This window comes from Rugamonas brunnea (genome assembly GCF_014042345.1).
GTDB classification, from domain to species: Bacteria; Pseudomonadota; Gammaproteobacteria; order Burkholderiales; family Burkholderiaceae_D; genus Rugamonas; species Rugamonas brunnea.
The window spans coordinates 168,842-225,664 of record NZ_JACEZT010000003.1; the positions used below are offsets into that span (position 1 = coordinate 168,842).

Sequence of the window (56,823 nt, forward strand, 5' to 3'; positions counted from 1 at the left end):
GTCTTCCGGTGCCAGTTCGTCCATACCCAGAATCGCGATAATGTCACGCAGTTCCTTGTAGCGCTGCAGCGTGCCTTGCACGGCGCGGGCGGTGTCGTAGTGGTCCTGGCCCACGACCAGCGGGTCCAGCTGGCGCGAGGTCGAATCCAGCGGGTCCACGGCAGGGTAGATACCCAGCGAGGCGATGTCACGCGACAGCACGACGGTCGAATCCAGGTGGCCGAAGGTGGTGGCTGGCGACGGGTCGGTCAAGTCATCCGCAGGGACGTACACGGCCTGGATCGAGGTGATCGAACCGGTCTTGGTCGAGGTGATACGCTCTTGCAGGCGGCCCATTTCTTCGGCCAGGGTAGGCTGGTAACCCACGGCGGAAGGCATACGGCCCAGCAGTGCCGACACTTCGGTACCGGCCAGCGTGAAGCGGTAGATGTTGTCGACGAAGAACAGCACGTCCTTGCCTTCGTCACGGAACGATTCCGCGATCGTCAGGCCGGTCAGCGCCACGCGCAGACGGTTGCCTGGTGGTTCGTTCATCTGACCGTAGACCATCGCCACTTTCGAGTTGGCGGGGTTTTCCAGGTCCACCACTTTGGCGTCGGCCATTTCGTGGTAGAAGTCGTTACCTTCACGGGTACGCTCACCGACGCCGGCGAACACGGACAGACCCGAGTGCGCTTTTGCGATGTTGTTGATCAGTTCCATCATGTTCACGGTCTTGCCCACACCTGCACCGCCGAACAGACCCACTTTACCGCCCTTGGCGAACGGGCACACCAGGTCAATCACCTTGATGCCGGTTTCCAGCAGATCCTGCGATGGCGACAGTTCGTCGTATGCAGGCGGGGTACGGTGGATCGATGCGATCTGGTCGTGTGCGACCGGGCCGCATTCGTCGATCGGGTTGCCCAGCACGTCCATGATGCGGCCCAGCGTGGCTTTACCCACAGGCACCATGATCGGCTTGCCGGTGTTCTGGATGCTCATGCCGCGACGCAGACCGTCCGACGAACCCAGAGCAATGGTACGGACCACGCCGTCGCCCAGCTGTTGTTGAACTTCCAGGGTCAGCTCGGAGCCTTCCATTTTCAAGGCATCGAATACCTTGGGCATCGCGTTGCGGGGAAACTCAACGTCCACCACAGCGCCGATACACTGAACGATTTTGCCATCAGCCATGTTCGTTCCTTCAAATATAGTTAAATTCGTATTTAAACCGCCGCCGCACCGGCAACGATTTCAGAGAGTTCTTTGGTAATCGCAGCTTGGCGCGTCTTGTTGTAGATCAGCTTCAGTTCGCCGATCACATTGCCGGCGTTGTCGCTGGCCGCCTTCATCGCCACCATACGCGCCGATTGCTCGGACGCCAGGTTTTCCGCCACTGCCTGGTACACCAGCGCTTCCACATAGCGCTCCAGCAGTTCATCGATCACGGTCGCAGCGTCGGGCTCGTAAATGTAATCCCACGAATGGTTACCTTTGTCGCCTTGCTTCTTGCCCGCTGGCAGGGGCAGCAGCTGCTCCACCATCGGTTCCTGCTTCATCGTGTTAATGAACTTGGTGTAGCACAGGTAGACGGCGTCGAGCTGGCCGTTCTGGAACTGCTCGAGCATGACCTTCACAGGTCCGATCAGCTTGTCCAGGTGCGGCGTGTCGCCGATCTGGGTAGCCTGGGCCACCACAGGAACGCCTACGCGATTCAAAAACCCCAAACCCTTGTTACCGATAGCTACCGCAGCAATCTTGTTGCCAGCCGTTTCCAGCTCGCGCGTCTTCGACGTCACCAGGCGCAGCACGTTGGTGTTCAGGCCACCGCACAGACCCTTGTCGGTCGTGACGATGATGAAGCCCACCGCTTTTGCTGCCACGCTCTGCTCTTCAGCGAGGAACGGGTGCGTGTATTCCGGATTGGCGGTTGCCAGATTGGCGGCGATATTACGAATCTTGTCACTGTAGGGACGGGCGGCGCGCATACGATCCTGCGCCTTGCGCATTTTCGATGCGGCGACCATTTCCATCGCCTTGGTGATCTTCTTCGTATTCTCTACGCTCTTGATCTTGCCACGTATCTCTTTGCCTACTGCCATGAGTCCTTACTCCTTCTGCGCTGGGGGCGGCCCGCCGCCGTAACGGGGGGCCGCCGTATGCTTAAAATGCGCCGGATTTCTTGAAATCAGCAATGGCGGCCGACAGCGCAGCTTCGCCGTCCTTGTCCAGTTGCTTGGTTTCTTCGATCTTGGCCAGCAGCGCAGCTTGCTTGGTCTTCAGGTACGAATGCAGACCGGCTTCGAATGGCAGCACTTTCTTGACTGGGACGTCGTCCAGGTAGCCCTTGTTCACGGCGAACAGCGAGGCGCCCATCAGCGAAATCGACAGCGGCGAGTATTGCGCCTGCTTCAGCAGTTCGGTCACGCGGGCACCGCGGTCCAGCTGCTTACGGGTCGATTCGTCCAGGTCGGAAGCGAACTGCGCGAACGCAGCCAGCTCACGGTACTGCGCCAAGTCGGTACGGATACCGCCGGACAGGTTTTTGATGACCTTGGTCTGGGCGGCGCCACCGACGCGCGACACGGAAATACCGGCGTTAATCGCAGGACGGATACCGGCGTTGAACAGCGAGGTTTCCAGGAAGATCTGACCGTCGGTAATCGAAATCACGTTGGTCGGCACGAATGCGGACACGTCGCCAGCCTGGGTTTCGATGATCGGCAGTGCCGTCAGCGAACCGGTCTTGCCCTTGACGGCGCCACCGGTGAAGGCTTCCACGTAGTCGGCGTTCACGCGGGCTGCGCGTTCCAGCAGACGGCTGTGCAGGTAGAACACGTCGCCTGGGTACGCTTCGCGGCCTGGTGGGCGGCGCAGCAGCAGCGAGATCTGACGGTAGGCCACAGCTTGCTTGGACAGGTCATCGTAGACGATCAGCGCGTCTTCACCGCGGTCGCGGAAGTATTCGCCCATCGCGCAGCCCGAGTAGGCCGAGATGTACTGCATGGCAGCCGATTCGGCGGCCGAGGCGGCCACAACGATCGTGTACTCCATCGCGCCGTGCTGTTCCAGCGAACGCACGATGTTCTTGATGGTCGATGCCTTCTGGCCGATGGCGACGTAGATACACGTCATGCCCTGGCCCTTCTGGTTGATGATGGCGTCGACGGCAACGGCCGACTTACCGGTCTGGCGGTCGCCAATGATCAGCTCACGCTGGCCGCGGCCGATAGGCACCATGGCGTCGATCGACTTCAGGCCGGTCTGCATTGGCTGCGACACGGATTCACGGGCGATCACGCCCGGAGCGATCTTCTCGATTGGCGAGGTCAGCTTGGCGTCCACGGCGCCTTTGCCGTCGATTGGCTGGCCCAGCGCGTTGACCACACGGCCGCGCAGTTCAGGACCGACCGGCACTTCCAGAATGCGGCCGGTGCACTTGACCGTGTCGCCTTCCGAGATGTGCTCGTAAGCACCCAGAATCACGGCGCCGACGGAGTCGCGCTCCAGGTTCATTGCCAGACCGAAGGTGTTGCCAGGGAATTCCAGCATCTCGCCTTGCATCACTTCGGACAGGCCGTGGATGCGGCAGATACCGTCGGCAACGGAAATAACCGTGCCTTGGTTGCGCACTTCAGCGCCGCCGTCAAGGCCTTGGATCCGGCTCTTGATCAACTCGCTGATTTCAGATGGGTTGAGTTGCATACTAACTCCTAAAAGTGTTTCTCTCAGCTTGCGCGAGGGGAAGAATCTGTTCTAAGCAGGCGGTCCCTTAGGCCACCAGCGCAGCACGCATTTGCTGCAGCTTGGCGCGGACCGAAGTGTCGAGCACTTCATCGCCCACCACCACGCGCACGCCACCGATCAGCGATGGATCAACCGTGACGGCTGGATTGAGCTTGCGGCTGAATTTCTTCTCCAGCGTCGCGACCAGCTCGGCCACTTGTGCCGCGCTCAGCTCGAAGGCGCTGGAGATGGCTGCATCCGCCGCACCTTCCACGCTGTTTTTCAACAGCTGGAATTGCGCGCCGATTTCCGGCAGCAGACTGATGCGGCCGTTTTCGACCAGCATCGCCAGGAAGTTCTTGGCTTCCGTATTCAGCGGCGACTTCACCAGGGTGGTGATAGTGGCGATCACATCGCTCTCCGACACTTTCGGATTGCGGGCGAACGCTTGTACCTCGGGGTGGGTACCGATCTGGGCCAGTTCGGACACCAGTTCGGACCACGCCGCGAGGCTGAACGATTCCTTACCTGCTTGGGCTACGCGGAACAGGGCTTCCGCGTAGGGACGGGCGACGGTTGCGTTTTCTGCCATGATTACAGCTCGACAGCCAAGCGCGACAGCAGGTCGGCGTGGGCCGCTGCCGAAACTTCGCGCTTCAGGATTTGCTCGGCGCCCTTGACAGCCAGGTCAGCCACCTGAGCGCGCAGTGCTTCGCGAGCCTTGGCCACTTGCTGATCGGCGTCTGCCTTGGCTTGCGCAATGATGCGGTCCGCTTCGGCTTGTGCGTTCGCTTTGATTTCTTCCGCGACCAGTTGGGCACGCTTTTCAGCGTCCGCAACGCGTTGCGAAGCTTCTTCGCGTGCACCGGCCAGTGCTTCGGCCGCACGCTTCTCAGCCACGACCATGGCTTGCTGGCCTTGGTCAGCGGCGGCCAGACCGTCGGCGATACGCTTGGCACGCTCATCCAGCGCCGTGTTCAGCGCTGGAAATACGAACTTCATCGAAACCCAGACCAACACCGCGAAGGTGATCATCTGGCCGATGAGCGACATATTGATGTCCATACCTTTGCTCCTAACTAAAAGTTTCTCCTAGGGTTGGAGCAGATTACTTACCAGCAGCAGCGATGATGGCGCTCAGGAATGGGTTGTTGAAGGTGTACAGCAGAGCAACGCCGACGCCGATCATCGAGATCGCGTCCAGCAGACCGGCGATAACGAACAGTTTGGTTTGCAGTTGTGGCATCAGTTCAGGCTGACGTGCCGACGCTTCCAGGAACTTGCCGCCCAGAATAGCGAAACCCAGTGCGGTGCCGATGGCGCCCAGGCCGATGATGATAGCTGCTGCCAGAACGGTCATGCCTTGTACTTGTGCGATCAGAGCTTGCATTTATTTCTCCTAAGATTTTAAAAAAGACTACAGATACCAAAAAAATGAAAAAACGATTTGTTGCTTAGTGCTTCTCAACCGCGAGGCTCAGGTACACAACAGTCAACGCCATAAACACAAACGCTTGCAGGGTCACCACCAGGATGTGGAAGATTACCCATGGACCACCGAGCAGCCACTGCGCCCACCATGGCAGCAGAGCGATCAGAATGAAGATCAGTTCGCCGGCATACATGTTGCCGAACAATCGCAGCGACAGCGACAGTGGTTTTGCCAGCAGCTCGATCATCTGGAAGATGAAGTTGACGGGCGCCAGCACGATGGCCATGAAGCCATGCGCGTGGAATGGGGCCGTCAGCAGTTCCTTGAACCAGCCGCCCAGGCTCTTGGCCTTGATCGAGAAACCAATAATGCACAGCATGACGCCGAACGACATGCCGAAGGTGTGGTTGACGTCAGCCGTAGGCACTACGCGCAGCTTGTGCACGCCCAGGTAGCTGAACACCTTGGGCAGCAGGTCGACTGGCAGGAAGTCCATGGCGTTGAGCAGCCAGACCCACACGAAGATGGTGATGGCCAGCGGTGCGATGACCTTGCTCTTGGCGTGGAAAGCGGAATTGACGACTTCGTTCACCAATTCCATCACGGCTTCGACGAAGTTTTGCAGCTTGCCCGGCACACCGGCCGTGGCGCGGCGCGAGGCGAGCCAGAACACGCCCAGGAACACCAGGCCCAGGAAAGCGGAAATCCAGAACGTGTCCAGATTCCACATGCCATTGGCGTCGTGCAGGTGGCTCAGGTGGTGTTGGATATATTCGGTGGCATTCGCCGGCGCCCCGTGGGCCGCCTCAACAGCGTGTTCTGTGGTCATATAAGTAATAGATTTTGGTGATTAAACTGCGAGCAGTGAAAACCAGTAAGCCAGGGTTGCCACCGCGAAACCTAAGATCAGCCATAACCAAGAGGCCGACTGAAACAGCGCCAGTGCCAGTACGAACAGCACTACCGTGATAAAAATCTTTACGACTTCGGCGCGGATATGCATCCGAAAAGCTCGGTTGGCGTCATTTGAGCCGCCCGCGACGATCATCGCGTACATCAGACTCCCGATGACTGCGATTCCTCCGCCGTATGCGGCCGACCAACCTTTCAACGCGCCACTCATGGTTCCCACGAGCAACGCAAACCCAGTGGCGATAACCAGCTGGAGGGCGACAACTCGGTACACGGGTCGCGAAATACTTTGTTTTGTATCACTCACGAGCCGGTTTCCTAGAGATGCCGATATACCAAAGACACGGGATTATAAGTGTCTTTACGTACTAGCGTCAAACATTGCTGCACCGCAGCAGAGCATTTGCGGCTTGAAAGCGACGCTTTTAGAACCATATAACTAATATTTGCACCTTTTTGGGGCGCTTGATCCGAGGCAGTATTTTATGGGTTTTTGCTTATGTGAAACTGACAGCGGGACCGGTTTGCAACGGATTCTGTGGAAAAGATGGTTACAGTAGGATTTAGCCAACAGTCACAGCCGGGGCCGTCCGGCCGCGCCCGGAATTTATCCACATGGCAATTCCCGTTGCGGACGGAAGTTGCAAAAAGAAAAGGCGCCACGCGGGCGCCTTGCATTTTTGCAACAGTTGGTGCTCAGGCGCGCAAGCGGGCCAGCACCCCGTCCAGGATGTCGAGGTCGGCGAAGTCGATGATCATTTGACCACGGCCTTTGGCGCCCATCTTGAACACGACCGGCGTGGCCAGCGTGTCCGACAGTTCCTCTTCCAGCCGCAGGATGTCGCCCGACTTTTCCTTCTGGGCTTTTTCGGCCGGCTGGGCTTTTTGCTCCTCCAGCGTCTTGTTGACCAGCTTTTCCGTTTCCCGCACGGAAAGACGCTTGGCCACCACCAAGTTGGCCAGCGTGATCTGGGTGGCCGCGTCCACGGCCAGCAGCGCGCGCGCGTGGCCCATGTCGATGTCGCCGGCCATCAGCATGGTCTGCACCGGCGTTGCCAGATTCATCAGGCGCAGCAGGTTGCTGACGGCGCTGCGCGACCGTCCCACGGCCGTGGCCGCCTGTTCATGGGTGAAACTGAAATCCGTGATCAGGCGATGGATGCCCTGCGCTTCTTCCAGCGGATTCAAGTCTTCGCGCTGGATGTTCTCGATCAGCGCCATGGCGGCGGCCGCCTGATCGTCCACATCGCGCACCAACACCGGGAGTTGTTCCAGGCCCGCGATTTGTGCGGCGCGGAAGCGGCGTTCGCCGGCGATGATTTCGTACTTGGTCAGGCCGCTGGCCTTGTCCTTGCCGACCGGGCGCACCAGGATAGGCTGCATGATGCCCTGGGTCTTGATGGAAGCGGCCAGTTCCTGCAGACCGCCCTCGTCCATCCGGGTGCGGGGCTGGTATTTGCCCGCTTGCATTTGCGACACGGGCAATTCGGACGGCGTGCCCAGTGCCGGGTTGTTCAGGTCGCCATCGCCGCCGAGCAGCGCGTCCAGGCCGCGACCCAGGCCCTTGAGTTTTTTGGTTGCCATGCTAAAAACTTCCCTTACATTTTCTTGATGCGTTCCACCATCTCGGCGCCGAACGCGATGTACGCCTGCGCACCCTTGGATGATGGATCGAAGGTGACGCCCGGCAAACCGTACGATGGCGCTTCGGCCAGGCGCACGTTGCGCGGGATGATGGTGTTGAAGACCTTGTCGCCGAAGTGCTGCTCCAGCTGGGCCGACACTTGCTGCGACAGCGTCATGCGCGGATCGAACATCACGCGCAGCAGGCCGATGATCTTCAGATCCTGGTTCAGGTTGGCGTGCACCTTCTTGATGGTGTTGACCAGATCCGACAGCCCTTCCAGCGCGTAGTACTCGCACTGCATGGGGATGATCACGCCGTGCGCCGCGCACAGGCCGTTCAGCGTCAGCATCGACAGCGCGGGCGGGCAGTCGATCAGGATGAACTCGTAGTCCTTGTCCACCAGCGCCAGCGCATCCTTCAGGCGGCGCTCGCGGTTATCGAGCTCCACCATCTCCACCTCGGCGCCGGCCAGCTCGCGGTTCGATGGCAGCACGTCGAAGCGCCCTGCTTCCGAACGCTGGCGCGCGGTAGCGACATCGGATGTGCCCAGCATCACCTCGTAGGTGGAGGCGGCCAGTCCCGCCTTGTTGATGCCGGCGCCCATGGTGGCATTGCCCTGCGGGTCCAGGTCCACCAGCAGCACGCGCTGGTCCAGCTTGGCCAGGCCGGCCGCCAGGTTGACGCTGGTGGTGGTCTTGCCCACGCCGCCCTTTTGATTCGCTACGCAAAAAATTTTCGCCATGTATATTCTTATCAGGAGTTGCCGTATCTGCGCGGCCATCCTCATGGGATGTCCGGCGATACGATTAATATTATTTATACTATTACTACGGTATAAACGATTTATACTGTTTATACTGAATAAACCATTTAAACCATATAAATCGTTTACTCAGTTTTGGCGATGAACACCAGATGGCGCTCCGCGCCCAGCCCCGGCACCTCCAAAGGCTGTAATTTGCTCACTTTCCATGGTGCTGGCAGTCGCTCGCGCTCCTCTGCCGGGGCCACCCCTTTCAAGGCGATGAATTGCCCGCCCTCTTGCAGCAGGTGTCCCGACCAGTTGACGAAGTCGGACAGGTCCGCGAACGCCCGCGAGGTGATCACATCGAACGGCAGCTTCACTTGCAGCTGCTCCACCCGCATCGTGTACACGGTCACGTTGGCCAGGCCCAGCTCAGCCTTCACCTGGCTGAGGAAGGCCGTTTTCTTGTGCACGGTGTCGATCATCGACACTTTCATGTCCGGCCGCGCGATGGCCAGCACGATGCCGGGCAATCCGCCGCCCGCGCCCACGTCCAGCACGTTGCGCGCGCCTGCGAACGCCGGCACGGCGGCCAGCGAATCGAGCAGGTGCAGGGTCACCATCTGCATCGGGTCGCGCACCGACGTCAGGTTGTACACGCTGTTCCACTTGTTCAGCAGCGCCAGGTAGTCGAGCAGCTGTTCCACTTGCTGCCCGCTCAGGTCCAGGTGCATGGCCTTGATGCCGTCGTTCAGTACCTGCGACAGCGCGTTACGGTCAAACACCTTCATCAAGCTACCTCATCCTTGAGGGTGGCGAAACCGCCATACCCGGCTTTCTTCAAATGCACCAGCAGCAGCGAAATAGCAGCCGGCGTTACGCCGGAAATGCGCGATGCCTGGCCCAGCGTTTCAGGGCGCTGCGCGTGCAGCTTCTGCCGCACTTCCACCGACAAGGCCGTGATGTCCAGGTAGTTGAACGCTTCCGGCAGCTTGAGGTTTTCGTAGTGTTCGTGGCGCTCCACTTCGCGCGTCTGGCGGTCGATATAGCCCGAATACTTGAGCTGGATTTCCACCTGTTCGCGCACCGCGTCGTCGGTCACGCCGGGGCCGGCCAGCTCGCGGCCATCCACGCCGGACAGGCTCATCAACTTGTCGTAGGCCACACCGGGACGGCGCAGCAGATCAGCCAGCGAATACTCGCGCTCGATGGCCTGGCCAATCACACGCTCAGATTCCGCTGCCGCCAGGATGCGCGGGTTGACCCACGTGGAACGCAGCCGTTCCAGTTCCTGTGCCACGGCTTCGCGCTTGCGGTCGAATGCTTCCCACTGGGCATCACCCACGCAGCCGAGCTTGCGGCCGATTTCCGTCAGGCGCATGTCGGCATTGTCTTCACGCAGGCTCAGGCGGTACTCGGCGCGGCTGGTGAACATGCGGTACGGTTCCTGCACACCCTGCGTGACGAGGTCGTCGACCAGCACGCCCAGGTAGGCTTCGGAACGGCCCGGCGTCCACGACTCGCGGCCCGAGGTTTGCAGCGCCGCGTTGATACCGGCCAGCATGCCTTGCGCAGCCGCTTCCTCGTAGCCGGTGGTGCCGTTGATCTGGCCCGCGAAATACAGGCCTGAAATGGCCTTGGTTTCCAGCGAGGCCTTCAGGCCGCGCGGGTCGAAATAGTCGTACTCGATGGCATAGCCGGGGCGCAGGATGAAGGCGTTTTCCATGCCCTTCATCGAGCGCACCAGGTTCAGCTGCACATCGAATGGCAGGCTGGTGGAGATACCGTTCGGGTAGAACTCGTTGGTAGTCAGGCCTTCCGGCTCCAGGAAAATCTGGTGCGATTCCTTGGCCGAGAAGCGGTGGATCTTGTCCTCGATCGACGGGCAGTAGCGCGGGCCCACGCCCTCGATCACGCCCGTGTACATGGGGCTGCGGTCCAGGCCGGCGCGGATGATGTCGTGCGTCTGGCTGTTGGTGTGGGTGACCCAGCACGGCATCTGGCGCGGGTGCATGGCGGCGTTGCCCATCACGGAGAACACCGGCACCGGATCGAGGTCGCCCGGCTGTTCCGTCATGGCGGCGAAGTCGATGCTGCGGCCGTCGATGCGCGGCGGCGTGCCCGTCTTCAGGCGGCCTTGCGGCAGCTTCAGTTCCTTCAGGCGCGCCGACAGGGAAATGGCGGGCGGATCGCCAGCGCGGCCGGCCGAATAGTTTTGCAGGCCGACGTGGATCTTACCGTCGAGGAAAGTACCAGCCGTCAGCACCACGGCACGCGACACGAACTTCAGGCCGATCTGCGTGACGGCGCCGACCACGCGGTCGCCCTCCACCATCAGGTCGTCCACGGCTTGCTGGAACAGCCACAGGTTGGGCTGGTTCTCCAGCCGCGAACGGATGGCTTGCTTGTACAGCATGCGGTCGGCCTGGGCACGGGTGGCGCGCACGGCGGGCCCTTTGGAGGAATTAAGGATGCGGAACTGGATGCCCGATTCGTCGGTGGCGATGGCCATCGCGCCGCCCATGGCGTCGACTTCCTTGACCAGGTGGCCTTTGCCGATACCGCCGATGGACGGGTTGCACGACATCTGGCCCAGCGTCTCTATGTTGTGCGTCAACAGCAGAGTCTTCTGCCCCATGCGGGCGGAAGCAAGGGCCGCCTCGGTACCGGCGTGACCACCGCCGACAACGATGACGTCGAATTCAGTAGGAAATAACATGATGGAATGGATAAATGCGAAGGGATTGAGGTCAGATTATAGAGTCTTTTTCTAGCTGCGAATTTTTTCAGCACAAATTTTCATCAAACCGGGCATAAATTGTTCCACGTGGAACAGTGCCAAAGTACTGAAAAAGTGACGAAAATTGGCAGCCCAAAAAACAAAAAGGGCGCCCCTTCCGGTGGCGCCCTGTGTTCCACGTGGAACAATCTATGCTAAGCGGATGATGGCATCGTAGCCCGTCTTGCAGATCAACAGCGCGACCACGATCAGGAACAGCTTGCGCACGAAGCGGCTGCCATGCTTGAGCGCCATGCGCGACCCGACGATGGAACCACCGATCTGCGCCACCGCCATCATCGCGCCCAGTTGCCAGACCAGGTGGCCGCTGTAGCCGAACCACAGCAACGCCGCAAAATTGCATGCCACGTTGACGATCTTGGCCACGGCCGACGCCCCCAGGAAGTCGAAGCCGAACACGCGCACGAACAGGAATACCAGGAAGCTGCCCGTGCCGGGGCCGAAGAAGCCGTCATAGAAACCGATGCAGGCGCCGACGCCCAGCGCCAGCGCCTGTTCCTTGGCGCCGCTGTGCATGGGCGCATGGACGCTGCCCAGGTCCTTGCGGGCAAAGGTGTAAACGGCCACGGCCAGCAGGATGAACGGCAGCAGCGCGCGCATGAAATCGGGCGACACCTTGGTCACCGTGTAGGCGCCCGCGAAGGCAAACACCAGCGCCGCGATGGCGGCCGGCGCCGCCGTCGACCAGGCGATCTTGACCCGGCGCGCATAGCTAGCCGCCGCCACGCCGGTGCCGCAGATGCTGGCCAGCTTGTTGGTGCCGATCAGCGTGGCCGGCGCCATATTCGGAAAGACAGAAAACAGCGCCGGAATCTGGATCAATCCCCCGCCCCCGACCACCGCATCCACCAGACCCGCGCCAAACGCAGCCACACCCAACACCAGATAATCAACCATCACCTACCCTATCAAGACTGAAAGCAAGGGTAACATTGTACGGAAGAAAGCCCTGCCCCAACGGCGCGCCCCGATGCCGATTCTGCATAGTTCGCCAACCCGGCAAACGCGGCGCGCGCCCAGCCCTACACCGCCCGCACCCGCAGTGGCGGGGCCGGCGCGCATCTTGCCGACAGAAGGCAACAGGGAGCCTATGCCGATCACGCATAGTTGCCTGCTTGGTGTAAGCTTCAAGGCAATCCATCACCTGCGGAAACAGCCATGCACGATATACCAGCGTTCGCATTCAGCACCGTCCCACAGATCATTTCCGAACTGGGCGCCACCCGCCAACTGGGTGCGCTGCTCAGCCAGCACTTCCCCTCCGCCCGCCGCGCACTACTCGTCACCGACCCCGGCTTCCTCAAGACGGGCCTGGTCGATGCGCCCATGGCCAGCCTGCAAGCAGCCGGCCTGCACGTGCGCGTGTATTCGGATGTGGTGTCCGATCCGCCTGAACAGGTGATCCAGGAAGCCGTGGCCACCGCCCGCGCCGACGAGAGCGACATCATCATCGGCTTCGGCGGCGGCAGTTCGATGGACGTGGCCAAGCTGATCGCCGTGCTGGCCGACGATACCCAGCAACTGAGCGCCATCTACGGCATCGGCAATGTGCGCGGCACGCGACTGCCACTGGTGCAGATTCCCACCACGGCCGGCACCGGTTCCGAGGTCACCAACATCGCCATCGTCACCACGGGCGCCACCACCAAGATGGGAATCGTGGCGCCGCAGTTGTACGCCGACCTGGCCATCCTCGACGCGGAACTGACGCTGGGCCTGCCCGCCATGGTCACAGCGGCCACCGGCATTGACGCCATGGTCCACGCGATCGAAGCCTACACCAGCCGCCACAAGAAGAATCCACTGTCCGACATGCTGGCCCGCCAGGCGCTCGGCCTGCTCTCGGCCAACCTGATCCATGCCTGTGAAAATGGCAGCAACCTGGCCGCGCGCCAGGCGATGCTGCTGGGCGCCATGCTGGCTGGGCAGGCATTCTCGAACGCGCCCGTGGCCGCCGTGCATGCGCTGGCGTATCCGATCGGGGGCTTGTTCCACGTGCCACATGGCCTGTCGAACTCCCTCGTGCTGCCCCATGTCCTGCGCTTCAACGCACCGCAAGCGGCCGGACTGTACGCGGAACTGGCCGCCGTCGTCGTGCCCCAAGCGAGCGGCAGCGAGGAAGCCCGTGCGGAAGCGCTGATTATTGCAATGCAGCAATTTGCCATCATTGCGGGGATTGAGCGCACCTTGCAGCAGGTGGGCATCCAGGAAAGCGACCTCGACCGTCTGGCCGACGAAGCCATGCTGCAGACCCGGCTGCTCGGCAACAACCCCCGCCCCGTCACCCGGGCCGACGCCCGCGCCATCTACGCCGCCGCGCTGTAAAAAAAACGGGGACGTAACGCCCGTTACGTCCCCCTCCCAACTTCCGCGAACCTAAAACTGTCGTCCCCGCGAAAGCGGGGATCCATACACCGTCAGCGCCTTCCGTGACGTATGGATTCCCGCTTGCGCGGGCGCTGGCATCAGTTCGGCACGTCCACCACCGTCCCCGACACGTTGATCGCATCCCCAGCGGCCGGCGTGGCGGCAATCGGCGGCACGTTGGCAATCGTGATCGGCGTGGTGGCATCGGCCCGCGTCACCGTCCGCACCACCTGCGATGGCGGCAAGGACGACGTCGAACCGCTCTTCAGGCTCGCATACATGGCATCCAGCGCGCGGAACAGGTAGACGTGCAGGGGCACGATACTGGCCGGCAGCGCGTTGGTGAACGAGTCGAAGTGATTGGCATGGGTCACCTCGATGTAGCGCAGCTTGCTGGTCGCGCCCTCCGCCATCGCGTTCAAACCCAGGTAGGCGCGCGAGGCATGGTTGACGGGGATCAGCGTGTCGCTGCGTCCCTGCACAATGATGGCGGGCTTGCCGTGCAGATTGCCGGTCGCGGCGACCTCCGCCATGCCAGCCCGCACCCGTGCGCTCTGCGCCTGCAAGCCCACGTCCAGCACGCCGCCTGTCACCGGGTCCATGCCCGTGGCCAGTGCGCGCAGGCACAGGAAACCGTCGAGCGACTGGTCGGCCTGGCCATTGCTCGGCGAAATGCCCGCCGTGTACACCTTGGGGATGCCGTCAGCCGAGTTTTCATAGATCACGCTGCCGATGATGCCGTTCTGGGTCGCGAAGCTGGACGCCTTCTGCGCCGCCGTGAACGCCACCGGCAAGCCCGTCGCATCCACCGGCGCGAACGAAAAGCCGCACACCTTGTCGGTCACGGAGAATTTGCCGTACGCATTTGCGTACGTCACCGCCACCAGAATGTTGGTGCCGGCATGGGCCGCCTGCAGCACGTCCGAATCGGGCAACCAGCCGTAGGCTTTCAGGCGCGCCTTGGCATCGGCCTGCTGCGTGGGCAGATCGCCCGCCACCAGCAAGCCCTTGGCCGTCAGCGCCGTGCAGCGGCCCGCGCTGCCGGCGATGCAGGGCTGGTACAGCGCCGCGTAGGTGGAGTAATCGAACAGCGCCTTGCCCTGCGCCGTCGCCGCGGTACCGCCCTGCCGCACGGTGTAGCCGGTCGTGGTCTTGGGCTGGATCTGAGGCTCGGTCGCCGCCACGCCGCCGATCAGGCCCTTGGTGTCCTGCTCGGCAGCCAGCAGCGCGGACCCAGCGCCATTCGAAATGCTCGACGCAATCGTCACCGTGTTGCGCGGCGTGAGGCGGACGATGTGGCTCTTGTTGTCCGATGCCAGCACCCCGTACTTTTCATTGAGCACATAGAACGCGAACTCCATGGCCTGCAGCGTAAACTTGCCCCAGTCCTTTTCCGGATTCTGCTGCGAATGGGCGTGCTTGAAGGCGACCCGGCCCGTCAGCTTGGCGAACGCGGCCCGGTCGGCGTCGCTCAGCACCGGCGCGAAATTGCCGTTCTTGCCGGCCGCCGTGCGCGTGGCGCGGATGCCGTTCTGCAGGTTCACGCTGTCGTCGTCGAAGGTGTACAGGCCGGTGCCGCTGCCCTTGTCGGCATAGGCCACCGCGCAGTTGTTCTTCAATCCCCACTCGCCTGCGCTGCCGATGGCGCCGTACACGCCCCGCGAACCGCTCGACGTGCCCGTCACGATGCAGGCATGGTCGGGATCGAAACTGGCTGGCACCTGCACCATCAGCGTCACGTTCTGGTTGCCCGTGCCATCGTCGGCATACGCCAGGTATTCGGTGCCGGCCACCTTGCCTTCGCTGGTCGTCACATTGCCCTTGGCGTCCACGTTGGGGCCGTACAGCGTGCCATAGCCGCTGTTGGCGTTGATATCGAGCACGGCCCGGTAGTTGGCCCAGATCGCGTTGCGGCGCAGCTCAGAGGCCGTAGGATTGGCGGGATCGGCGTAGGCGGGCGCGGCGGCCGCCAGTCCGGTCTTGCCCAGCCCGGCCGTCAGCAAATCGTCGCTGGCGCCGTCGTAGGTGGTGCTGGTGATGGTGCCGAGGTAGGACGGCAGCGTGTTCAGCTCGTCGGGCATGTGGCTGTTGCTGCCGCAGGAGGCCAGCGCCGCGCCGGCGCCGGCCAGCGCGGCAAATCTTGTCAGTGTGCGTTTCATGTCTTCCCCTTGTTCCGTTAGAAGTGAATTTCCGGCCCAACCAGGCGCAATCAACAACGTCAGGGACGAGTTTCCCCATCCAGGCCGAATGCTAGATACAAAGACAATATTGCAAGAAAAAACGCCGGACAGGAAGTCCGGCGCCGGTTGCTACATCAGGCGTGCTTGCCGCCGCCGTTGCCGCCGAAGCGGGCCACGAATTCCCCGACGATGCCGCGCCGGAACAGCAGCACGCAGGCCACGAAGATCAGGCCCGTCACCATGCTGACGGCCTCGCCCAATTGGTTGAACCAGTCGATGCCCGTGTGGCCAGCCAGGAAGCCGCCCAGGTCGCCCAGCTTGTTCTCCAGCGCGATGATGATCATGGCGCCCAGGATGGGGCCGGCAAGCGTGCCCATGCCCCCTACCAGCGTCATCAGGATCACCAGGCCGGACATGCTCCAGTGCACGTCCGTCAGCGTCTCGAAGCCCTGCACCAGGGTGTTGGTGGCGCCGGCCAGCCCGGCCAGCGTGGCCGACAGCACGAAGGCCAGCAGCTTGTACTTGTCCACGTCGTACCCGAGCGAGATGGCGCGCGGCTCGTTTTCCTTGATGGCCTTGAGCACCTGTCCGAACGGCGAATGCACGGTGCGCACGATCAGGGCAAAACCGCCGACGGCGATGGCCAGCACCACGTAGTACAGCACGAAGTCATTGCCCAGATCGAGCATGCCCAGCAGCTTTCCACGTGGAACACCCTGCAAGCCATCCTCGCCGCCCGTCAGCTCGCCGGCGCGCAGGCAGCCGAAGTAGACCATCTGCGCCAGCGCCAGCGTGATCATCGAGAAGTAGATGCCCTGGCGGCGGATGGCCAGCGCGCCCATCACAAGCCCGATCACTGCCGCCGCGCCCGCCCCTGCCAGCAAGCCCAGCTCCATCGGCAGCCCCCATACCTTGAGCGCGTTGCCGGCCACATAGCCGGCCGCGCCGAAGAACGCCGCGTGGCCGAACGACAGCAAGCCGGTGAACCCGATCAGCAGGTTGAACGCGCACGCGAACAGCGAGAAGCACAGCAGCTTCATCAGGAACACCGGATAGCCGACGAACGGCGCGGCCAGGGCGATGGCGAAGGCGATTGCGTAGCCTGTATTCTTGTTCATGCGTGACCTCTTTATTTTTCTTTGCCGAACAGGCCGGCAGGACGCAGCAGCAGCACGATGATCATCACCACGAACACCACCGTGGCCGAGCCTTCAGGGTAGTAGACGCGCGTCAGGCCCTCGATCACGCCCAGCGCCAGGCCGGTGAGGATGGAGCCCATGATGGAACCCATGCCACCGATCACCACGACGGCGAACACGACGATGATGAGATTGGAGCCCATCAGCGGCGACACCTGGATGATGGGCGCCGCCAGCACGCCGGCAAAGCCCGCCAGCGCCACGCCGAAGCCATAGGTCATGGTCACCATCAGCGGCACGTTGACGCCGAACGCCTCCACCAGTTTCGGATTCTCCGTGCCGGCCCGCAGGTAGGAGCCAAGCTTGGTTTTCTCGATCACGAACCACGTGCCCAAGCAGACGGCCAGCGACGCCACCACCACCCAGGCCCGGTAATTGGGCAGCACCATGAAGCCGAGGTCGGTGGCGCCGGCCAGCAGTTCCGGCACCTCGAACGGTTGGCCGGACACGCCGTAGAACGAGCGGAACACGCCTTCCACCATCAGCGTAATACCGAATGTCAGCAGCAAGCCGTACAGGTGGTCGAGCTTGTAGAGCCAGCGCAGCATGGTCTTCTCGATGATGATGCCGAACACGCCCACCAGGACGGGCGCCAGCACCAGCATCACCCAGTAATTGAGGCCCAGGTAGGTCATGCCCATCCAGGCCAGGAAAGCGCCCATCATGTACAGCGCGCCGTGGGAAAAGTTGATCACGTTCAGCAAGCCGAAGATGACCGCCAGGCCCAGCGACAGCATGGCGTAGAACGAGCCGTTGACCAGCCCCAGCAGCAACTGGCTCAGCATCGCGGGCAGAGGAACGCCGAATATATCCATGAGATCACAGTCAAGTATCACCGCGCGCGGTGAGGGTGAACAGGGAAACGCCGCCGGCGCGGGGCCGGCGGCACACAGCACGATGCGGGCGGGACGCCGCGCGCCCCGTTAGCTTATTTCCACAACGAGCACTTGGTCTCGGCCTTGGTCACGTAGGCCTGGGCGCCCGGCACCACGGCCGCCACCTTGTAGTAGTCCCATGGATACTTGGACTCGCCGGGCTTCTTCACTTCCATCAGGTACATATCGTGCACCATGCGGCCATCGGGACGGATCTCGCCGGCCTTGGTGTACATGTCGCTGATCTTGGTCGACTTCAGGCGCGCCATCACCTTGTCGGAATCATCCGTGCCGGCCGCCTTGACGGCCTTCAGGTAGGTGCTCACGGCCGAATAGTCGGCCGCCTGCAGGCTCGACGGTTCCTTCTTCATCTTCTCGAAGTAGCGCTTGGCCCAGACACGGGTTTCCGGATTCATGTCCCAGTACCAGCTGTCGGTCAGGTACATGTTCTGGGTCAGGTTCAGGCCCAGCGAGTGGATGTCGTTGATGAACATCAGCAAGCCGGCCAGCTTCATCTTCTTGGTGATGCCGAATTCGTTGGCGGCCTTGATCGAGTTGATGGCGTCGCCGCCGGCATTGGCCAGGCCCAGGATCTGCGCGCCCGACGATTGCGCCTGCAGCAGGAAGGACGAGAAATCGGACGCCGACAGCGGGTGCTTGACGCTGCCCAGCACCTTGCCGCCATTGGCCTTGACCACATCGGCCGTATCCTTTTCCAGCGACTGGCCGAACGCATAGTCGGCGGTCAGGAAATACCAGGTCTTGCCGCCCTGCTTGACGATGGCGCCGCCCGTGCCGCGCGCCAGCGCCACCGTGTCGTAGGCGTAGTGCACGGTGTAGGGCGTGCACTCCTCGTTCGTCAAACGGGCCGAGCCGGCGCCGATCGAGATGAACACTTTCTTCTTCTCGGCCGCGACCTTGGCCATGGCCAGGTTGGCGCCCGAGTTGGTGCCGCCGATCAGCAGGTCCACGCCCTGCTGGTCGAACCATTCACGCGCCTTGGAGGCGGCGATGTCGGCCTTGTTCTGGTGATCTGCGGAAATGAACTCGACCTTCTTGCCGGGGATAACCACACCGGCGTCGGCGATCGCCATCTTGATCGCTTCCGCGCCGCCGGGACCGTCGATGTCCGAATACAGGCCCGACATGTCGGTGATGAAACCGATCTTGATGGTATCGCCCGATACCTGGGCTTGCGCGGCATAGGACAGGCCCATGGCGCAGACGGTGGTGGCGGCGATGGCGATGGTCTTGAGTTTCATATTGTCTCCGTTCAGGATTGGTATTGTTAGTCAGCAGTACAGCAGCACTACACGCCCAGCAGCTCGGTCAATACCGGCATCTTGGCGCTCAATTCAGACGCAACAAAGGTTTCCACGATCTGCCCGTGTTCCATCACATAAAACCGGTCCGCTAGTGGCGCGGCGAAGCGGAAATTCTGTTCCACCATCACGATGGTGTAGCCCTTGGCCTTGAGCGTGGTGATCATGCGGGCCAGGCCCTGCACGATGACGGGCGCCAGGCCTTCCGAGATTTCATCGAGCAGCAGCAGCCGCGCGCCGGTGCGCAGGATGCGGGCGACGGCCAGCATCTGCTGCTCGCCGCCCGACAGCCGCGTGCCCTGGCTGTGCTTGCGCTCCTCCAGGTTGGGGAACATGGCATAAATCTCGGCCACCGACATGCCCGGCTGGCCCGTCGCCAGATGGGGCGGCAACATCAGGTTTTCCTCGGTCGACAACGACGAGAAAATGCCGCGTTCCTCCGGGCAGTAGCCGACGCCCAGATGCGCGACTTTATGGGTAGGCAGGCCGATCGCCTCCACGCCGTTGACCTTGATCGAGCCCTTGCGTGCCCCCGTCAGGCCCATGATGGCGCGCATGGTCGTGGTACGGCCGGCGCCGTTGCGGCCCAGCAGCGTGACCACTTCGCCCGGCTGCACCTTCAGGTCCACGCTGTGCAGAATGTGGGATTCGCCGTACCAGGCATGCAGGTTCGATATTTCCAGAGCGGCCGTCATCAGTGCGCTCCTTCCAGCACCGTCGCTTCGGTGCCCATATACGCTTCCATCACCTGCGGATTGCTCGAGACTTCCGCATAACTGCCCTCGGCCAACATGGCGCCGCGCTGCAGGACGGAAATCTTGTCGCAGATGCCGGACACCACTTTCATGTTGTGCTCGACCATCAGGATGGTGCGGCCAGCCGACACTTTCTTGATCAGTTCCGTCACCCGGTGCACATCCTCGTGGCCCATGCCCTGGGTCGGTTCATCGAGCAGCATCAATTCCGGTTCCATGGCCAGCGTGGTGGCGATTTCCAGCGCCCGCTTGCGGCCGTAGGGCATATCGACCGTGATGGTGTCCGCGAATTCCGTCAAATCCACTTCCGCCAGCAATTCCATCGCGCGCGCGTTGAGCTTGGATAAGCTGCGTTCGCTTTGCCAGAAATTGAAGCTGGTGCCGAGCTGGCGTTGCAGGCCGATGCGCACGTTCTGCAGCACGGTCAGGTGGGGGAAAACTGCGGAAATCTGGAAGGAACGGATGACGCCCATGCGGGCGATCTGGGCTGGCTTGTCGGCCGTGATGTCCTTGCCGTTGAACAGGATCTGGCCGGAGGTGGGGACCAGGAATTTGGTGAGCAGGTTGAAGCACGTTGTCTTGCCTGCGCCATTGGGACCGATCAGCGCGTGGATATGACCGCGCTGGACCTTCAAATTCACGTCATTAACAGCCGTGAATCCCTTGAACTCCTTGGTCAAATTCTTTGTTTCCAAGATAACGCTGGACATCCTGTCTCCTAGTTATTCTTTGCAAACTACAAATTTTTTTTAGATCATACACACTAACAATTTGGCTAACAATACAGTATAAATACCATTGATTTTTGATCCATGCCTAGCAAATGTGCGGCAAAAAACAGTTTAAAAAAACCATTCTTTTACCGGTTTTTCCAGGCTGAATGGATCAGTCCGGCTGCTTTCTCCGCAATCATCATAGTGGGAGAGTTGGTATTCCCGGAAGTAATATTCGGCATGATTGACGCATCTACCACACGCAAGCCGCGCACGCCGATCACCCGCAAGGCAGAATCAACGACGGCGGTGGCGTCATCGGCCCGTCCCATCTTGCAAGTGCCCACCGGATGGAAGATCGTGGTGCCGATGGCGCCCGCCGCCCGCGCCAGTTCTTCTTCGGTCCGGAAATCCAGCCCTGGCTTGAACTCCTCCGGCGCGAATGGCTGCAATGCAGGCGCGGCTACGATGCGGCGCGTCAGGGCCAATGCGGCTGCCGCTGTCTTACGGTCTTCCGCCGTGCTCAGGTAGTGCGGCGCGATGGCCGGCGCTGCATAGGAATCGGCCGAAACGATGCGCACCTGCCCGCGCGACGAGGGCCGCAAGTGGCACACACTGGCCGTGAACGCGGGAAACGCGTGCAAAGGCTCGCCAAATTTCTCCAGCGATAAAGGCTGGACATGGTATTCCAGGTCCGGCGTGGCCAGGCCGGGATCGGATTTGGCGAACGCACCCAGCTGCGACGGCGCCATCGACATGGGTCCGCTTTGCCGCAGCGCATATTCGAGCCCGATTTTCATCTTGCCGTACCAGGTGCTGGCTATGGTGTTGAGGGTTTTCGCCCCCCTCACCTTGTACACCATGCGCAACTGCAAGTGGTCCTGCAGGTTCTCGCCCACGCCGGCCAGCTCGGCCACGGGGGCAATGCCATGCGCGCGCAGCAGCCCCGCCGGCCCGATACCCGACAATTGCAAGATCTGTGGCGAGCCGATGGCACCGGCGGTCAGCAAAGTCTCGCGCCGGGCACGCGCGCTCCACGCCGTGCCGCCGCCCGTAAATTGCACGCCGCGGCAGACGGGGCCATGCTCGCTCTGCTCGATCAGCAAACGTTCCACGTGGCAGCCCGTCATGATGGTCAGGTTGGGCCGCGTCGCAACGGGCCGCAGGAACGCCTTGGACGCGTTCCACCGGATGCCCCGCTTCTGGTTCACGTCAAAATAGCCGCAGCCGGCATTGTCGCCGCCGTTGAAATCGTCCACCCTGGCAATGCCGGTCTGTTCTGCCGCGTCGCGAAAGGCATCAAGGATTTTCCACGACAGCCGCTGCTTTTCCACCCGCCATTCGCCGCCCGCGCCATGCACGGCCGAAGCGCCGCCATGGTAATCCTCGCTCTGCATAAACAAGGGCAACACCGCATCCCAGCGCCAGCCCGGGTCGCCGGTCACTTCGGCCCAACGGTCGTAGTCGCCGGCCTGGCCGCGCATATAAATCATGCCGTTGATGGAAGAACTGCCTCCCAGCACCTTGCCGCGAGGATAAATCAGGCTGCGTCCGCCGAGGCCGGCATCGGCTTCAGTCCGGTAGAGCCAATCCGTGCGCGGGTTGCCGATGCAATGCAAATAGCCAACCGGGATATGAATCCACACATAATCGTCCTTGCCGCCCGCCTCGATCAACAACACCTGGGCGTCCTTGTCGCGGCTGAGCCGGTTGGCCAGCACGCAACCGGCCGAACCGGCGCCCACGATGATGTAGTCGTACTCTCCCGCTGATTCCAATGCCGTTCCTCCACAATAAAGTTGCGGCCACGACGGCTGATCAAGCCGCCGCGATTTCCGCCAGCAAAGTCTGCACCAGTTGCGCAACTGCCATCGGACGCGCCCGTGCTACCCCCATGCCGCACCACAAGGACATGAATTCCGTATCGCCACGCTTGGCCGCTTCAGCCCGGATGCTGCCGGTAAGCGCATTTTGCACAGGATAGGGTGGCACTTTTTGCTCAACGGACGCCATCATCTGCATGAAGCGGTTGTCCAGACCACGCGCATAACGGCCGGAAAAACTGCGCGTGAGCCGGGTCGGATGGTCGCCAGCCATCAACAAGCGCTGCTTGTATGCGGGATGGATACCCGATTCGTCCGTGACGAGGAACGCCGTGCCCATTTGCACCGCCTGGGCGCCGGCGTTAAGCGCGCGCTTGATGTCGGCGCCATCCATGATGCCGCCCGCCGCGATTACAGGAATACGCACGGACGCCGCCACTTGCGGTAACAGCTCAAAAGTGGTCAGTTTCGCCTCCGTTTGAGGACCGAGGAACGTGCCGCGATGGCCGCCCGCCTCCACGCCGGACGCGATCACGGCATCGGCGCCGCACTCCTGCCAAGCCAGCGCCTCGTCCACGGTGGTGATGGTGCCGATTACGAAAATACCGGCATCATGCAAACGCGCCACCTGCTGCGCGCTCAGGATGCCGAACGTGAAACTGGCGACGGCCGGTTTCAGCTCGATCAACGTTTCAAACTGGGCCGCGAAGTCCTCGCACCACTTGGCCGGCTTCGGCAATTCCGACCACCCCAAGGCCGACCATACCGGTTCCAGCATGGTGACAGCCGCTGCAACCTCGGCCGCATCGGGCGATGGCGTCTGCAAAACAAAGAAATTGAGACAGAAAGGACGGTCCGTCAGGCTACGGATCTGGGCAACCTGGGCACGCAGGCTATCTGGCGACAACAATGAACCGGCCAGCGATCCCAGCGCGCCCGCGTTCGATACGGCCGCCACCTGGGCCGGTGTGTTGGGACCGCCAGCCATCGGGCCCTGGATGATGGGATGTGGAAAAAGTGTCCGTAAATCCATGCATTTCCTCCTGAAACATCGTCCCGTGGTGGTTCATGCACAAAAAACCGGCAAATTCGGCCGTTTTTCTTGTGGATAAATCTCTGGATATCCACAGGCGCGAAATGTGAGTAAACAAACCGAAAGTCCGGCGCCGTTTTTTTATCCCAAAACAATGCGCCGGTCATACAAGGTTTACGCGCCTGCTTATGCATCGCGCAAACGCTTGATTCTAATCCAAATTGCAGACTTATCCACAGAAACGTGTCTGCGTTAACAACTACTACTATTTTTATATACGACTTTACAGTAAACCGAAGCCAACACAACGCGAAGAAAAATTAAACCCGGAAGTGGCAAACACAACGAGCGCGGCTCACGCCGCGCGAAACCAAACGCCTGGCTGGCTGACAACCCGAACTACCGGCCCTGAACTGTCATTGCCCACCAACGTTACACCTGAAAAATTGCCGCCACCATCACCCAGCGTGGAAACGTTGTGGTTTTTCAAATGAGGAAGGTGAGCATCGCGGTCCACTAACCAGCTATCCGCCGAGCCGACTACGCTGGCTGCTAACAATGCCAAACACCTCGGGAAGTGATTTTGAGCAGAAAAGTCCGCCGTTCTGGACGGCTGAAGACTGGAAAGCAGCTAAAAACGGCCGTTTTCGCGATGTCTCTGTTGATAACTTACTGGATATCCACAGGAAGAGTTGTGCGTAAGGACAATTTTGTCCAGAGGCCGTCATTTTATACAGAATTGCTCCTGAACTGATACAGCGATTATGCAAGCGCTTATCTACGTCGTAAACGGATGATTTTTAAGCCGTTAACCGACTTATCCACAGGAGTTTGCACGTTTACTATTACTACTATTTTGATATAAAACTCTTGTAAACAGCTAAAACGCAAAAGCCGCGGGCTGCTCAAAAAAAAATGCGCTGAAATCCGCCCTGGAAAACTGTGCTGCAAACGCCTGCTTCGCATCCAGGACCGCAAAGTTGAGCAAGAAACGGCTCTAATCGCGTCTCTGCTGGCGCTGTGTTGTGGATAAGCGCCTGCATATCCACAGGACGAGATGTGGGAAAACGCGTCACTTGTGCACACGAAATTTTTTATCCCAAATTCATCCGTCGTAGATACAATGCTTGTGCAGCCGGTTTTCGGTACGCTAAGACCATGATTTTGTTATGGTTTGCCTACTTATCCACAGAAAAGTTCCGGTTTACTATCTACTATCAGGTTTATATATACATCTTTATATAAAACACTGAGCAACGATTCGCGGTGGAAAAAACGGACCTTGTCCACTTCGAAAAGCCATCACAGGACGATGAATTCACAGAAAAGTATGCGTTTAGGCATCATCAGCGCGTTGGCTGAAGAACAGCACGGGCTGATAGAAGCCATAGAAGGGCCCTGCAAGCGCACGCACGGCATGCGGGACTACACGACAGGAAAGTTGTGGGAAATCGACGCTGTGTGCGTTTTATCGCGTATAGGCAAGGTTGCAGCGGCCATGACAGCCGCAATCCTTGTGGAAAAGTTCGAAGTTACGCACATTGTGTTCACGGGCGTGGCTGGAAGCGCCGATGCCGACGTCAATGTCGGGGATATCGTGGTGGCCGAATCGCTGATTCAGCATGATTTCGACGCCAGTCCCCTGTTTCCACGCTACCAGATCCCATTGACCGGTTTGTCGCACTTCGAAACGGATGTGAAACTGAGCGAGCGGATGGCTGGCGCTGGCCAGCAATTCATCGAGCATGGCCTGGCGAACGTGATCAGTCCGGAAACGGTACAGACATTCAAATTGAACAATCCGCGGTTGCACCGCGGCTTGATCGCCAGTGGCGACCAGTTCATCGGCAAGCCGGGCCAGGTCACGCAATTGAAAGCGGCTTTGCCCGCGTTGCTGGCGGTGGAAATGGAAGGCGCCGCCGTCGCGCAAGTATGTTTTGAGCTGGGCATCCCGTTTGCCGTGATTCGGACGATTTCCGACAAAGCCAATGAAGACGCAGCCACTGACTTCATGCATTTTGTTAAAACCGTCGCCTCCCCCTACGCCTTTGACATTCTCCAGCGCTTCTGCCGCGCATAAAAAAACGGGGACGTAACGCCTTTGACTCAACATCAAAGGCGTTACGTCCCCGAATCGGCGGTGCAGGCGGCCTGCGGGCCGCTTTTGCTCTTGCGCTTTTGCTCTTGTTTAAGCTTCCAGCGTCATCAGGCTGGCGTTGCCACCGGCCGCCGTCGTGTTGACGCACAGTGCGCGTTCAGCGAGCAGACGCCACAGCGGGATCGCGCCGTCTTCGTCGGTGTCGATCAGGGCCACGAGGGCGCCATCGCGGGCCGCCAACTGAGGACGCACCGTGTTGACCAGCGACGATTCCACCAAGGCAACCTGGAAGCCACCATCAAGCTGCTCAAGCGACGCGACCGTACAAATGCTTGCCATCACCGACGCCGGTAAGCCGGCCGGCAGCAGGCAAGCCGTTTCCGTGCTCATCACGGCCTTATTGCCAGTCGCCAAAGTGGCTGCCAGTTGATTCAGCAGGCAGCTTGCGGTCGATGCCGCGCACACGATCGCGCCACGGCCGACGAAACTCAGCGTATTGCGTTCCCCGGTTGGGCCTGGCAGCACGGTGGTGCTGCCCAGCATGGTCGTGCGGCTGTATTGCTCCACCATGCTGGCCAGCTGGTCCTTGCCGTGCTGCTTGGCCCAGATTTCCAGGTCGTCCAGCGCCGCCGAACCCTGGTGACCATGCTGGGCCACGATGGCGGCGCCGCGCTGCAGTCGTTTCAGGTACAGCGGGCCGCCCGCCTTGGGGCCGGTGCCCGATTTGCCTTCGCCGCCAAACGGTTGCACGCCGACCACGGCGCCCACGATGTTGCGGTTCACGTAAATGTTGCCCACGTGAGCGCGCGTGCTGATGAATTCGATGGTTTCATCAATGCGCGAGTGGATGCCCAGCGTCAGGCCGTAGCCGCTGGCGTTGATTTGCTCCACCAGCTTGGGCAAATCGGCGCGCTTGTAGCGGATCACGTGCAGCACGGGGCCGAACACTTCCTGTTTCAGCTCGCTCAGCGAGCGGATTTCCATCACGGTCGGCGGCACGAAGGTGCCGGCCACGTTGAGCGGCAATTCCAGCGCGAAATGGCTGACGGCCGTCTGCTTGAGGCGATTGATGTGGCCCAGCAGGTTTTGCTGCGCTTCCGCGTCGATCACGGGGCCAATGTCGGTCGCCAGCCGGTCCGGATTGCCGACTTTCAGCTCCAGCATCGCGCCCTTGAGCATCTTGAGGGTCTTGTCGGCGATATCTTCCTGCAGGAACAACACGCGCAGGGCCGAGCAGCGCTGGCCGGCGCTGTCGAAGGCGGACGAGATGGCGTCCTGCACCACCTGTTCCGGCAGCGCCGACGAATCGACGATCATGGCGTTCTGGCCGCCCGTTTCCGCGATCAGCGGAATATCGGTGCCTTCCGCCACGGCGCGGCGCGCCAGCGTGCGGTTGATCAGTTGGGCCACTTCCGTCGAGCCGGTGAAGATGACGCCCTTGACGCGCGCGTCGTTGCACAACCCCGCACCCACCACCTCGCCACGGCCGGGCAGGAATTGCAGCGCGCCGCGCGGCACGCCCGCTTCGTGCAGCAGCTCCACGGCGCGGCAGGCAATCAGCGGCGTTTGTTCGGCCGGCTTGGCCAGCACCACGTTGCCGGCGGCAAGCGCTGCGGCCACCTGGCCCGTGAAGATAGCCAGCGGGAAATTCCATGGGCTGATGCACGTGACGGGACCGAGCGCCAGCGCATTGGTGGCGCCCTGCACCTGCCCCGCGTAGTAGCGCAGGAAGTCCACTGCCTCGCGGATTTCCGCGACAGCGTTCGGCAGCGATTTGCCCGCTTCGCGCACGGCCAGCGTCATCAGTTCCAGTTGATGGGTTTCGAACAGGTCGGCGGCACGGGCCAGCGCGGCCGCGCGCTGGGCTGGTTCCGTCGTCTGCCAATCCATCGCATATTGGCTGGCGCTGGCCAGCGCCGTTTCCACGTCCGCAGCGCTGGACTCGACGAGCTGGCCCACCACGTCGGTGCGCTGGGCCGGGTTGGTCACGGCTTGCGACGGCTGGCCCACGCTGACGGGGCCATCCAGCAGCGGCGCGGCGCGCCAGCTGCGTGGCGCCGCCAGCGCATCGGCCAGCGTGCGCAGCACGTCTTCATTGGACAAATCGACGCCGGCCGAGTTCTGGCGTTCGGCACCGAACATGGCTAGCGGCAGCGCGATGCCCGGATGGGGCGCGCCGCCCAGCGCGCGTGCCTGTTGCAGCGGGTCCTGGATCAGCGATGCGATCGGCACGTTGGCGTCGACGATCTGGTTGACGAACGAGGAGTTGGCGCCATTTTCCAGCAGGCGGCGCACCAGGTAGGCCAGCAAGGTTTCATGCGAGCCTACCGGCGCGTAAATGCGGCAACCCTTGTCCAGCTTGTCCTTGCCGACCACCTGGTCGTACAGGGTTTCGCCCATGCCGTGCAGGCACTGGAATTCGTAGTCGGTCACGCCGTCGCGCTTGGCCCAGGTGTAGATGGTGGACAAGGTTTGCGCGTTGTGGGTGGCGAACTGCGGATAGATGACGCTGGTGGCGCCCAGCAGTTTTTGCGCGCACACGAGGTAGGACACGTCCGTGTACACCTTGCGCGTGTAGACCGGATAGCCGCTCATGCCGTCCACCTGGGCGCGCTTGATTTCCGCATCCCAATACGCGCCCTTGACCAGGCGCACCATGAACTTGCGGCCGCTGCGCTTGGCCAGGTCGATCAGGTAGTCGATAACGAAGGGGCAACGTTTCTGGTACGCCTGCACCACGAAGCCGATGCCGTCGAAACCGGCCAGCTCGGGGTCGAAGGCCATCGCCTCCATCAGGTCCAGCGACAGTTCCAGCCGGTCGGTTTCCTCGGCGTCGATGTTCAGGCCGATGTCGTAGTGCTTGGCCAGCAGCACCAACTGTTTTAAGCGCGGCAGCAGTTCATCCATCACGCGCGCGCGCTGGGCCCGGCTGTAACGGGGGTGCAGCGCCGACAGTTTGACGGAAATGCCGGGGCCGTCCTTGATGCCGCGGCCGTTCGATGCCTTGCCGATCGCATGGATCGCCGTTTCATACGAGGCGTAATAGTTGGCCGCGTCCGCGTCCGTCAGGGCCGCCTCGCCCAGCATGTCGTAGGAATAACGGTAGCCGCGTGCTTCATTGTCGCGGCCATTCTTGATGGCTTCGGCGATGGTCTGGCCCGTCACGAACTGGTTGCCCAGCATGCGCATGGCCAGGTCCACGCCTTTACGGATCAGTGGTTCGCCGCCCTTGGCGATCAGCTTGGTCATGGCCGAGCCGAGGCCGGTTTCGCTGCTGGTGGTCACCAGCTTGCCCGTGATCAGCAAGCCCCAGGTGGCGGCGTTGACGAACAGCGAAGGCGATTCGCCCAGGTGTTTGCGCCAGTCGCCCTTGCTGATCTTGTCGGCGATCAGGCGGTCGGCCGTGGCGCTGTCGGGAATGCGCAGCAGCGCTTCGGCCAGGCACATCAGGGCCACACCTTCTTCCGACGACAGCGAGAATTCATGCATCAGCGCATCCACGCCGGACGAACGCGTGCGTTTTTCGCGCACCGCGCTCACCAGCTTGTGCGCCAGTTGTTGCGCTTGTTCGCCGGTGGCCTCGTCGCTGGTGCGCACCTGCTCCAGCAGCCATTGCACGGCCGTCGCCTCGTCACGGCGGTAGGCGCCGGTGATGGCGGCGCGCAACGGGGTGGGATCACGCAGGATTTCCGCCTGCAGCGCGGCGAAGGGAAGGGTGGAAACCGGGGTAGCGGCTGGGTGCATTGAATACTCTTGTAGGTAAAGTTTTTTGACGAGTCCACGTGCAAAAAACGCCCGGCAGGCTTGTGGGCTGGCGGGCGCAATCGGCGCTAAATAAAGGAACTGCTGATGATTTGATTGTAAAGCGGAATCTTCTGGATTAATTCTGGTATTGCAGGGGACTAGCAATAGATAGTTTTTGGTGCGACAATTTGACCAAATAAAATTGAGGGGGAGAATGCAGTATGCTGGACAAGATCAGCAAGAAAATTCTGATGGAATTGCAGAGCGACGGCCGCATCAGCAACGTCGAGCTGGCAGCCCGCGTCAACCTGTCGCCGGCCGCCTGCCTGGAGCGGGTGCGCAAGTTGCATGAATCGGGCTATATCATGGGCTACACGGCCCAGCTCAATCCGCAACTGCTGGATGTGTCGCTGCTGGTCTTCATCGAGGTCGTGCTCGACCGCACCACGCCGGAGGTGTTCGATGCCTTCAAGCAGAGCGTGCAGGTGATCCCGGAAGTGCTGGAGTGCCACATGGTCGCCGGCGGCTTTGACTACCTGGTCAAGGCCCGCGTCAAGGACATGGCTGCCTACCGCGAATTCCTGGGCAAGACGCTGCTGCAAAAAGGCGTGCGCGAAACGCACACCTATGCCGTCATGGAAGAAGTGAAGAATACCACCAAGTTGCCCATCAAATAGCATGGCTCGGCGCCCTCTAGTTACAAATAGCGATTGAGCTAGATTAAGTTCTGTTGTATTTTGGAATCAGTTTGTCGCATGGGAATCGGACGCATTCGTGTCCAGGACAGCGCTTGAGTAGGCGTCGTCTTCCGTTGTGACGAACGGACGGAGGGCAAATGAGATTCTTGCAGCACACGATGGTGCGCCAGGCGGCCTGGCTGCTGGGCGCGACGGCGGGTGGCACCTGCCTCGCTTATCTGGGATCGCTGGCGTTCGGCGGCGGACCGTTGCTGGTTGCGGCGCCGGCCGCGCTGGCCGGTGCGCTCATCGTCAGCCTGGGCCGGCGCAACGCCGACGATGACGGCGCGCACCGCTTCGCTCATACCGTGGGCGAGGAAATCGACGCCATCATGATCGGCGCCGCGGAAACTTCGTACTTCGTTGATTCCGTCAAAAAGAAGATCGAACAGGACGTGGAAACGGCCAGCGGCATCGCCGACAGCTCGGGCCGCAATGTAGACACCATCGAACGCATCGCCGCCAACGCGGAACGGGCCGCCCAACAGGCGTCCAAGGTGCGGATGGAAACGGAAGCGGGCCGCAAGGAAGCGGACCAGGGCTTGCAGCGCATTAGCGCGGCCCGCCAGGATGCCCAGACGGCGGCCACCGTGATGACGGAACTGCAAGCCAATTCCCGCCGCATCTACGGTTTCACGGAAGCGATCAGCGAAATTTCCGCGCGCACCAACCTGCTGGCGCTGAACGCCGCCATTGAAGCGGCGCGCGCCGGCGAACACGGGCGCGGCTTTGCCGTGGTGGCGGGCGAGGTGCGCCAGCTGGCCATGCGCACCAAGGAGGCGACGGACGAAATCAGCCACATGGTGCGCGAGATTAATGAGCAGGCTGAGCGGGCCACCGCTGGCATGCACACGTTGGCCGATGCCGTCAGCCAGGCGGCCGGCAACGTGGAAACGGTGCATGGCTTGCTGGGCAATATCGAGCGTTCGTCGGGCGTATCCGAGGAGGAAATCGGCCAGATCGCGCGCGCCTCGCGCGAGCAGGTGGCCACCATCCACGATATCGCCGACGCCATCCGCAGCATCCATGACAGCATGATGTCCACCGACGCGGAATTGCCCAAGGCGGCCAGTTCCGCCATGGCGCTGGCCGAGCGCGCCGAAGTGATCACGGGCGCGCTGGGCGACACGGCCATCGAAACCTCGCACGACGCGATCCGCATCGCGGCCCAGCAGGCGGCGCTGGAAGTGGGCAAGATCTTCTCGCAAGCCATCGCCAACGGCCAGATCACACGCGAAGCCCTGTTCGACCGCCATTACACGCCGATTCCGAACACCAATCCGCCCAAGCACAGCACGCGCTTCGACGCCTTCACCGACCGCGTGCTGCCGGAGTTGCAGGAAGCCGTGCTGCGCGCCCTGCCCCAGCTGACCTACGCGGGTGCTGTGGATAACAATGGCTATTTCCCCACCCATAACAAGAAGTTTTCCCAGCCGCTGACGGGCAATTACGACGTCGACATGGTCAACAACCGTACCAAGCGCATCTTCAGCGACCGGACGGGCAAACGCTGCGGCGCCAATACCAAGCCGTTCCTGCTGCAAACGTACAAGCGCGATACGGGGGAAGTGATGCACGACCTGTCGGCGCCCATTTATGTGGACGGCCGTCACTGGGGCGGATTCAGGGTCGGCTATAAGTCCAGCGGCCACGCCTGAGCGGGCGCTGGGATTGGCCAGGCAGTGTGATTAATACGTGTCGTTCTTCGGGCTGGTGCCGGGCGCCAGGCGTTGGGCCACGGTGTTCATGCCTTCCAGGTGCTGGCGCAGCCATTTGTGCGCCGGGCTGCGCGCATCGCGTTCGTGCCACAGCATGTCCAGGTGCACGGCCGGCAGCGTGAACGGCAAATCCTTGGAGACCAGCGCGTCCGTCATGCCGGTGGAGGCGATCAGGTGGCGCGGCAGCACGGTGATCAGGTCGGAATTGGCCACCACCTTGCCGGCCGTGAAGAACTGGTTGACCGTCAGCAGGATGCGGCGCTCGCGCTGCAACTGGGCCAGCGCCTCGTCCACCAGGCCGTGGGCCCGGCCCGAGAAACTCACCAGCAAGTGGTTGGCCGCGCAATAGTTGTCCAGCGTCAGCTCACCCTTGGCTAGCGGGTGGTCGCGCCGCATCACGCACACATAATGCCCGGAATACAGGCGCTCGTGGCGGATCGGCGAACCGACGTCGCTCGACAATTGGGCCGCCACGCCGGGGAAGAAGCCGACGGCCAGGTCGATGTCGCCGCGCAGCAGCATGGGGCGCGGCTCGCGCGTGGTCAGCGGCATCATGCGCACGTTCACGCCCGGCGCTTCGCGCTCGATCGAGCGCATCAGCGATGGCAGCCAGAACGCGGCGGTGGCGTCGGCCATGGCCATGCGGAAGGTGGCGTGGGCTTTCGAGACGTCGAAGGTTTCCGGCGCCACGGCCGCTTCCAGGCTGGCCAGCGCGCTACGCACGGAGGGCCACAGGGTTTCGGCGCGCGGCGTGGGCTTGACGCCGTAGGCGGTGCGGATCAGCAATTCATCGCCCAGGCTCTCGCGCAGGCGCTTGATGGCGTTGGATACTGCGGGCTGGGTCATGGCCAGGTGCCCGGCGGCGCGAGTCAGGTTTTGTTCCGTCATCACGGCGTCGAAGACGCGCAACAAATTCAAGTCCAGCGTCAGAAAGCTCATGGCAGCCCAGCGGTTAGTTGATTAGAGGCAAGTGTAGAGTATCGCGGGAAAATTCAGAAATATGATTTTCTCGTCAACTATAACCCATCCCATTCACCATCCGCATAATTGTTATGGGGAAATGAAATTGGATGCTTATGTTGCGCTGCACTATAGTTACGGTAGATTCTAAATGTACCTGCACATCATGTCTACCATCATCTCCCTCGTGCACGCGGCTGCACAGCATTTTTCCCTTATCGCCGCACTGGAAATCACCGCCGGCCTGACCGTGGCGCTGGCCTTGCTGCTGCTGTTTAAACCATTGCTGTTGGGGGTGGCGCGGGCGCTGAAGCTAGTGATCAAGCCAAAGTTGACCAAGGAACAGCGTTTGCAGCGCCGCCAGATGCGCGACGCGATGATGCTGAACCGCATGTTGAATTCGATGGAAGGTTCGCCCAGCCACGCGGCCGAACTGCGCGCACTGGCCGCGCGCGCCTGATCAAAACAGCGGCGGCAGCGGGCGGGGCCCGATGCCGCATCGCAGCAATTACTTCGCCGCGCCCAGCAGATGGGGCTTGAGCGAGCTGTCCACGGGCTTGTCGCCCAGCCAGATACGCAACACCGCGTTATAGAAAGCCAGGTCGGGCAGCGGCTCGCCGAGCTTCTTGCCGTTCAGCTGGCACTGCGTGCCCTCGCCCGGCGTCCAGTCCAGCGCCAGCACGTCGCCCTTCTTCAGGCTGGGGATCTGGGCGAAGATCTCACCGAATTTCATCGTTTGCGACAAGACCTTGGCGCGCTCCGCCTCGGTCGAGTTGGCCTTCAGGCCCGCCATGAAGGCTTCGCCGAAGTCTTCCGAGCTCAGGTCGCGCATCATGACGATGGAGACGCGGCGCGGACCTTGCAGGGCCAGGACGTCGGCCACGGCCGTCTTTTTTTCCGGCAGGTACAGTCCCAGCGCATATACCTTGAAGATCAGCTTGGTGCGCAAACCGGCGCCGTTCAGTTTCAATTCCTTGCCGGCCAGGGTGACGTTGTCGTCAAACTTGATGCCGGCCACTTCGGTCGCGGCCACGGCGGGCAGGCTGAAGCTCGTTGCCAGCATGGCGGCGGCCAGCAGGCTTTTCAGGGTGGTTCTGCGATTGGTCATACTGTCTCCAGAAGGTAGTGGTAAGCCGCCTCCATCGAGTCCGTAATGTTGGCGTGGCTGAAATATACCATCGGCAGGCGCGCAGAAACGCGCCGTGCGGCCAATTAGCCGCACGGTCATGCTATTTTAGAGGAAGTTCCCTAGGGAAGCGCGCGGACGACCGCCCGCGCGTGCAGGGCAGCTCAGGCCTTGGCCGCTTGCAGGCGCGCGAACTTGTCGCGCAGCTGTTCTTCGGACTCGCGCCAGGCGGGATTGAAGGGGATGCAGTTGACGGGGCAGACGATCTTGCACTGGGGCTCATCGAAATGGCCCACGCATTCCGTGCATTTTTCCGGATCGATCTCGTAGATTTGTGCGCCCATCGAAATCGCGTCGTTCGGGCACTCGGGCTCGCATACGTCGCAATTGATGCACTCGTCGGTAATCATTAATGCCATGACAGAACTCGCTTACTTGCTTACTTACTCGCTTACTTGCCGGCTTCCTCGTCGCGGGTGGCGGCGATTTTCTTTTGCAGCCAGCGGTCGACGGAGGGGAAGACAAACTTGGATACATCGCCGCCCAGCACGGCGATTTCCCGCACGATGGTGCCGGAAATGAACTGGTACTGGTCGGAGGGGGTCAGGAACAGGGTTTCCACGTCCGGCAGCAGGTAGCGGTTCATGCCCGCCATCTGGAACTCGTATTCGAAGTCGGACACGGCGCGCAGGCCGCGCACGATCACGCGCGCATCATGCTCGCGCACGAAATCCTTGAGCAGTCCGGAAAAACTTTGCACCTCGACGTTGGGATAGTGGCCCAGCACTTCGTTGGCGATGGTCAGGCGCTCGTCGAGCGAAAAGAACGGCTTCTTGTTCTTGCTGTCGGCAACGCCCACTACCAGCTTGTCGAACAGACCGGATGCGCGGCGCACCAAATCTTCGTGACCACGGGTCAGCGGATCGAAAGTTCCCGGATAAACGGCTACAACCATTGCGGCTCCCTGCAGATGCACCAATAAACGCGCATTATGCCTCAAAAACGGGCGTTCGCCCCCATAGCGGGCCGTTTGCCATGATTTCCAGGGGTTTTGGCGATGTACAGATGGTCGGTCCGGCGCGCCTTCCGGTTCAGGCGGCCGTGGGCTTGAGCTTGAGCAAGTGGTAGTACACCATGCCGGCCTTGTCGGCCCGGATGATCTCCCACGGCGCCAGCCAGTCCGGCGTTTCCATGCCTTCTTCCATGATCAGCGACAGGCCCGACTCGGCATACACCAGGCCACCCTCCTTCATCAGTGTCGCGCACAGCGGCAGGCTGCGGCTGAGAAAGTCCTGCTGGTAGGGCGGATCGAGGAATACCAGGTCGTACCGCTGGCCACGGGCGGCCGCGCCTTGCGCCACGGCCAGCGCGTCGCCGCGCAGCAATTGCACGTTGTCGGCCTTGAGCTTGTCCTTGATCACTTCCAGTTGGCGCACGACGGGGCCATGGCTGTCGACCATGGTCACGGACTGGGCGCCGCGGCTGGCCGCCTCGAAACCGAGCGCGCCGCTGCCGGCGAACAGGTCGAGCACCTGGGCGTCGGCCCAAGAGCCGTCGCGCAGGTGGTTGATCCAGTTGAACACGGTTTCGCGTACACGGTCCGGGGTCGGCCGCAGGCCCAGCGCTTCCAGCACGGGCAACGGCGTGCGCTTCCATGCGCCGCCGATGATGCGGACCTGGTTGCTGTGTTTCGGACCGTGGACCGGGGTTTTGGCGGGCTTGGCTGGCTTCTTGTGCATGGGGCTAAGGCATTGATTCAACAGCGGGCACTATAGCATACGGCCTTGCTGGCGCTGGCGCCGTGCTGGTCAATGGGCTTGCGCCGCCAGCGCGTTGCAGTCGTCGATCCAGCCTTGCATGCGCTTGAGCGCGTGCGCTTTCTGGGCCGGCGTGGCGAGCCGGATCACCGTCAGTACGAGCTGCGCCGTGCCCTGGTCATATTCGCCGAAAAACTCCTTGCGGTCGGACTGGTCGCGGCGCGCGAAGTTGTCCTCGATCAGGCTGCGGATCAGGGCCATGGTGGCGTCCTGGCCCAGCTTCTCGCGCTGCACGCGCCGCACCAGGGCCAGGATGGCTTGCTGGCGCCGGATGCGCTCGTCCAGCCACAGCGCGTTGTCGAGCGGGCGCGCGTCCGACGCCTGGCGGATGGCCGCCTCCTGCTCGCGGCTGAAACTGCCGAACCACAATTCGAACTGGTCCATCGCCTTGTCGTAGCGGAACGCGAGCTGGTGTTCGCGGTCGCCCTTCATGTTCTTGTGGCGGAACGTGTCGTTGTTGGCGGCGAACTTCTTCTCCATCTGGGCGATCTGCTGGGGCCGCAGCGAGCGCGCCAGTTCGGCCAGCTCGGGCAGCGCCTTGAGCAGCAGCACCTGGGTACGCTCGCGGATATCGTCATAGTCGGCCAGCAAGTCCGCCTCGGTGGGCGTGCCCTGCAACTGGCGGCGGGCCGTTTGCAGCACCTGGGCATAGTCGCGCAACTGCGTCTTGCGGTGCCACTGGAAAAAATTGTCGATATCCTGGCGGACCCAGGGCTTCTGGTCGCTGTCGAGATCCACGTAGCCATCGAGCCACCAGTACAGCAGCGTGTCGCCATGGTTATAGGCAAGTTGCAGCGAGCTGCACGCGGCCAGCAGCAGCGCGATGCCCAGCAGGAAAAGACGTGTCGCGCGCCGTAGCATGGCGGCGTGCATGTTAAACTTTTCCATCTTTTCAACTTTCAGAGTTCTACGGCCCTATGAATGTAGTCATCCTCGCCGCCGGCATGGGCAAACGCATGCAATCGGCCCTGCCCAAGGTATTGCACCCGGTGGCCGGCAAGCCCATGTTGTCGCACGTGATCGATACCGCGCGCAGCTTGTCTCCCCATCAATTATGCGTGATTTATGGGCATGGCGGCGCGGCCGTGCTGGAGTTGCTGGCCAAGCAGGCCGAGCCGGTCGCCACCGCCCTGCAGGAGCCGCAACTGGGCACCGGTCACGCCGTCATGCAAGCCCTGCCCGCGCTGGACGAGAACTTGCCCACCCTGATCCTGTACGGCGACGTGCCGCTGACCAGCGCCGCTACCCTGCGCGCGCTGGTGGATGCGGCCGGCAACGATAAGCTGGCCATCCTGACGGTGGAGCAGGACGATCCGTTCGGCCTGGGCCGCATCATCCGCGAGGATGGCCGCATCGTGCGCATCGTCGAGCAAAAGGATGCCACCGAGGCCGAGCGCGCCATCAAGGAAATCAACAGCGGCATCATGGTCGCCCCCGGCGGCAAGCTCAAGCAGTGGCTGGGCGCCCTGTCGAACAACAATGCCCAAGGCGAGTATTACCTGACGGACATCGTGGCCATGGCCGTGGCCGACGGCGTGCCCGTCGTGTCGGCCCAGCCGGGCGCGCAGTGGGAAGTGGCGGGCGTCAACAGCAAGGTGCAGTTGGCCCAGTTGGAGCGCATCCACCAAGGCAATATCGCCCAGCGTTTGCTGGAACAGGGCGTCACCCTGCTCGACCCGGCCCGCATCGACGTGCGCGGCGAACTGGTGTGCGGCCGCGACGTGACCATCGACGTCGGTTGCGTGTTCGAAGGCAAGGTGGAACTGGCCGACGGCGTGACCGTGGGCGCGCACAGCGTGCTGGTCAACGCTACCATCGGCGCCGGCGTCGCCATCAAGCCGTTCTGCCACATCGAGCAGGCGGTGGTGGGCGAGGCCTCCATCATCGGCCCATATGCGCGGCTGCGCCCCGGCACGGAGCTGGGCCAGGATGTCCACATCGGCAACTTCGTGGAAATCAAGAACGCCCAGATCGCACCGCACAGCAAGGCCAACCACTTGGCCTACGTGGGCGATGCCACAGTGGGATCGCGCGTCAACATTGGCGCCGGCACCATCACCTGCAATTACGATGGCGTCAACAAGTTCCGCACCGTGATCGAGGATGACTGCTTCATCGGCAGCGACACCCAGCTGATCGCGCCCGTGACGGTGGGCAAAGGCGCCACCCTGGGCGCCGGCACCACGCTGGCCAAGGATGCGCCGGCCGGCAAGCTGACCGTCTCGCGTGCCCGCCAGGTGACGGTGGAGGGCTGGACCCGCCCCGTGAAAATCAAGAAATAGCCAGTGCCAGCCTGCTCGCAGCTTTGTGGATAAAGTTGTGGGCAAGTGCCTGAACGAGCCGGGATAACTTCCCGGCTTTTTTACGTCCGGAATTTTGTCCTGAACAGGGTGATTATTGTTCTGTGGATAAGGATGTGGAGAAGCACGGGCATAAACGGAGGAAAACAGTGGTATAAGGGCGGGAAAACCAAAGGATAACTTTGTGCTCGTGAACAAGGTGGAATAGCTTGGATCGCGCAAAGCCAGCAATCATGCGACTTTGCCGTCGCGCCGGCCTTATGTGTGGATAAGCCTGTGGGAAAACGGTGGGAAATGCAGGAATAACATATTTCTGTGGATAAAGATGTGCAAAAGCATCGGAATAAGCACTGGATAGCAGCTGGAAAACCCGGGATAAGTTCTCCGGCGGCAGCATGTCCTGCGAAGTAATGTGGATAAGCTTGTGTAAAACCGGGGGAATAAGGCGGGGATAAGTGGCTCAAACGTGGCTCAAACCACGATGCGCGTCTCGAACTTGCTGCGGAAGGTGGAGAAATACGCTTTCACGTTGCGCACATTGGCCTGGGCCGCGAACAGGCGGTGCGCCAGCGCGTGGTAGGCTGGCATGTCCGTCACCTGCACGATCAGCACGAAATCCGGCCCGGGCGCTACGCGGTAGCATTGCAGCACCGCATTCTCGCCCGCCACGCGTGCTTCGAACTCGTCCATGCGCTCGGCGGCCTGGATATCGAGCGAGATTTCCACAATGGCCGTCAGGCGCGCACCCACCTTCTCCGGCGCCACGATCGCCACTTGGCGCGCGATCACCCCCGATTCCGTCAACTGCTTGACGCGGCGCAGACAAGTGGGCGGCGACACGTGCACTTCCTGCGCCAGCTCACTATTGGTTTGTGACGCATCAATTTGCAGGGCATTGAGGATGCGACGATCGATATCGTCTAGCGGCAAGTTGGTATCAGTCATGGCGGTATGATGAATTCGTAAAAAATATAGAAAGAAATGAAATAATATTTCATTCGTCTGCATCGGTGAAATTTTATTTCAAAAACGGCTGAATTTAGAAAGCATATTTCATTGCCGCTGCTCTACGATGCATTCATTGCAAATTTCTCATCCAAGAGGTCAACATGTGCGGCATCGTCGGCGCGGTAGCGCAACGTAACATTACCCCCATCCTGCTCGAAGGCCTGAAGCGGCTGGAATACCGTGGCTACGATTCCTGCGGCGTGGCCTTGCACACGGATGGCCAGTTGCAGCGTTCGCGCAGCACCTCCCGCGTGGCCGACCTGGAAAAGCAGACCCAGGAATCGGGCCTGCAAGGCTACACCGGCATCGCCCACACCCGCTGGGCCACTCACGGCGCGCCGGCCACCCACAATGCCCACCCGCACTTCTCGCCCAGCGCCGAGCAGGCCCGCATCGCGCTGGTGCACAACGGCATCATCGAAAACCATGACGAACTGCGCGCCGAACTGACGGCGCTCGGCTACGTGTTCCAGAGCCAGACCGACACCGAAGTGATCGCCCACCTGGTTGACCACATGTACAACGGCGACCTGTTCGACACCGTGCAGCAAGCCGTCAAGCGCCTGCACGGCGCCTACGCCATCGCCGTGTTCTGCCGCGAGGAACCGCACCGCGTGGTGGCGGCGCGCCAGGGCTCGCCGCTGATCGTCGGCCTGGGCCAGGGCGAGAACTTCGTCGCCTCCGACGCCATGGCGCTGGCCGGCACCACCGACCAGATCATCTACCTGGAAGAGGGCGACGTGGTCGACCTGCAACTGGGCCGTACCTGGATCGTGGACGCCAGCGGCAAGCCAGTGCAGCGCGAAGTGAAGACCGTGCACGCGCATACCGGCGCGGCCGAGCTGGGGCCGTACCGCCACTACATGCAGAAGGAAATCTTCGAACAGCCGCGCGTGATCGGCGACACGCTCGAAGGCGTGACCGGCATCATGCCCGAACTGTTCGGCGACGGCGCCTACAAGGTGTTCAAGCAGATTGACCGCGTGCTGGTACTGGCCTGCGGCACCAGCTACTACGCCGGCCTGACGGCCAAGTACTGGATCGAATCGGTGGCCAAGATCCCCGTCAACGTGGAGATCGCCAGCGAATACCGCTACCGCGACAGCGTGCCCCACCCCAACACGCTGGTGGTGACCATCTCGCAGAGCGGCGAAACGGCCGACACGCTGGCCGCCCTCAAGCACGCCCGCAGCCTGGGCATGGAGCACACGCTGACCGTCTGCAACGTGGCCACCAGCGCCATGGTGCGCGAGTGCAAGCTGGCCTACATCACGCGCGCCGGCGTGGAAGTGGGCGTGGCGTCCACCAAGGCCTTCACCACCCAGCTGGCCGCCCTGTTCCTGCTGACGCTGACGCTGGCGCAGGTGAATGGCCGCCTGACGGACGAGGAAGAAGCGGCCCACCTGAAAGCCATGCGCCACCTGCCGGTCGCCATTTCGTCGGTGCTGGCGCTGGAACCGCTGATCATCGCATGGGCCGAGGATTTCGCCCGCAAGGAAAACGCCCTGTTCCTGGGCCGTGGCATGCACTACCCGATCGCCCTCGAAGGTGCGCTCAAGCTCAAGGAGATTTCCTACATCCACGCCGAAGCCTACCCGGCAGGCGAGCTCAAGCACGGCCCGCTGGCGCTGGTGACGGAAGAAATGCCGGTCGTTACCATCGCCCCGAACGACACGCTGATCGAGAAGCTGAAATCGAACATGCAGGAAGTGCGCGCGCGCGGCGGCCAGCTGTACGTGTTCGCCGACGTCGACTCGCGCATCACCCCGGGCGAAGGCGTGCACGTGATCCGCATGCCCGAGCACTACGGTCTGCTGTCGCCGATCCTGCACGTGGTGTCGTTGCAGCTGCTGGCCTACCACTCGGCCCTGGCGCGCGGCACGGATGTGGATAAGCCACGCAATCTGGCCAAGTCGGTGACGGTGGAGTAAGGCGCGTCAGGCCAACGGAATGCTAAATGGCACCGCATTCTTGATCTAACTGGATTGCGGAGTCGTTGCGGAATGGCCATGCATAACCAGATGGTCTGACCGGCTACGACAACGGTACGTCATCAGCGCGCCCAGCCCCGCTGCTGGGCCGCCCGCTCGCCTTTGGCATCCAGCGCCTGCCCGGCGATACGGGCATCGATCGCGTCCAGCACGGCGGCCGGCATGGCGCTGCCGGCTTGCCGGTAATCCCCCGCCGCCGCCTTGTCCGCTTCCGCCAGCACCGGCAGTTTCCATTCACCGCCGGCGCGGCAAGCCAATCCGGCTGCTGGCCCCATCGTGAAGCTGCGGCAAAGTGCGCCGTCCCGGGCGGCGAAACTGACGCCGATCTTGACGCTGGAACCAGGTGCCGCACTGGCCGCCAGTTGTTCCGTCAAGGCCTCGGCCAGCTTGCCGCGCGCCACCAGCGTGCCGTCAGCCGCAGTCGCCACCGTCACCCGGTCGTTCACACCTTTTAGTCCGCCGTATCCGGCCATGATGCCGACCAGCAGCGCGGCCGCCATGCCGCCCCACTCCGGCCACGACCAGCGGCGGGCGGCGGTGCGCTGGGGACGGGTGGCGCGTGCGGCGCTCAGGTCGACCACCTTGCCCGCCGCCACCGCCGCCAGCCGGGGCGGCGGCGCCTCGCCGGCGATCGGCGCGAACGCCGCGAACACATCCATCCGCAGGCTCTGGTGCTGCGCCACCCGCGCGGCAAGCGCCGGGTCGTCGCGCATGGCGCGTTCGATCCGGGCGCGGGCGGCTTCGTCCAGCTCACCGTCCGCATAGGCCATCAGGACTTCATCGGTAATGGTCGTACTCATCGTGTCACTCTCGCATGTTCGGACAATATTTCTTGCAGCGCGGTGCGGGCGCGCACCAGCCGGCTGGTGAGCGTGCCCATGGGAATTTCCAGCACCTCGGCCGCTTCTTTGTACGGCAGGCCTTCGACCAGCACCAGGCCGATCACCAAGCGGTGTTCATCCGACAGCAGGCTGACCGCCTTCTGGATCGCCAGGCGCTGTTGGTGCGCCTCGGCCGATTCGTCCCCCACGTGCTCGCCCGCCTCCTCCGGCGCGAACAGCCGGTCGCGCCGGGTGCGGGCGCGTACTTCGTCGATCCAGGCATTTTTCATGATGCGGAAGATCCAGCTGTCCAGCCGCGTACCCTCTTCCCATTGCTCGCTGCGGCCCAGCGCCCGTTCGACCGCGATCTGCACCAGGTCGTCGGCATCCTCGCGGTGAAAGGTGATGGTGCGCGCGAACCGGCGCAGGCGCGGCAGCAGGGCGGCGATGTCTTGGTGGATCGGTCGTGCGGTGGCGGTCATGGCTACACAGGAAAACGATGCGGCGAGGGATTTTCATCCCCGTCCCGTTCGTTTTATCGTCGGAAAGGCCGGATCCTTATACTATCATCCATACATCATGCCCATCAGACAGTTACTCCTATCGCGCCCTGTGCGGTTGGCCTGCGCGTTCGTGGCGGCGCTGGGCAGCGCCAGCGCCAGCGCCCAGTTGCGCCTCCCTTCGGTGCAGTTGCCGCAATTGCCGGGCCGCGTAGACAGCCTCAACGACGACATGCTGCGCGACGCCAACCGCCGCCTGCTGGCGCCGGTCGAGCGCCTCGATCTGCGTGAGCTGCGTCTGAACCAGATCGACGCCTTGCTGCGGCGCCACGGCGACGTGCTGGAGCGCGACCCGCATGGCGAACCCATCGTGCGTCACGAGCTGTTGGCGTGGTCGCCCAGCGCGGCGGCGCTGGCCGCCGCCAAGGCCGCAGGCATGGAACCGGTGCCGCAGCCCGACACGGGCGCCGGGGCTTCGCCGCTGGTGGTGCTGCGCGTCCCCGAGAGCGTCGACACCGCCGCCATGCTGGATCGCTTGCGCGCGCTCGACCCGGACGGCGCCTATGACTTCAACCACATCTATACCGGCAGCGGCAACCCGGCGCCGCCGCAGGGCACGCCTGCCGCCGACCAGGACGCGCCCCGGCAAAAAACGGCCAGCGGCGTGCGTGTTGGCCTGATCGACGGCGGCGTCCAGGGCGACCACGAGGTTTTCCGCGAAGCGCCCGTCGTGCCGTGGGGCTGCGACGGGGCATCCCATCCGTCTGCGCACGGCACCGCCGTCGCGGCGTTGATGGTGGGCCGTTCGCCGCGTTTCGCAGGGGCCGCGCCGGGCGCCACGCTGTATGCGGCGGACATCTACTGCGACAGCGGCAGCGGCGGCTCGGCGTCGCGCATCACGGCGGCGCTGGATTGGCTGGCGCAACAGCAGGTGGCGGTGATCAACCTCAGCCTGGTCGGGCCGCCCAACCAGATACTCGAACGCGCGGTGCGCGGCATGGTGCGGCGCGGCCACCTGCTGGTCGCGGCGGTCGGCAACGACGGCCCCGCCGCGTCGCCGCTTTATCCGGCCAGCTATCCGGGCGTGGTCGGCGTGAGCGGGGTCGATAAGAAGGGGCAGCCGTTGCCGGAGGCCGCGCGCGGACCGCAGGTGATGTTCGCCGCGCCCGGCAACCAGATGGTCAGCGCGGCCGTCGGCGCGCCGCCCTACCGCGCCGTGCGCGGCACCTCGTTCGCCGCGCCCATCGTGGCGGCTTTGCTGGCCAAGGTGCACCACCGCCCCGACCCGGCGGCCGCCCGGCAGGCGCTTGCCTCGGTGGCGGCGAACGCCACGGGCGCGGCAGCCGGCAACGTCGACAACGGCGTGGGACTCGGCATCCTCGGCATGGCGTTGCGCACCGATCCGGCCAGTTTCCGATGAATTAAAAATATTTTCTGCGTCATGGATGAAACCGCCAGACGCCGGCGTTTTCCTTGTAAGCGCTGCGGACAGGCCGCGGCACAGACAAGGAGAATCACCATGAAAAAGACCACCATCGCTAAACACATGATCATCGCGCTGTCCCTGGGCATGGCCTGCACGGCGCACGCGCAACTGTTCGGCCGCAGCGGCAGTATCGGGGGCGGCGTCGGCGGCATGTTGGGCGGAACCGCCGGTTTCGGCGGTCAAGTCGGCGGATTGGCCGACCGTGGCATGGTGCGCGACACGCTGCGCGGCGATACCGAAACGGCGGCCACGCGCCAGTCCCGCTCGGCCGCCGGCGCCGCCAGCGGCGGTGCGGCGGGCAATGGTTCGGCGGCACAGCAGCTTGCCCCTGTGCCGGGTAAGCCTGCGTTACTGGACGGTCAGTCGGCGGCGGGTGGCGCAGGCAATCCGGCAGGCGCGGTCAGCAAGTCGCCCGCCACCCATTCCGCCGACGCGGCGCCGGCCGCCAGCAAGCCGGGCTTCTTCAGCGGTTTGTTCGGCGGCGGCGCGCAGGCGCAGGCGGCCGGCAGCGGCTCCGGCAGCGGCAGCGTGCAGGGATCGGCTGGAACGGATGGTGGTGGCCAGCAGCTGGCGGGCGCCGCTGCGCAGGGCGCGCGTGACGTGGCCGCGCCGATGCGCGCCGGTGCGAAGACCCAGGCCGAAAGCACGCGCACTTACGCGAAATCGAGCGGGACGACGGCGACCGGCGCCGCCAAAACCAGCTCGCGTGCGGTCGCCGACGATGCGCGCGGTTCCGGCGATGCCGTCCCACATGCGATGGGTGCGAACGGCGCGGTGAATGCGAATGGTTCGGCAAACGGTTCGGCATCTTTGCTGTGACAGGACAACGGCGTGTGGCGCTTGCTCCACCTGCTGTACTGGGCGCCCATCATCGAGGTTGTCGGTGGCGGCATCCGCCGCCGCCGACGTGCTACCATCATTGATTGCCTGCCTCGTTACTGGTCTTCATGAAACACCGCCTCTTCCTGTTCGATCTCGATGACACGCTGCTTGATTTTCGCGCGTCTGAGCAACGGTCTTTCGTGAACACCATGCAGTCGCTTGGCCTGTCGGCCGATGTGGACAGCATGTTCAGCCAGTATCAGGAAATCAATATCGCTCTCTGGCGTAGCTTTGAAGCTGGCGCTGTGTCAAAGGAATTCCTGAAGGTGGAACGATTCAGGCGGACCTTTGACGCCCGTGGGCTAGCTCTGGACGCGGAGGAGGCTAGCCGGGTTTATCTGGAATCGCTGTCGAACACAGTGGTCCTCATCGACGGTGCCAAGGCGCTGGTGGCATCGCTGGCCGCCATCGGCGAGATCGGTATCATCACCAACGGGGTAGCGTCCATCCAGCAAAAGCGCATCGCCAGTTCCGGCTTGGGCGAATACATTTCATTCATCGCCACGTCCGAGGCGTGCGGCTACGCGAAACCGGATGTACGGTTCTTTGAATATACGGCGAAGATGGCGCGTCCATTTGCCAAGCATGAGGCGGTCATCGTCGGCGATCGGCTGGATGCGGACATCCTTGGCGGAAATCGATACGGCATCGATAGCTGCTGGTTTAACCCCGGCCAACTGCGTAACGATACGGAAGCGGTTCCGACCTACGAGGTTGCGACCTTGCACGAGATCATTCCGGCGTTTGCCGCGTGGCAGGAACAGGTATGAGCCACGATGGTACTGACCGTGTGGCCGCCGACTGCTCCCCCCATTAACCGAGACGAAGTTCCGGCCCTTATGCGCTGGCCTTGAGCGCTTCCAGCTCGGCCCGCAGCGCGATGCGCTCGGCGTTGGATTTGTCGAGCTTGCTGCGCAGCTCCTTGGCCTCGGATTCGAAGTTGTCACGCGCCGTGACGGCGCCCACCAGGTCCATCTCGGCCTTCAGGCGGGCATCCGACAGGCTGGCCGACGAGGCCACGTTGCGTTCGATCTGCTGGCGCAGGTCGGCCAGCTGGGCATCCTTGCCGTCGATGGCGAGCTGATCCTTGGCCTTGCCCACCAGCGCGTCCGTGGCCACCTGGCGCGCGTCGCGCAGCTCGGTGCGCAGGCGCTCGATGTCCTCGGCTTGTTCGGCCGACAATGCCAGCGCCTGGTCGCGCGCGATGGTCACGCTGGCCAGTTGCGCCTGCAGGTCGTCGCGCTCGCCTTCCAGTTCTTCGCCGGCCTTGATCAGGTCATCCAGGTCGCGCTCGGCCTGGGCCAGCGCTTCACGGCCGCGCCATGCGGCCAGGTGGCGGTGGATGGTGGCCGCCGAACCACTGCCCAACGCCTCGCGCACCGTCTCAAGCGACACGGGCTTGCCCTCGTTCTGCAGGTCGGTGGCCACCGCCGTGACTTCGTCGAGTGTGACTTCTTGGCGTGGCATAGCGGTCTCCAGAAAAAGGTTGGGTTGGGGTAAAGGTCAATGGTAGCGCATCGCACTCGCTGTGGCGACCGATACGATACCGTACATTCTTGCCTCGAAGCAAGGTGGAACCGCGTTCGCCGTGCCGGCCAGCCACGGCCGGCCGGGCATGGCGGCGGCGGGGCGCCGCGCGCTGTTGTTTCCACGCCGCGTGGCCGGCACGGTCCGCCTTGGGGAGCACCGCCCGCCACGGCCTTATCGTGTTGCCGGCGGGGTACAGGATATTGACCAGTGGCACGCCGCAGAGTACAACAGTTAATCAGCGGTGACTTGCATCGCCAGAGCCGCCTGCGGCCGTCCTGGCGCAGCGCCGCAGCGGGTGGGCCATGCCCCGGAGGATCAGCGTGAAACGATTTATACCGTTATGCGTCGCATTGGCATTGCCGCCGGCGTTGGCCCAGGTCGAGGTGTACGGCGTGCTGGACCTGGCCGTCACCTCCGACAGCGATGCGGGCAAGCGCGTCACCAAGGTCGACAGCGGCCAGCAGACGGCCAGCCGGCTCGGCATCAAGGGCTCGGAAGACCTGGGCAGCGGCTTGCGCGCCATCTTCGACGTGGAATCGCAGATCGAGGCCGACACCGGCCAGCCCTCATTCGCCGGACGTCCGTTCGGCAGCCAGTCGTGGGTGGGCCTGAGCGGCCCGTTCGGCGCCGTGCGCGCCGGCCGCATGTTCACGCCCTATTTCGGCGCCATCGCCAGCAACGATCCGTTCGACGCCAAGGGCCCCGGCGAATCGACGCGGGTGTTCTACGATTCCGGCGTGCGCATGGACAACACGGTCAAGTATTCGCTGCCGGCCACGCTGGGCGGCGTCTATGGCGACCTGGCCTACGGCGCGGGCGAGGTGGCCGGCAACAGCCAGGCCAACCGCCAGCTCAGCGGTGACGTCGGCTACGCGGCCGGCCCGCTCAACGTGGTGCTGGCCTACCACAGCGCCAACGACGGCCAGGGCATGAAGCTGGCCCGCAGCCACCTGCTTGGTGGTAGCTACGATTTCGGCCGCCTCAAAGGTTGGCTGGTGCTGGCCCGCAGCCGCAACGACCGCACGCTCGACACGCGCGACACGCTGTTCGGCGTCAGCGTGCCTGTCGGCCGCCACCTGATCGCGGCCGACTACGTGCACAAGAGCGATTTCACCAACCGCGACGCCGACGCCACCCAGCTGGCGCTGGCCTACTATCACACGCTGTCCAGGCGTACCAATTTGTATCTGATCGGCTCGCAGTTGAGCAACGATGGCGGGGCCAGTTACCAGGTCTCGCTGCCCGGTGGCACGCGGCGTGTGATCGCGGCGGGGATGCGCCACCAGTTTTGAACGGAGTGTGTCATGGCTGCGCGTGGTGGTCGGCGGCGCTGGTGGCGGATGGCGGTGACGGCGACGGCATTCTTGTGCGGGGGGCTGGCGCCGGCGCGCGCCGATGAGATTACCATGGCGTTCGGCGAGAAGATCCCGCCGTTCTGCTTCCCGGAAACCAACTCCGGCATCGAGATCGAAGTGCTGAGCCAGGCGCTGGCGTTCCGCGGCCACGTGCTCAAGCCGGTCTATTATTCGTTCGCCCGGATTCCCGTCGCGTTCAAGTCGCACCAGGTGGACGCGGCCATGACCGACCTGGGCCAGGACATGACGGCCGTGGGCGCCTACTACGCCGACCCGGCCGTGTTCTACGACAACGTGTTCATCACGCTCAAGGAACGCAACCTGGTGATCCACAAGCCCGACGATTTGCAGGGCTTGAGCGTGCTGTCCTTCCCCGGCGGCGCCAAACGCTATCCCGACTGGCTGGGGCCGGTGAACAAGGCGGGCCGCTACTTCGAGCAGAACGACCAGGCGCTGCAGGTGCTCACGCTCGACAAGGGCCGCTACGACGTGGTGCTCAGCGACCGCAACATCTTCCGCTATTTCACCTTGCTGCTGTCGCTGAACAAATCGATCCAGCTGCGGCCCGTCACGGAGCACAGCTTCGTCAAGTTCAACCCCATGGATTACCGCGCCGTGTTCTGGAACAAGCGCTACCGCGACGATTTCAACGCCGGCCTCAAGCACATCAAGGAAAACGGCCATTTCGACGCCATCTACCACAAATACCTGGGCGATAACATGGCCGAGCCGAAGCCGGAGTAAGCAGCCTGCATCAGCAGCCTGAATCAGCAGCCCACATGGGCAGCCGGAACCACTACCCGGTGGCCGTCAGCCCTGCTCGCGCGCCAGCCAGGCCCGGGCCTGCTCCAGCGTGGCGGCCAGCTCGGCGTGGACGGCTTGCCAGTGCGCCTGGGCTTCGTCATCGCGGCCCTCGGCGATGGCCGCTTCGGCCGCCAGCGTGGCCTGCACCAGGCGCTTGGCGCCCAGCACGCCGACGGCGCCCCGCAAGCTGTGGTACAGCCGCGACGCGTCCTGCGGGCGGCCTTCGCGCAGCGCCGTGGCGGCGTCCGCCAGCGGCTGCTCGCCCGCGTCGAGCGCGCCGCGCACCATCTTGAACATGACCTCGCGGCCCTTGGGGTCCTTGCCCATCACACGCATCAGGCTGTCCATGCTGAACACGGCGGCATCGGCCGGCGCGTCGCCATCAACGGCGGTGGCGGCGGTCGGCGGCGTCTGAGCCGCTGCCGGCGCAACCTCGGATGCGGCGCGCGCCAGCGTGGCCGGCAACTGGCGTTCGATCACGGCCAGCATCTGCTCCACCTCGATCGGCTTGGGGATGAAGTCGGAAATGCCGGCCTCCACGCAGCGGCTGCGTTCGGACGCCAGCACCCCGGCCGTCATGGCGATCACGGGCAGGCGCAGGCCCAGTTCCTGGCGCAGGATGCGGGTGGCGCTGAAACCGTCCAGCACCGGCATCTGCATGTCCATCAGCACGGCGTCGTAGTGGCCGGCCGAGCTGCGCAGCAGGTCCACCGCCTGCTGGCCATCGCCCACCACGTCCAGCGTGGCGCCGGCCTGCTCCAGGATGCCGCGCGCCACCGTCTGGTTCAGCAGGTTGTCCTCCACCAGCAGCAGGTGCACGCCGCGCAGGCGGCCGGCGATGCCGCGCGCGGGCGCCGGCGCGTCGGCGGGCCCGGCGTTGGCGGCCAATGCCTGGTGCAGCGCGTCGAACAGGTTGGAGCTGGTGATCGGTTTGACCAGCACCACGTCCGCCTCGGGCGCGCTGGAAATCTGCTCCAGCCGGTCCAGCGCGAACGCGTTGATCATCACCACGATCGGCTGCTTGCCGCCGTGGGCGGCCTTGCAGATGGCCTTGGCCGACGCCAGGCCGCCCATGTCGGCCATGTGCCAGTCGGCCAGCACCACGTCGTAGGGCTGGCCCGCGTCACGCTGGGCCCGGTAGTGGGCCAGCGCGGCCGTGCCCGATTCCACTTCGTCGGCCTGCCAGCCCCAGGCCCGGATCAGTTTGCCGATCAGTTCGCGGCTGGTGCGGTTGTCGTCGGCCACCAGCACGCGCAGCGGTCCCAGCGCCGGTGCGCGGCGCGGCCGTTCCTGCGCGGGCAGCACGTCGAACGGCAAGGTGAACCAGAAGCGCGCGCCCTGGCCCACCACGCTGCTGACCTCGATCCGCCCGCCCATCATCTCGATCAGCCGCTTGCTGATGGCCAGCCCCAGGCCGGTGCCCCCGAAGCGGCGCGTGATGCTCTCGTCCCCCTGGGAAAAGGCCGTGAACAGCTGGCCCTGCTGCTGTTCGGTGATGCCGATGCCGGTGTCGCGCACCTCGAAGCGCAGCCGGGCCGTCCCGGCGTCGCCGCCGTCCCGGCCGGCGAGCGCGACGCTCACCACCACCTCGCCCTGGGCCGTGAACTTGATGGCGTTGCCGGCCAGGTTGACCAGTACTTGCTGCAAGCGCAGCGCGTCGCCGCGCAGCAGGCGCGGCACGTCCGGCTCCACCTCGATGGCCAGCTCCAGTTCCTTGTCGCCCGCGCTCATGGTCATGGTGGTGGCCAGCGTGTTGAGCACTTCGTCCAGCTCGAATTCGGTGGGCGACAGCTCCATGCGGCTGGCTTCGATCTTGGAGAAGTCGAGCACATCGTTGAGGATGGCCAGCAGCGACTGGCCCGACATGCGCACCATGGTCAGGTATTTGCGCTGTTGCGGCGTGAGCGGCGTATTGCCCAGCAGGTAGACCATGCCCAGCACGGCGTTCATCGGGGTGCGGATCTCATGGCTCATGTTGGCCACGAAGTCGCTCTTGGCCCGGTTAGCCGCCTCGGCCCGGTCGCGTTCGCGCTCCAGTTCCTGCGCGCGCGCCTCCAGCTCGCCACGCAGGCGCTGCGGCTCGGTCACGTCGGCGATCACGGCCAGCACCTTGGTGCCCTGGTCGGTGCGCACGGCGCTCAGGTTCACTTCGATGGGGAACTCGGTGCCGTCGCGGTGCAAGCCCAGCAGCACGCCGCCCTTGCCCATGCGGACCGGCTCGTCGCTCAGGCGGCTGGTCACGAAGCGCTGCCGGTGGCCCGTGTGCACGTCGCGCAGCCGGGCCGGCATCAGCGTTTCCAGCGGCTGGCCGATGATGTCGGCGCGCGCGTAGCCGAAGCAGCGCTCGGCTTCGCGGTTGAAGGTCTCGATGCGGCCGTTGCCGTCCACCACCACAATGGCGTTGGGCGCCAGTTCGATCAGGCGTTGCAGGCGGGCGTCGGCCGCCAGCCGCTCATGCATCAGGCTGTTGAAGGCCGTGGTCAGCTGGCCGATCTCGTCGCCGCTGTGCACGGGCAGCGGACTGAAGTGGCTGGTGTCGCGCCGCAGCCGCACGATGGCTTCGTGCAGCCGCAGCAGCGGCGCCATCAGGCGCAGCGTGAGCCAGCCGATCAGGGCTGCGGCCAGCGCGGCGGCCAGCGCGCTCCACAGGGCCACGCGGTACAGCACGCCATTGAATGGTTCGAACGCCTCATCGGCCGGCAGCGAGGCGCCCAGCACCCAGTCGACCGACTTGAGTGACTTGAGGCTGGTCAGTGCGCGCACGCCGGAGCTGTTGGTGGAGATCACTGTGCCCTCGAAGCCTTCGCGCAGCGCGCGCGTGGTGGCTGGGTTGGCGTTGGGCGGGCGCGGGTGTAGCAGGCGGTTGGGGTCCGGATGGAGCACGTAGATCGGCGTGTCGGTGCGGGTGAGCGCGAAATAGTAGCCGCTGCGGCCCACCTTGGCCGTGCGCAGGTGGCCCAGCAGGTTATCCTTGTAGAGCCGCAGCACGCCCACCAGCACGCACACCACGCGGCCCTGGGCGTCCAGCACCGGCGCGGCCATCTGCACGATCGGTTGCTTGCCGATCTTGCCGATCAGTGGTTCAGTGATCATCGGCTTGCGGGTGCGCATCACCTGCTGGAAGAAGGCGCGGTCGGCCGCGCTCACGCCCAGCCGCGCCGGTACGGCCGGCAGGTCGGCCACGATGGCGCCGTCCGGCGCCAGCACCAGCAAGTCGTCGAACAGCGACAACACGGCGCGCGCGCCGTAATAGGCGCGCAACTGCTCGGTCGAGGTGGCGATGGCCGGCGGTTGCAGCCTGGCCGAGCGCTCCACGATGCCGAGCAACATGAGCAATTTGTCATCGAGTTCCTCGGCCGTGCGGTTGATCAGCGCCGTTTGCTGGTCGAACAGGACTTTGGTGAAATCGTCGCGCATGCGTTGTGTCTGCACCACGGTCACCAGCGCGATCATCACGATCGAGGTGAGGCTGGTGGCGAGGGCGACTTTGGCTTTGATGCCGAGGGGCTTCATGGAGTCCTTGTGGGGGGAGCGTAACGGTCAACAGGGCGCGGCCACGGGGCAATTCTCCTATCAATGTCTGTCCATGGCAAGAACGATGGCGGCGCGTGCGCGGCCGCTGCCGGCGGCGTGTTTCTGACAGGAATACTTGATTGGATGAGTGCGGCTTTGCCGGTATTTGGCGGCAAATCAGCTACACTGGCAGCATGATACAAGCTCTTCCCTCCCTAGTTTTGCCGGGTGTGTCGGTGGAAGCGTTGCGCGCGCGCTGTTCCAGTTGCAGCATGCACCAGCTGTGCTTGCCCATGGGGCTCGATACGGCGGACATGGAGCGGCTCGACCAGATCATCGGCCGGCGCCGCAAGGTGCCGCGCGGCGCCACCCTGTTCCGCATCGGCGATCCGTTCGCCAGCCTGTACGCGATACGGCTGGGCCACTTCAAGACGTTCCAGGTCAATCCGGACGGCGCCGAGCAGATCACCGGCTTCCAGATGTCCGGCGAGCTGCTGGGCATGGATGCCATCAGCACCGACCGCCACCATTGCAATTCCATCGCGCTCGAAGACAGCGAAGTGTGCGAGATCCCGTTCGGCAGCCTGCAGCAATTGCTGGTCGATATGCCAACCTTGCTGCGCCACTTCCACCGCATGATGAGCCAGGAGATCACGCGCGAGCAAAGCGTGATGCTATTGCTGGGCAATATGCAGGCCACCCAGCGCTTCGCCGCCTTCCTGGTCAACCTGTCGTCGCGCTACGAGGCGCGCGGCTATTCGGCCACCACCTTCCAGCTGCGCATGACGCGCGAGGAGATCGGCAACTACCTGGGACTGACCATCGAAAGCGTAAGCCGGCTGCTGTCCAAGTTCAAGAAGGAAGGCATGCTGCGGGTCAGCAACCGCGAAATCGAGTTGCTCAACCCGGCCATGCTGAAGGCCATCACGGCCGGCACCCGCACCTGCGGCTGAGCAGGCGGGCATAAAAAAAGGGCGCCTGCGGGCGCCCTTGTTGTTTCTGCGGCAGCGTTGCTGCCTGTCCGCCCGCTTATTCGGCAGGTGCGTTCGACGGGGTGTCGGCGCGCAGCTGGATTTCGCGTTCGGCCGGCCAGTTCCACACGCCGTCGAGGCGCCAGTCGCGCTTTTCGCTTTCCACCTGCACCAGCCAGCGGCTGCGTTCGAGCATGGGCAGCGCCACCGAGAACGCGCCGTCGGCGTCCGGCTGCACCACCAGTTGCACATCCTTTTCCGGCAGCGTGGCGTGGGCCAGGTGCAGCAGCAGGCGACCGGGCTGGGCCTTCACGGGGCTGTCCAGGCGGCCCAGCAGTTCGCCTTTTTCCGGCTCGTAGCGCAGCGCCACGTCCAGCTTGAGCGCGGTGGCCACGCGGTCGCGCCGCAAGTCCTGGTTGATGGCCTTGCCCTGCTTGTAATAGTCGCCCACCACCAGCGCGTCCTGGCGCGTGTAGGCCAGCCACATGGTGTAGCTGCCGGCCACGATCACCAGGAACGGGCCCAGCATCAACAGCCAGGGCCAGCGGTGGCGGTACCAGGGCAGGCTGCGTGCTTGCTGGTCGATGGGAATCACTTCTGCCATGGTGTTACTCCTGATCCTTAGCGCGGTACGATGAAGACCGCATGTTCACTGACGTGCAGGCTGGGGTCGTCGATCGCCTCCAGCTCCACCTCGATCTTGTTGGAACCCTTGTGGCCGGCGTCGTGGTCGGCGCGCAGGCGGATCGGGTAGGCCAGCGTTTCCGTGGCGCCCACCTTGACCGTGTCGGCCGTCACCTGGTGCAGGTGCTCCATGCCTTCAACGCGGATGCGGTAGGTATGCGCTTGCTCGGTGGTGTTCATGATCTGCAGGCGGTACACGTTCTCGATCATGCCATCCTCCACTTCGCGGCCCATGGCGCCGCGGTCGCGGATCACGTCCATCTTCAGCGGGGTGCGCAGCCACAGGGCGCTGCCCACGGCCGCCACGATCAGGCACAGGATGCCGGTGTAGATCAGCACGCGCGGACGCAGGGCGTGGGCGCGGATCTGGGCCGTCGTGTAGTTTTCCGCCATCGCGTGGTCCGTGCTGTAACGGATCAGGCCGCGTGGCAGGTCGATCTTGTCCATCACGCCGTTGCAGGCGTCGATGCAGGCCGCGCAACCGATGCACTCGTATTGCAGGCCCTTGCGGATGTCGATGCCGGTCGGGCACACCTGGACGCACATGGTGCAGTCGATGCAGTCGCCCAGCTTGCTCGTGTCGGCATTCTTGCCGCGGGCGCCGCGCGGTTCGCCGCGCTTGCTGTCGTAGGTGATGATCAGGGTGTCGCGGTCGAACATGGAGCTCTGGAAGCGCGCATACGGGCACATGTATTTGCACACTTGCTCGCGCATCCAGCCCGCGTTGCCGTAGGTGGCGAAGGCGTAGAACACGACCCAGAACCATTCCCACGGGCCGAAGCTGAGGGTGGTGACCTCAGCGGCCAGTTGTTTGATGGGGGTGAAGTAGCCGACGAAGGTGAAGCCGGTCCAGAGCGCCAGGGCGGCCCAGACCACGTGTTTGGTGGTTTTCTTGAGGAACTTCTTGAGCGAGGGGCCTTGCTTGTCGAGCAGCATGCGCGCGCTGCGCTTGCCTTCGATCTTGCGTTCTATCCACAGGAAGATTTCCGTGTAGACCGTCTGGGGGCAGGCGAAGCCGCACCACACGCGCCCGGCCACGGCCGTGGCCAGGAACAGCAGGTAGGCGCAGATGATGAGCAACGCCGCCAGGTAGATGAAATCCTGCGGCCACAACACCAGGCCAAAGATGTAGAACTTGCGGGCCGCCAGATCGAACAGCAGGGCCTGGCGGCCATTCCACTGCAGCCAGGCGAAGCCGTAAAAGACCAGCTGGGTCAGCCAGACAAAGACCCAGCGCAAGCTGGCGTAACGGCCCTTGGTTTCGCGCGGGTAGATTTCCTCCCGCGCCGCATACATCTTGATGACTTGAGGTTGTGGCGCATTCATTGCATTGCTTCTTTACGGCTTGGCGGCAGCGGCTGTGGCGTCGGCGGTGGCCGCCACCTCGGCAGTGCCGGGGGTGTTGGACAGGCTCCAGATATAGGCAGCGAGCACATGGACCTTGCCTTCACCGAGGAACTCGCCAAAGGCCGGCATCGTATTGTTGCGGCCCTTGCGGATGGTTTCCATGATGGTTTCCAGACTACCACCATAGAGCCAGATCTTGTCCGTCAGGTTAGGCGTGCCCAAGGCTTGGTTGCCATGCGCGTCGGCGCCGTGGCAGGCCATGCAGGCGCCAAACTTGGCCTTACCGAACACGGCCTTGATGGGGTCGTGCGTGGAACCGGACAAGCTCAGCACGTAGTTTGCCACGTTTTCGACATCCTTGTCTCCGCCCAGCGCCGCGCCCATCGGTGGCATCACGCCGTGACGGCCGCCCATGATGGTGGTCTTGATGATTTCGGGCGTGCCGCCGTGCAGCCAGTCCTTGTCGGTCAGGTTGGGGAAGCCCTTGTTGCCGCGGGCGTCGGAACCATGGCACTGCGCGCAGTAGGTCAGGAACAGGCGTTCGCCCATGGCGTGCGCCTTGGGATCGGCCGCCACGGCCTTCAGGTCCTGCTTCAGGTACTGGTTGAACAGCGGGCCGTAGTCGTTCTCGGCCTGCTTCAGTTCCGCCGCGTGCTGGCCACCGGAAGTCCAGCCCAGGCTGCCCTTGTAGGTGCCCAGGCCCGGATACAGGAACAGGTAGGCCAGCGCGAAGATGATGGTGATGTAGAACAGGAACATCCACCAGCGGGGCATCGGGGTGTTCAGTTCCGTCAAGTCCTCGTCCCAGATGTGGCCGGTGGTGCCGACCGGACCGTCGTGTTGCTGGTTCGGGTCGGCCTTGATCTTGGACTGCGAGTACAGCAGGATGGCGCAGCCGAACACGCCCAGCATGGTCAGGACGACGATGTAAATGTTCCAGAAACCGCTGGTGAAATCAGACATGGGTATGCTCCTCGTCATCGGCGAACGGCAGTTGGGCTGCGGTCGCATAGGCGGATGCGCGGTGGCCCGAATAGGTCCACCACAAGATGCCGACGAAGGTGATGAAGGAGATCACCGTCATCACGCTGCTGGCGTTATCAAAAATGGTCTCGAGTGCCATGACTAGTTCCTCGTCTTGATTGCGGTACCCAGGCCTTGCAGGTAGGCGATCAGGGCATCTTCTTCAGTCTTGTCTTTCAGCTCGTCCGGTGCGGCGGCGATCTCCGCGTCGCTGTACGGATGGCCCAGCTTGCGCAGCGCGCGCATCTTGGGCTGGATCTCCGAAGGATCGAGCTTGTTCTGCGACAGCCATGGGTAGTTCGGCATGTTCGACTCGGGCACCACGTCACGTGGATTGTTCAAGTGCGTCTTGTGCCATTCGTCGCTGTAGCGGCCGCCCACGCGGGCCAGGTCCGGGCCGGTGCGCTTGGAACCCCACTGGAACGGACGGTCGTACACGTACTCGCCGGCCACCGAGTAGTGGCCATAGCGTTCCGTTTCAGCGCGGAACGGGCGGATCATCTGCGAGTGGCAGTTGTAGCAGCCTTCGCGCACATAGATGTCGCGGCCCGTCAGGCGCAGCGCCGAGTAGGGTTTCAGGCCGGCCACCGGTTCGGTGGTCGACTTCTGGAAGAACAGGGGGATGATCTCGACCGCGCCGCCCACGCTGACCACCAGCGTGACCAGGGCGATCAGCAGCCAGGGCTTGGTCTCGATCCATTCATGCGTAAATTTCATTTGTCGGCTCCAGGGTTAGGCGTGCTTGGTGGCCAGCGCGGGGATGCGGGCCACGGCCGTTTCCCGGTTGCGCAGCGTCATGTAGGTGTTGTAACCCATCAGGCACATGCCGGTCAGGTACAACAGGCCGCCCGATACGCGCACCACGTAGTACGGATAGGTGGCCTTGACGCCTTCCACGAAGGTGTAGGTCAGGGTGC

52 protein-coding genes (2 of these 52 only partly in view) are annotated in these 56,823 nt (G+C 63.1%); 13 read left to right on the forward strand and 39 right to left on the reverse strand.

The genetic code is table 11. The features are described 5' to 3' along the window. The 13 genes from atpD to H3H37_RS06580 all read right to left on the reverse strand — a co-directional run. On the reverse strand, window positions 1-1,176 hold the 5' portion of the coding sequence (gene atpD / locus H3H37_RS06520) for a F0F1 ATP synthase subunit beta (protein WP_182160835.1). Its footprint begins 225 nt before the window's first position; only the first 1,176 of its 1,401 coding nucleotides appear in the window; it begins with the start codon at window positions 1,174-1,176; its stop codon lies off the left edge, out of view. A 32-nt stretch (window positions 1,177-1,208) separates the two neighbouring features. Next, window positions 1,209-2,084 (reverse strand): F0F1 ATP synthase subunit gamma, encoded by an 876-nt coding sequence (atpG, locus tag H3H37_RS06525; protein ID WP_182160836.1) that lies wholly within the window; start codon window positions 2,082-2,084, stop codon window positions 1,209-1,211. Window positions 2,085-2,145: 61 nt separating this feature from the next. Next, window positions 2,146-3,687, reverse strand: a complete 1,542-nt coding sequence (atpA, locus tag H3H37_RS06530) for a F0F1 ATP synthase subunit alpha (protein ID WP_182160837.1) — start codon at window positions 3,685-3,687, stop codon at window positions 2,146-2,148. 67 nt (window positions 3,688-3,754) lie between these two features. Then, entirely contained in the window at window positions 3,755-4,300 is a 546-nt protein-coding gene (locus H3H37_RS06535) for a F0F1 ATP synthase subunit delta (RefSeq protein WP_182160838.1), read from the reverse strand. 2 nt (window positions 4,301-4,302) lie between these two features. Further along, window positions 4,303-4,773, reverse strand: coding sequence for a F0F1 ATP synthase subunit B (locus tag H3H37_RS06540; protein WP_182160839.1), 471 nt, complete (start codon window positions 4,771-4,773; stop codon window positions 4,303-4,305). Window positions 4,774-4,816: 43 nt separating this feature from the next. Next, window positions 4,817-5,098 carry a F0F1 ATP synthase subunit C gene (gene atpE, locus H3H37_RS06545; protein WP_182160840.1) on the reverse strand — a complete coding sequence of 94 codons (282 nt, stop codon included), beginning with the start codon at window positions 5,096-5,098 and terminating at the stop codon, window positions 4,817-4,819. Between the two features lie 64 nt (window positions 5,099-5,162). Beyond that, window positions 5,163-5,969, reverse strand: a complete 807-nt coding sequence (gene atpB / locus H3H37_RS06550; protein ID WP_182160841.1) for a F0F1 ATP synthase subunit A — start codon at window positions 5,967-5,969, stop codon at window positions 5,163-5,165. Between the two features lie 21 nt (window positions 5,970-5,990). Then, window positions 5,991-6,359, reverse strand: a complete 369-nt coding sequence (locus tag H3H37_RS06555; protein ID WP_311197417.1) for an ATP synthase subunit I — start codon at window positions 6,357-6,359, stop codon at window positions 5,991-5,993. Window positions 6,360-6,748: 389 nt separating this feature from the next. Continuing rightward, window positions 6,749-7,636, reverse strand: coding sequence for a ParB/RepB/Spo0J family partition protein (locus H3H37_RS06560; protein ID WP_182160842.1), 888 nt, complete (start codon window positions 7,634-7,636; stop codon window positions 6,749-6,751). 14 nt (window positions 7,637-7,650) lie between these two features. Next, the gene (locus H3H37_RS06565; RefSeq protein ID WP_182160843.1) at window positions 7,651-8,421 is read right to left on the reverse strand and encodes a ParA family protein; all 771 of its coding nucleotides are present in this window, start codon (window positions 8,419-8,421) and stop codon (window positions 7,651-7,653) included. Window positions 8,422-8,567: 146 nt separating this feature from the next. After that, window positions 8,568-9,215 (reverse strand): 16S rRNA (guanine(527)-N(7))-methyltransferase RsmG, encoded by a 648-nt coding sequence (rsmG, locus tag H3H37_RS06570; protein WP_182161008.1) that lies wholly within the window; start codon window positions 9,213-9,215, stop codon window positions 8,568-8,570. After that, window positions 9,215-11,143 (reverse strand): tRNA uridine-5-carboxymethylaminomethyl(34) synthesis enzyme MnmG, encoded by a 1,929-nt coding sequence (gene mnmG, locus H3H37_RS06575; RefSeq protein WP_182160844.1) that lies wholly within the window; start codon window positions 11,141-11,143, stop codon window positions 9,215-9,217. The genes rsmG and mnmG overlap by 1 nt, the downstream gene beginning before the upstream one ends. A 210-nt stretch (window positions 11,144-11,353) precedes the next feature. Further along, the gene (locus H3H37_RS06580) at window positions 11,354-12,121 is read right to left on the reverse strand and encodes a TSUP family transporter (protein ID WP_182160845.1); all 768 of its coding nucleotides are present in this window, start codon (window positions 12,119-12,121) and stop codon (window positions 11,354-11,356) included. A gap of 270 nt (window positions 12,122-12,391) precedes the next feature. Between H3H37_RS06580 and H3H37_RS06585 the strand changes: the two genes are divergently transcribed. Next, the gene (locus H3H37_RS06585) at window positions 12,392-13,549 is read left to right on the forward strand and encodes an iron-containing alcohol dehydrogenase (protein ID WP_375539990.1); all 1,158 of its coding nucleotides are present in this window, start codon (window positions 12,392-12,394) and stop codon (window positions 13,547-13,549) included. A gap of 140 nt (window positions 13,550-13,689) precedes the next feature. On the opposite strand, the gene H3H37_RS06590 is transcribed toward H3H37_RS06585, so the two are convergent. The 8 genes from H3H37_RS06590 to H3H37_RS06625 all read right to left on the reverse strand — a co-directional run bounded on the left by H3H37_RS06590 (window position 13,690) and on the right by H3H37_RS06625 (window position 23,491). After that, complete coding sequence (locus H3H37_RS06590; RefSeq protein WP_182160847.1) at window positions 13,690-15,750, reverse strand: 3-hydroxybutyrate oligomer hydrolase family protein; 2,061 nt, start codon at window positions 15,748-15,750, stop codon at window positions 13,690-13,692. Window positions 15,751-15,905: 155 nt separating this feature from the next. After that, window positions 15,906-16,889: a branched-chain amino acid ABC transporter permease gene (locus H3H37_RS06595; protein ID WP_182160848.1), complete on the reverse strand. Its 984-nt coding sequence runs from the start codon at window positions 16,887-16,889 to the stop codon at window positions 15,906-15,908. A gap of 11 nt (window positions 16,890-16,900) precedes the next feature. Continuing rightward, on the reverse strand, window positions 16,901-17,785 hold the full coding sequence (locus H3H37_RS06600) for a branched-chain amino acid ABC transporter permease (RefSeq protein WP_182160849.1): 885 nt from the start codon (window positions 17,783-17,785) through the stop codon (window positions 16,901-16,903). Between the two features lie 113 nt (window positions 17,786-17,898). Next, entirely contained in the window at window positions 17,899-19,107 is a 1,209-nt protein-coding gene (locus H3H37_RS06605; protein ID WP_182160850.1) for an ABC transporter substrate-binding protein, read from the reverse strand. A gap of 47 nt (window positions 19,108-19,154) precedes the next feature. Next, complete coding sequence (locus tag H3H37_RS06610) at window positions 19,155-19,862, reverse strand: ABC transporter ATP-binding protein (protein WP_182160851.1); 708 nt, start codon at window positions 19,860-19,862, stop codon at window positions 19,155-19,157. Beyond that, window positions 19,862-20,632: an ABC transporter ATP-binding protein gene (locus H3H37_RS06615; protein ID WP_182160852.1), complete on the reverse strand. Its 771-nt coding sequence runs from the start codon at window positions 20,630-20,632 to the stop codon at window positions 19,862-19,864. Before H3H37_RS06615 ends, H3H37_RS06610 begins: the two co-directional genes overlap by 1 nt. Before the next feature lie 149 nt (window positions 20,633-20,781). Then, window positions 20,782-22,413 carry a GMC family oxidoreductase gene (locus H3H37_RS06620; protein ID WP_182160853.1) on the reverse strand — a complete coding sequence of 544 codons (1,632 nt, stop codon included), beginning with the start codon at window positions 22,411-22,413 and terminating at the stop codon, window positions 20,782-20,784. 40 nt (window positions 22,414-22,453) lie between these two features. Further along, a complete protein-coding gene (locus H3H37_RS06625; protein WP_182160854.1) occupies window positions 22,454-23,491 on the reverse strand; it encodes an NAD(P)H-dependent flavin oxidoreductase in 1,038 nt (345 codons plus the stop codon). Window positions 23,492-24,821: 1,330 nt separating this feature from the next. On the opposite strand from H3H37_RS06625, the gene H3H37_RS06630 reads away from it, so the two are divergent. Then, complete coding sequence (locus H3H37_RS06630) at window positions 24,822-25,571, forward strand: 5'-methylthioadenosine/adenosylhomocysteine nucleosidase (protein WP_182161009.1); 750 nt, start codon at window positions 24,822-24,824, stop codon at window positions 25,569-25,571. A 108-nt stretch (window positions 25,572-25,679) separates the two neighbouring features. Here H3H37_RS06630 and putA read toward each other — a convergent pair whose 3' ends face one another. Beyond that, window positions 25,680-29,333 (reverse strand): trifunctional transcriptional regulator/proline dehydrogenase/L-glutamate gamma-semialdehyde dehydrogenase, encoded by a 3,654-nt coding sequence (gene putA, locus H3H37_RS06635; protein ID WP_182160855.1) that lies wholly within the window; start codon window positions 29,331-29,333, stop codon window positions 25,680-25,682. Window positions 29,334-29,554: 221 nt separating this feature from the next. Here putA and H3H37_RS06640 point away from each other — a divergent pair, with 221 nt between their 5' ends. Beyond that, window positions 29,555-30,010 carry an Lrp/AsnC ligand binding domain-containing protein gene (locus H3H37_RS06640; protein ID WP_182160856.1) on the forward strand — a complete coding sequence of 152 codons (456 nt, stop codon included), beginning with the start codon at window positions 29,555-29,557 and terminating at the stop codon, window positions 30,008-30,010. A gap of 158 nt (window positions 30,011-30,168) precedes the next feature. Next, window positions 30,169-31,728 (forward strand): methyl-accepting chemotaxis protein, encoded by a 1,560-nt coding sequence (locus tag H3H37_RS06645; RefSeq protein WP_182160857.1) that lies wholly within the window; start codon window positions 30,169-30,171, stop codon window positions 31,726-31,728. A gap of 30 nt (window positions 31,729-31,758) precedes the next feature. Here the strand turns inward: H3H37_RS06645 and H3H37_RS06650 are convergent, their stop codons facing one another. After that, complete coding sequence (locus H3H37_RS06650) at window positions 31,759-32,727, reverse strand: LysR family transcriptional regulator (RefSeq protein ID WP_182160858.1); 969 nt, start codon at window positions 32,725-32,727, stop codon at window positions 31,759-31,761. 187 nt (window positions 32,728-32,914) lie between these two features. Between H3H37_RS06650 and H3H37_RS06655 the strand changes: the two genes are divergently transcribed. Continuing rightward, complete coding sequence (locus H3H37_RS06655; protein WP_229218693.1) at window positions 32,915-33,208, forward strand: hypothetical protein; 294 nt, start codon at window positions 32,915-32,917, stop codon at window positions 33,206-33,208. Between the two features lie 48 nt (window positions 33,209-33,256). Here H3H37_RS06655 and H3H37_RS06660 read toward each other — a convergent pair whose 3' ends face one another. The 5 genes from H3H37_RS06660 to H3H37_RS06680 all read right to left on the reverse strand — a co-directional run bounded on the left by H3H37_RS06660 (window position 33,257) and on the right by H3H37_RS06680 (window position 36,579). Next, entirely contained in the window at window positions 33,257-33,856 is a 600-nt protein-coding gene (locus H3H37_RS06660; protein ID WP_182160860.1) for a chalcone isomerase family protein, read from the reverse strand. 182 nt (window positions 33,857-34,038) lie between these two features. Further along, window positions 34,039-34,293 (reverse strand): YfhL family 4Fe-4S dicluster ferredoxin, encoded by a 255-nt coding sequence (locus H3H37_RS06665; RefSeq protein WP_182160861.1) that lies wholly within the window; start codon window positions 34,291-34,293, stop codon window positions 34,039-34,041. A gap of 32 nt (window positions 34,294-34,325) precedes the next feature. Next, entirely contained in the window at window positions 34,326-34,829 is a 504-nt protein-coding gene (coaD, locus tag H3H37_RS06670; protein ID WP_182160862.1) for a pantetheine-phosphate adenylyltransferase, read from the reverse strand. 136 nt (window positions 34,830-34,965) lie between these two features. Beyond that, window positions 34,966-35,613, reverse strand: a complete 648-nt coding sequence (gene rsmD, locus H3H37_RS06675) for a 16S rRNA (guanine(966)-N(2))-methyltransferase RsmD (protein WP_182160863.1) — start codon at window positions 35,611-35,613, stop codon at window positions 34,966-34,968. Window positions 35,614-35,682: 69 nt separating this feature from the next. After that, on the reverse strand, window positions 35,683-36,579 hold the full coding sequence (locus H3H37_RS06680; RefSeq protein ID WP_229218694.1) for a DUF6279 family lipoprotein: 897 nt from the start codon (window positions 36,577-36,579) through the stop codon (window positions 35,683-35,685). A 29-nt stretch (window positions 36,580-36,608) separates the two neighbouring features. Between H3H37_RS06680 and glmU the strand changes: the two genes are divergently transcribed. After that, the gene (glmU, locus tag H3H37_RS06685) at window positions 36,609-37,973 is read left to right on the forward strand and encodes a bifunctional UDP-N-acetylglucosamine diphosphorylase/glucosamine-1-phosphate N-acetyltransferase GlmU (protein ID WP_182160864.1); all 1,365 of its coding nucleotides are present in this window, start codon (window positions 36,609-36,611) and stop codon (window positions 37,971-37,973) included. Between the two features lie 489 nt (window positions 37,974-38,462). On the opposite strand, the gene H3H37_RS06690 is transcribed toward glmU, so the two are convergent. After that, the gene (locus H3H37_RS06690; protein WP_182160865.1) at window positions 38,463-38,936 is read right to left on the reverse strand and encodes an Lrp/AsnC family transcriptional regulator; all 474 of its coding nucleotides are present in this window, start codon (window positions 38,934-38,936) and stop codon (window positions 38,463-38,465) included. A 164-nt stretch (window positions 38,937-39,100) separates the two neighbouring features. Here H3H37_RS06690 and glmS point away from each other — a divergent pair, with 164 nt between their 5' ends. After that, a complete protein-coding gene (glmS, locus tag H3H37_RS06695; RefSeq protein WP_182160866.1) occupies window positions 39,101-40,930 on the forward strand; it encodes a glutamine--fructose-6-phosphate transaminase (isomerizing) in 1,830 nt (609 codons plus the stop codon). A 122-nt stretch (window positions 40,931-41,052) separates the two neighbouring features. Here the strand turns inward: glmS and H3H37_RS06700 are convergent, their stop codons facing one another. Together H3H37_RS06700 and H3H37_RS06705 are read right to left on the reverse strand one after the other, a co-directional pair. Then, entirely contained in the window at window positions 41,053-41,790 is a 738-nt protein-coding gene (locus H3H37_RS06700; protein WP_182160867.1) for an anti-sigma factor family protein, read from the reverse strand. Further along, window positions 41,787-42,293, reverse strand: a complete 507-nt coding sequence (locus H3H37_RS06705; RefSeq protein WP_182160868.1) for an RNA polymerase sigma factor — start codon at window positions 42,291-42,293, stop codon at window positions 41,787-41,789. The genes H3H37_RS06700 and H3H37_RS06705 overlap by 4 nt, the downstream gene beginning before the upstream one ends. A gap of 97 nt (window positions 42,294-42,390) precedes the next feature. Here H3H37_RS06705 and H3H37_RS06710 point away from each other — a divergent pair, with 97 nt between their 5' ends. From H3H37_RS06710 to H3H37_RS06720, 3 genes are all read left to right on the forward strand, one after another. Further along, a complete protein-coding gene (locus tag H3H37_RS06710; protein ID WP_229218695.1) occupies window positions 42,391-43,731 on the forward strand; it encodes a S8 family serine peptidase in 1,341 nt (446 codons plus the stop codon). Window positions 43,732-43,830: 99 nt separating this feature from the next. After that, window positions 43,831-44,616, forward strand: coding sequence for a hypothetical protein (locus H3H37_RS06715; RefSeq protein ID WP_182160869.1), 786 nt, complete (start codon window positions 43,831-43,833; stop codon window positions 44,614-44,616). Between the two features lie 128 nt (window positions 44,617-44,744). Further along, window positions 44,745-45,449 (forward strand): YjjG family noncanonical pyrimidine nucleotidase, encoded by a 705-nt coding sequence (locus tag H3H37_RS06720; RefSeq protein WP_182160870.1) that lies wholly within the window; start codon window positions 44,745-44,747, stop codon window positions 45,447-45,449. A gap of 67 nt (window positions 45,450-45,516) precedes the next feature. Here H3H37_RS06720 and H3H37_RS06725 read toward each other — a convergent pair whose 3' ends face one another. After that, window positions 45,517-46,146, reverse strand: a complete 630-nt coding sequence (locus tag H3H37_RS06725) for a DNA-binding protein (RefSeq protein ID WP_182160871.1) — start codon at window positions 46,144-46,146, stop codon at window positions 45,517-45,519. 383 nt (window positions 46,147-46,529) lie between these two features. Here H3H37_RS06725 and H3H37_RS06730 point away from each other — a divergent pair, with 383 nt between their 5' ends. Beyond that, window positions 46,530-47,501: a porin gene (locus tag H3H37_RS06730; RefSeq protein ID WP_182160872.1), complete on the forward strand. Its 972-nt coding sequence runs from the start codon at window positions 46,530-46,532 to the stop codon at window positions 47,499-47,501. A 12-nt stretch (window positions 47,502-47,513) separates the two neighbouring features. Next, on the forward strand, window positions 47,514-48,308 hold the full coding sequence (locus tag H3H37_RS06735; protein WP_229218697.1) for a substrate-binding periplasmic protein: 795 nt from the start codon (window positions 47,514-47,516) through the stop codon (window positions 48,306-48,308). Window positions 48,309-48,374: 66 nt separating this feature from the next. Here H3H37_RS06735 and H3H37_RS06740 read toward each other — a convergent pair whose 3' ends face one another. Next, a complete protein-coding gene (locus H3H37_RS06740; RefSeq protein ID WP_182160873.1) occupies window positions 48,375-51,881 on the reverse strand; it encodes a response regulator in 3,507 nt (1,168 codons plus the stop codon). Between the two features lie 194 nt (window positions 51,882-52,075). Here H3H37_RS06740 and fnr point away from each other — a divergent pair, with 194 nt between their 5' ends. Next, window positions 52,076-52,834: a fumarate/nitrate reduction transcriptional regulator Fnr gene (fnr, locus tag H3H37_RS06745; RefSeq protein ID WP_182160874.1), complete on the forward strand. Its 759-nt coding sequence runs from the start codon at window positions 52,076-52,078 to the stop codon at window positions 52,832-52,834. Window positions 52,835-52,910: 76 nt separating this feature from the next. Here the strand turns inward: fnr and H3H37_RS06750 are convergent, their stop codons facing one another. The 6 genes in view from H3H37_RS06750 to ccoN are tightly spaced (at most 17 nt apart) and all read right to left on the reverse strand, a layout consistent with a single transcriptional unit that may run on beyond the window. Next, a complete protein-coding gene (locus H3H37_RS06750) occupies window positions 52,911-53,456 on the reverse strand; it encodes a FixH family protein (RefSeq protein WP_182160875.1) in 546 nt (181 codons plus the stop codon). 17 nt (window positions 53,457-53,473) lie between these two features. Further along, a complete protein-coding gene (gene ccoG / locus H3H37_RS06755) occupies window positions 53,474-54,862 on the reverse strand; it encodes a cytochrome c oxidase accessory protein CcoG (protein ID WP_182160876.1) in 1,389 nt (462 codons plus the stop codon). 12 nt (window positions 54,863-54,874) lie between these two features. Further along, window positions 54,875-55,846, reverse strand: a complete 972-nt coding sequence (ccoP, locus tag H3H37_RS06760; RefSeq protein WP_182160877.1) for a cytochrome-c oxidase, cbb3-type subunit III — start codon at window positions 55,844-55,846, stop codon at window positions 54,875-54,877. Beyond that, entirely contained in the window at window positions 55,839-56,006 is a 168-nt protein-coding gene (locus tag H3H37_RS06765; protein ID WP_182160878.1) for a cbb3-type cytochrome oxidase subunit 3, read from the reverse strand. Before H3H37_RS06765 ends, ccoP begins: the two co-directional genes overlap by 8 nt. Window positions 56,007-56,008: 2 nt before the next feature. Beyond that, the gene (gene ccoO / locus H3H37_RS06770; RefSeq protein WP_182160879.1) at window positions 56,009-56,623 is read right to left on the reverse strand and encodes a cytochrome-c oxidase, cbb3-type subunit II; all 615 of its coding nucleotides are present in this window, start codon (window positions 56,621-56,623) and stop codon (window positions 56,009-56,011) included. A 15-nt stretch (window positions 56,624-56,638) separates the two neighbouring features. Further along, a protein-coding gene (gene ccoN / locus H3H37_RS06775; RefSeq protein ID WP_182160880.1) for a cytochrome-c oxidase, cbb3-type subunit I crosses the window boundary here: on the reverse strand, window positions 56,639-56,823 show its 3' end. It continues 1,243 nt past the right edge of the window; 185 of the gene's 1,428 nt are visible here — the last part of the coding sequence; the start codon falls outside the window, past its right edge — the gene reads right to left on this strand; its stop codon occupies window positions 56,639-56,641.

Excerpts from the sequence above, each read along its gene's own strand:
- H3H37_RS06580 (WP_182160845.1), bottom strand. The coding sequence starts at position 12,121 with ATGGTTGATTATCTGGTGTTGGGTGTGGCTGCGTTTGGCGCGGGTCTG.
- H3H37_RS06715 (WP_182160869.1), top strand. The coding sequence starts at position 43,831 with ATGAAAAAGACCACCATCGCTAAACACATGATCATCGCGCTGTCCCTG.
- H3H37_RS06630 (WP_182161009.1), top strand. The coding sequence starts at position 24,822 with ATGCGTTTAGGCATCATCAGCGCGTTGGCTGAAGAACAGCACGGGCTG.
- coaD (WP_182160862.1), bottom strand. The coding sequence starts at position 34,829 with ATGGTTGTAGCCGTTTATCCGGGAACTTTCGATCCGCTGACCCGTGGT.
- H3H37_RS06655 (WP_229218693.1), top strand. The coding sequence starts at position 32,915 with ATGTCTACCATCATCTCCCTCGTGCACGCGGCTGCACAGCATTTTTCC.
- atpA (WP_182160837.1), bottom strand. The coding sequence starts at position 3,687 with ATGCAACTCAACCCATCTGAAATCAGCGAGTTGATCAAGAGCCGGATC.
- ccoO (WP_182160879.1), bottom strand. The coding sequence starts at position 56,623 with ATGAAATTTACGCATGAATGGATCGAGACCAAGCCCTGGCTGCTGATC.
- mnmG (WP_182160844.1), bottom strand. The coding sequence starts at position 11,143 with ATGTTATTTCCTACTGAATTCGACGTCATCGTTGTCGGCGGTGGTCAC.
- H3H37_RS06565 (WP_182160843.1), bottom strand. The coding sequence starts at position 8,421 with ATGGCGAAAATTTTTTGCGTAGCGAATCAAAAGGGCGGCGTGGGCAAG.
- H3H37_RS06690 (WP_182160865.1), bottom strand. The coding sequence starts at position 38,936 with ATGACTGATACCAACTTGCCGCTAGACGATATCGATCGTCGCATCCTC.
- H3H37_RS06735 (WP_229218697.1), top strand. The coding sequence starts at position 47,514 with ATGGCTGCGCGTGGTGGTCGGCGGCGCTGGTGGCGGATGGCGGTGACG.
- fnr (WP_182160874.1), top strand. The coding sequence starts at position 52,076 with ATGATACAAGCTCTTCCCTCCCTAGTTTTGCCGGGTGTGTCGGTGGAA.
- rsmD (WP_182160863.1), bottom strand. The coding sequence starts at position 35,613 with ATGCACAAGAAGCCAGCCAAGCCCGCCAAAACCCCGGTCCACGGTCCG.
- H3H37_RS06540 (WP_182160839.1), bottom strand. The coding sequence starts at position 4,773 with ATGGACATCAATATGTCGCTCATCGGCCAGATGATCACCTTCGCGGTG.
- H3H37_RS06595 (WP_182160848.1), bottom strand. The coding sequence starts at position 16,889 with ATGAACAAGAATACAGGCTACGCAATCGCCTTCGCCATCGCCCTGGCC.
- H3H37_RS06590 (WP_182160847.1), bottom strand. The coding sequence starts at position 15,750 with ATGAAACGCACACTGACAAGATTTGCCGCGCTGGCCGGCGCCGGCGCG.
- ccoP (WP_182160877.1), bottom strand. The coding sequence starts at position 55,846 with ATGTCTGATTTCACCAGCGGTTTCTGGAACATTTACATCGTCGTCCTG.
- H3H37_RS06660 (WP_182160860.1), bottom strand. The coding sequence starts at position 33,856 with ATGACCAATCGCAGAACCACCCTGAAAAGCCTGCTGGCCGCCGCCATG.
- H3H37_RS06610 (WP_182160851.1), bottom strand. The coding sequence starts at position 19,862 with ATGACGGCCGCTCTGGAAATATCGAACCTGCATGCCTGGTACGGCGAA.
- glmS (WP_182160866.1), top strand. The coding sequence starts at position 39,101 with ATGTGCGGCATCGTCGGCGCGGTAGCGCAACGTAACATTACCCCCATC.
- H3H37_RS06645 (WP_182160857.1), top strand. The coding sequence starts at position 30,169 with ATGAGATTCTTGCAGCACACGATGGTGCGCCAGGCGGCCTGGCTGCTG.
- H3H37_RS06535 (WP_182160838.1), bottom strand. The coding sequence starts at position 4,300 with ATGGCAGAAAACGCAACCGTCGCCCGTCCCTACGCGGAAGCCCTGTTC.
- H3H37_RS06615 (WP_182160852.1), bottom strand. The coding sequence starts at position 20,632 with ATGTCCAGCGTTATCTTGGAAACAAAGAATTTGACCAAGGAGTTCAAG.
- H3H37_RS06650 (WP_182160858.1), bottom strand. The coding sequence starts at position 32,727 with ATGAGCTTTCTGACGCTGGACTTGAATTTGTTGCGCGTCTTCGACGCC.
- H3H37_RS06700 (WP_182160867.1), bottom strand. The coding sequence starts at position 41,790 with ATGAGTACGACCATTACCGATGAAGTCCTGATGGCCTATGCGGACGGT.
- H3H37_RS06720 (WP_182160870.1), top strand. The coding sequence starts at position 44,745 with ATGAAACACCGCCTCTTCCTGTTCGATCTCGATGACACGCTGCTTGAT.
- H3H37_RS06600 (WP_182160849.1), bottom strand. The coding sequence starts at position 17,785 with ATGGATATATTCGGCGTTCCTCTGCCCGCGATGCTGAGCCAGTTGCTG.
- putA (WP_182160855.1), bottom strand. The coding sequence starts at position 29,333 with ATGCACCCAGCCGCTACCCCGGTTTCCACCCTTCCCTTCGCCGCGCTG.
- H3H37_RS06725 (WP_182160871.1), bottom strand. The coding sequence starts at position 46,146 with ATGCCACGCCAAGAAGTCACACTCGACGAAGTCACGGCGGTGGCCACC.
- H3H37_RS06680 (WP_229218694.1), bottom strand. The coding sequence starts at position 36,579 with ATGGAAAAGTTTAACATGCACGCCGCCATGCTACGGCGCGCGACACGT.
- atpB (WP_182160841.1), bottom strand. The coding sequence starts at position 5,969 with ATGACCACAGAACACGCTGTTGAGGCGGCCCACGGGGCGCCGGCGAAT.
- H3H37_RS06665 (WP_182160861.1), bottom strand. The coding sequence starts at position 34,293 with ATGGCATTAATGATTACCGACGAGTGCATCAATTGCGACGTATGCGAG.
- H3H37_RS06740 (WP_182160873.1), bottom strand. The coding sequence starts at position 51,881 with ATGAAGCCCCTCGGCATCAAAGCCAAAGTCGCCCTCGCCACCAGCCTC.
- atpG (WP_182160836.1), bottom strand. The coding sequence starts at position 2,084 with ATGGCAGTAGGCAAAGAGATACGTGGCAAGATCAAGAGCGTAGAGAAT.
- H3H37_RS06705 (WP_182160868.1), bottom strand. The coding sequence starts at position 42,293 with ATGACCGCCACCGCACGACCGATCCACCAAGACATCGCCGCCCTGCTG.
- H3H37_RS06640 (WP_182160856.1), top strand. The coding sequence starts at position 29,555 with ATGCTGGACAAGATCAGCAAGAAAATTCTGATGGAATTGCAGAGCGAC.
- H3H37_RS06710 (WP_229218695.1), top strand. The coding sequence starts at position 42,391 with ATGCCCATCAGACAGTTACTCCTATCGCGCCCTGTGCGGTTGGCCTGC.
- rsmG (WP_182161008.1), bottom strand. The coding sequence starts at position 9,215 with ATGAAGGTGTTTGACCGTAACGCGCTGTCGCAGGTACTGAACGACGGC.
- atpE (WP_182160840.1), bottom strand. The coding sequence starts at position 5,098 with ATGCAAGCTCTGATCGCACAAGTACAAGGCATGACCGTTCTGGCAGCA.
- H3H37_RS06625 (WP_182160854.1), bottom strand. The coding sequence starts at position 23,491 with ATGGATTTACGGACACTTTTTCCACATCCCATCATCCAGGGCCCGATG.
- glmU (WP_182160864.1), top strand. The coding sequence starts at position 36,609 with ATGAATGTAGTCATCCTCGCCGCCGGCATGGGCAAACGCATGCAATCG.
- H3H37_RS06765 (WP_182160878.1), bottom strand. The coding sequence starts at position 56,006 with ATGGCACTCGAGACCATTTTTGATAACGCCAGCAGCGTGATGACGGTG.
- H3H37_RS06750 (WP_182160875.1), bottom strand. The coding sequence starts at position 53,456 with ATGGCAGAAGTGATTCCCATCGACCAGCAAGCACGCAGCCTGCCCTGG.
- H3H37_RS06605 (WP_182160850.1), bottom strand. The coding sequence starts at position 19,107 with ATGAAACTCAAGACCATCGCCATCGCCGCCACCACCGTCTGCGCCATG.
- ccoG (WP_182160876.1), bottom strand. The coding sequence starts at position 54,862 with ATGAATGCGCCACAACCTCAAGTCATCAAGATGTATGCGGCGCGGGAG.
- H3H37_RS06560 (WP_182160842.1), bottom strand. The coding sequence starts at position 7,636 with ATGGCAACCAAAAAACTCAAGGGCCTGGGTCGCGGCCTGGACGCGCTG.